61 protein-coding genes, 2 tRNA genes and 1 pseudogene (2 of these 64 only partly in view) are annotated in these 55,963 nt (G+C 38.1%); 32 read left to right on the top strand and 32 right to left on the bottom strand.

Annotation, left to right across the window (positions count from 1 at the left end; all coding sequences use genetic code 11):
- Positions 1–1,204, bottom strand: partial view of an aryl-sulfate sulfotransferase gene (locus CVT05_RS08260; RefSeq protein ID WP_107698446.1) — the 5' portion only. Its footprint begins 632 nt before the window's first position; only the first 1,204 of its 1,836 coding nucleotides appear in the window; it begins with the start codon at positions 1,202–1,204; its stop codon lies beyond the left edge, outside the window.
- Between the two features lie 282 nt (positions 1,205–1,486).
- On the opposite strand from CVT05_RS08260, the gene CVT05_RS08255 reads away from it, so the two are divergent.
- The 7 genes and pseudogenes from CVT05_RS08255 to CVT05_RS08225 all read left to right on the top strand — a co-directional run bounded on the left by CVT05_RS08255 (position 1,487) and on the right by CVT05_RS08225 (position 7,499).
- Positions 1,487–2,233: a carboxymuconolactone decarboxylase family protein gene (locus CVT05_RS08255; RefSeq protein WP_107698445.1), complete on the top strand. Its 747-nt coding sequence runs from the start codon at positions 1,487–1,489 to the stop codon at positions 2,231–2,233.
- A 115-nt stretch (positions 2,234–2,348) separates the two neighbouring features.
- Complete coding sequence (locus tag CVT05_RS08250; RefSeq protein WP_103597744.1) at positions 2,349–3,005, top strand: thiol:disulfide interchange protein DsbA/DsbL; 657 nt, start codon at positions 2,349–2,351, stop codon at positions 3,003–3,005.
- 8 nt (positions 3,006–3,013) lie between these two features.
- Positions 3,014–3,634, top strand: coding sequence for a protein-disulfide oxidoreductase DsbI (dsbI, locus tag CVT05_RS08245; RefSeq protein ID WP_107698444.1), 621 nt, complete (start codon positions 3,014–3,016; stop codon positions 3,632–3,634).
- 45 nt (positions 3,635–3,679) lie between these two features.
- Positions 3,680–5,330 (top strand): annotated as a pseudogene (locus CVT05_RS08240) (ATP-binding protein).
- A gap of 1 nt (position 5,331) precedes the next feature.
- The gene (locus CVT05_RS08235; RefSeq protein ID WP_107698443.1) at positions 5,332–6,012 is read left to right on the top strand and encodes a response regulator transcription factor; all 681 of its coding nucleotides are present in this window, start codon (positions 5,332–5,334) and stop codon (positions 6,010–6,012) included.
- A 90-nt stretch (positions 6,013–6,102) separates the two neighbouring features.
- Positions 6,103–6,672 carry a hypothetical protein gene (locus CVT05_RS08230; RefSeq protein ID WP_107698442.1) on the top strand — a complete coding sequence of 190 codons (570 nt, stop codon included), beginning with the start codon at positions 6,103–6,105 and terminating at the stop codon, positions 6,670–6,672.
- A 92-nt stretch (positions 6,673–6,764) separates the two neighbouring features.
- Positions 6,765–7,499, top strand: a complete 735-nt coding sequence (locus CVT05_RS08225) for a hydroxymethylpyrimidine/phosphomethylpyrimidine kinase (protein WP_107698441.1) — start codon at positions 6,765–6,767, stop codon at positions 7,497–7,499.
- A gap of 3 nt (positions 7,500–7,502) precedes the next feature.
- Here the strand turns inward: CVT05_RS08225 and CVT05_RS08220 are convergent, their stop codons facing one another.
- From CVT05_RS08220 to purM, 3 genes are read right to left on the bottom strand one after another with little or no spacing between them, the layout of a single operon-like run.
- On the bottom strand, positions 7,503–7,925 hold the full coding sequence (locus tag CVT05_RS08220; RefSeq protein ID WP_107698440.1) for an RDD family protein: 423 nt from the start codon (positions 7,923–7,925) through the stop codon (positions 7,503–7,505).
- Between the two features lies 1 nt (position 7,926).
- Positions 7,927–8,184 carry a hypothetical protein gene (locus tag CVT05_RS08215; protein WP_107698439.1) on the bottom strand — a complete coding sequence of 86 codons (258 nt, stop codon included), beginning with the start codon at positions 8,182–8,184 and terminating at the stop codon, positions 7,927–7,929.
- Positions 8,184–9,167 (bottom strand): phosphoribosylformylglycinamidine cyclo-ligase, encoded by a 984-nt coding sequence (gene purM, locus CVT05_RS08210; protein ID WP_107698438.1) that lies wholly within the window; start codon positions 9,165–9,167, stop codon positions 8,184–8,186. The genes CVT05_RS08215 and purM overlap by 1 nt, the downstream gene beginning before the upstream one ends.
- A gap of 80 nt (positions 9,168–9,247) precedes the next feature.
- Here purM and coaE point away from each other — a divergent pair, with 80 nt between their 5' ends.
- Positions 9,248–9,844, top strand: a complete 597-nt coding sequence (gene coaE, locus CVT05_RS08205; RefSeq protein WP_107698437.1) for a dephospho-CoA kinase — start codon at positions 9,248–9,250, stop codon at positions 9,842–9,844.
- Between the two features lie 47 nt (positions 9,845–9,891).
- The gene (gene dapF, locus CVT05_RS08200) at positions 9,892–10,635 is read left to right on the top strand and encodes a diaminopimelate epimerase (protein ID WP_107698436.1); all 744 of its coding nucleotides are present in this window, start codon (positions 9,892–9,894) and stop codon (positions 10,633–10,635) included.
- A gap of 232 nt (positions 10,636–10,867) precedes the next feature.
- Here dapF and rplT read toward each other — a convergent pair whose 3' ends face one another.
- Together rplT and rpmI are read right to left on the bottom strand one after the other, a co-directional pair.
- A complete protein-coding gene (gene rplT, locus CVT05_RS08195; protein ID WP_004317321.1) occupies positions 10,868–11,224 on the bottom strand; it encodes a 50S ribosomal protein L20 in 357 nt (118 codons plus the stop codon).
- A 100-nt stretch (positions 11,225–11,324) separates the two neighbouring features.
- Entirely contained in the window at positions 11,325–11,516 is a 192-nt protein-coding gene (gene rpmI / locus CVT05_RS08190) for a 50S ribosomal protein L35 (protein ID WP_054195943.1), read from the bottom strand.
- A 202-nt stretch (positions 11,517–11,718) separates the two neighbouring features.
- Here rpmI and CVT05_RS08185 point away from each other — a divergent pair, with 202 nt between their 5' ends.
- From CVT05_RS08185 to CVT05_RS08170, 3 genes are all read left to right on the top strand, one after another.
- Positions 11,719–13,215 carry a C69 family dipeptidase gene (locus CVT05_RS08185; protein WP_107698435.1) on the top strand — a complete coding sequence of 499 codons (1,497 nt, stop codon included), beginning with the start codon at positions 11,719–11,721 and terminating at the stop codon, positions 13,213–13,215.
- A 537-nt stretch (positions 13,216–13,752) separates the two neighbouring features.
- On the top strand, positions 13,753–16,026 hold the full coding sequence (gene metE, locus CVT05_RS08175) for a 5-methyltetrahydropteroyltriglutamate--homocysteine S-methyltransferase (protein WP_107698434.1): 2,274 nt from the start codon (positions 13,753–13,755) through the stop codon (positions 16,024–16,026).
- Between the two features lie 65 nt (positions 16,027–16,091).
- Positions 16,092–16,979 (top strand): DNA-binding protein, encoded by an 888-nt coding sequence (locus CVT05_RS08170; protein ID WP_107698433.1) that lies wholly within the window; start codon positions 16,092–16,094, stop codon positions 16,977–16,979.
- A gap of 402 nt (positions 16,980–17,381) precedes the next feature.
- On the opposite strand, the gene CVT05_RS09655 is transcribed toward CVT05_RS08170, so the two are convergent.
- Positions 17,382–17,516, bottom strand: coding sequence for a hypothetical protein (locus CVT05_RS09655; protein ID WP_320205012.1), 135 nt, complete (start codon positions 17,514–17,516; stop codon positions 17,382–17,384).
- Positions 17,510–17,779, bottom strand: coding sequence for a hypothetical protein (locus CVT05_RS09650; protein WP_320205011.1), 270 nt, complete (start codon positions 17,777–17,779; stop codon positions 17,510–17,512). The genes CVT05_RS09655 and CVT05_RS09650 overlap by 7 nt, the downstream gene beginning before the upstream one ends.
- 288 nt (positions 17,780–18,067) lie before the next feature.
- Here CVT05_RS09650 and CVT05_RS08160 point away from each other — a divergent pair.
- Positions 18,068–18,143 (top strand) — tRNA-Val (locus tag CVT05_RS08160).
- Between the two features lie 74 nt (positions 18,144–18,217).
- Here the strand turns inward: CVT05_RS08160 and CVT05_RS08155 are convergent.
- The 3 genes from CVT05_RS08155 to CVT05_RS08145 all read right to left on the bottom strand — a co-directional run bounded on the left by CVT05_RS08155 (position 18,218) and on the right by CVT05_RS08145 (position 21,886).
- Positions 18,218–19,636 carry an alanine/glycine:cation symporter family protein gene (locus CVT05_RS08155; RefSeq protein ID WP_107698432.1) on the bottom strand — a complete coding sequence of 473 codons (1,419 nt, stop codon included), beginning with the start codon at positions 19,634–19,636 and terminating at the stop codon, positions 18,218–18,220.
- 527 nt (positions 19,637–20,163) lie between these two features.
- Complete coding sequence (locus CVT05_RS08150; RefSeq protein WP_234400588.1) at positions 20,164–21,330, bottom strand: replication-associated recombination protein A; 1,167 nt, start codon at positions 21,328–21,330, stop codon at positions 20,164–20,166.
- 28 nt (positions 21,331–21,358) lie between these two features.
- Entirely contained in the window at positions 21,359–21,886 is a 528-nt protein-coding gene (locus CVT05_RS08145) for a pyridoxamine 5'-phosphate oxidase family protein (protein WP_103560213.1), read from the bottom strand.
- Between the two features lie 80 nt (positions 21,887–21,966).
- Between CVT05_RS08145 and CVT05_RS08140 the strand changes: the two genes are divergently transcribed.
- Complete coding sequence (locus CVT05_RS08140; protein ID WP_084109745.1) at positions 21,967–22,260, top strand: hypothetical protein; 294 nt, start codon at positions 21,967–21,969, stop codon at positions 22,258–22,260.
- A 1-nt stretch (position 22,261) separates the two neighbouring features.
- Here CVT05_RS08140 and ung read toward each other — a convergent pair whose 3' ends face one another.
- Complete coding sequence (gene ung / locus CVT05_RS08135; protein ID WP_103560214.1) at positions 22,262–22,954, bottom strand: uracil-DNA glycosylase; 693 nt, start codon at positions 22,952–22,954, stop codon at positions 22,262–22,264.
- A 63-nt stretch (positions 22,955–23,017) separates the two neighbouring features.
- Between ung and CVT05_RS08130 the strand changes: the two genes are divergently transcribed.
- The 3 genes from CVT05_RS08130 to infC all read left to right on the top strand — a co-directional run bounded on the left by CVT05_RS08130 (position 23,018) and on the right by infC (position 26,270).
- Positions 23,018–23,584, top strand: coding sequence for a YbaK/EbsC family protein (locus CVT05_RS08130; RefSeq protein WP_107698431.1), 567 nt, complete (start codon positions 23,018–23,020; stop codon positions 23,582–23,584).
- A 350-nt stretch (positions 23,585–23,934) separates the two neighbouring features.
- Positions 23,935–25,755, top strand: coding sequence for a threonine--tRNA ligase (gene thrS / locus CVT05_RS08125; protein ID WP_107698430.1), 1,821 nt, complete (start codon positions 23,935–23,937; stop codon positions 25,753–25,755).
- A complete protein-coding gene (infC, locus tag CVT05_RS08120) occupies positions 25,752–26,270 on the top strand; it encodes a translation initiation factor IF-3 (RefSeq protein ID WP_087586816.1) in 519 nt (172 codons plus the stop codon). Before thrS ends, infC begins: the two co-directional genes overlap by 4 nt.
- A gap of 1,555 nt (positions 26,271–27,825) precedes the next feature.
- On the opposite strand, the gene gdhA is transcribed toward infC, so the two are convergent.
- The gene (gene gdhA / locus CVT05_RS08115; protein ID WP_107698429.1) at positions 27,826–29,184 is read right to left on the bottom strand and encodes an NADP-specific glutamate dehydrogenase; all 1,359 of its coding nucleotides are present in this window, start codon (positions 29,182–29,184) and stop codon (positions 27,826–27,828) included.
- 168 nt (positions 29,185–29,352) lie between these two features.
- Positions 29,353–29,925, bottom strand: coding sequence for an SMI1/KNR4 family protein (locus CVT05_RS08110; RefSeq protein ID WP_103579160.1), 573 nt, complete (start codon positions 29,923–29,925; stop codon positions 29,353–29,355).
- 99 nt (positions 29,926–30,024) lie between these two features.
- Between CVT05_RS08110 and CVT05_RS09575 the strand changes: the two genes are divergently transcribed.
- Together CVT05_RS09575 and CVT05_RS09570 are read left to right on the top strand one after the other, a co-directional pair.
- The gene (locus CVT05_RS09575; RefSeq protein WP_234400585.1) at positions 30,025–30,417 is read left to right on the top strand and encodes a hypothetical protein; all 393 of its coding nucleotides are present in this window, start codon (positions 30,025–30,027) and stop codon (positions 30,415–30,417) included.
- A complete protein-coding gene (locus tag CVT05_RS09570; protein ID WP_234400584.1) occupies positions 30,389–30,952 on the top strand; it encodes a PQQ-binding-like beta-propeller repeat protein in 564 nt (187 codons plus the stop codon). Before CVT05_RS09575 ends, CVT05_RS09570 begins: the two co-directional genes overlap by 29 nt.
- Before the next feature lie 41 nt (positions 30,953–30,993).
- Here CVT05_RS09570 and CVT05_RS08100 read toward each other — a convergent pair whose 3' ends face one another.
- The 6 genes from CVT05_RS08100 to glmM all read right to left on the bottom strand — a co-directional run bounded on the left by CVT05_RS08100 (position 30,994) and on the right by glmM (position 35,686).
- Positions 30,994–32,433 carry an acetyl-CoA carboxylase subunit A gene (locus tag CVT05_RS08100; protein WP_054195976.1) on the bottom strand — a complete coding sequence of 480 codons (1,440 nt, stop codon included), beginning with the start codon at positions 32,431–32,433 and terminating at the stop codon, positions 30,994–30,996.
- A 116-nt stretch (positions 32,434–32,549) separates the two neighbouring features.
- Positions 32,550–33,095 (bottom strand): hypothetical protein, encoded by a 546-nt coding sequence (locus CVT05_RS08095; RefSeq protein ID WP_107698428.1) that lies wholly within the window; start codon positions 33,093–33,095, stop codon positions 32,550–32,552.
- A 9-nt stretch (positions 33,096–33,104) separates the two neighbouring features.
- Complete coding sequence (locus CVT05_RS08090; RefSeq protein WP_054195978.1) at positions 33,105–33,539, bottom strand: CopD family protein; 435 nt, start codon at positions 33,537–33,539, stop codon at positions 33,105–33,107.
- Between the two features lie 9 nt (positions 33,540–33,548).
- The gene (locus CVT05_RS08085) at positions 33,549–33,911 is read right to left on the bottom strand and encodes an NINE protein (RefSeq protein WP_107698427.1); all 363 of its coding nucleotides are present in this window, start codon (positions 33,909–33,911) and stop codon (positions 33,549–33,551) included.
- On the bottom strand, positions 33,901–34,353 hold the full coding sequence (gene lspA / locus CVT05_RS08080; RefSeq protein ID WP_107698426.1) for a signal peptidase II: 453 nt from the start codon (positions 34,351–34,353) through the stop codon (positions 33,901–33,903). The genes CVT05_RS08085 and lspA overlap by 11 nt, the downstream gene beginning before the upstream one ends.
- The gene (gene glmM, locus CVT05_RS08075) at positions 34,346–35,686 is read right to left on the bottom strand and encodes a phosphoglucosamine mutase (RefSeq protein ID WP_087578184.1); all 1,341 of its coding nucleotides are present in this window, start codon (positions 35,684–35,686) and stop codon (positions 34,346–34,348) included. Before glmM ends, lspA begins: the two co-directional genes overlap by 8 nt.
- A 157-nt stretch (positions 35,687–35,843) precedes the next feature.
- Between glmM and rpsT the strand changes: the two genes are divergently transcribed.
- From rpsT to CVT05_RS08055, 4 genes are all read left to right on the top strand, one after another.
- Complete coding sequence (rpsT, locus tag CVT05_RS08070; RefSeq protein ID WP_004317319.1) at positions 35,844–36,113, top strand: 30S ribosomal protein S20; 270 nt, start codon at positions 35,844–35,846, stop codon at positions 36,111–36,113.
- 13 nt (positions 36,114–36,126) lie between these two features.
- Positions 36,127–37,194: a peptide chain release factor 1 gene (prfA, locus tag CVT05_RS08065; RefSeq protein ID WP_107698425.1), complete on the top strand. Its 1,068-nt coding sequence runs from the start codon at positions 36,127–36,129 to the stop codon at positions 37,192–37,194.
- Between the two features lie 327 nt (positions 37,195–37,521).
- Positions 37,522–37,941 (top strand): TOBE domain-containing protein, encoded by a 420-nt coding sequence (locus tag CVT05_RS08060; protein ID WP_107698424.1) that lies wholly within the window; start codon positions 37,522–37,524, stop codon positions 37,939–37,941.
- Between the two features lie 227 nt (positions 37,942–38,168).
- Positions 38,169–38,288, top strand: a complete 120-nt coding sequence (locus tag CVT05_RS08055; RefSeq protein ID WP_234400583.1) for an FAD-binding protein — start codon at positions 38,169–38,171, stop codon at positions 38,286–38,288.
- An 88-nt stretch (positions 38,289–38,376) separates the two neighbouring features.
- Here the strand turns inward: CVT05_RS08055 and CVT05_RS08050 are convergent, their stop codons facing one another.
- A complete protein-coding gene (locus CVT05_RS08050; protein ID WP_072594035.1) occupies positions 38,377–38,604 on the bottom strand; it encodes a replication/maintenance protein RepL in 228 nt (75 codons plus the stop codon).
- A gap of 1 nt (position 38,605) precedes the next feature.
- Positions 38,606–38,968 carry a diacylglycerol kinase gene (locus CVT05_RS08045; RefSeq protein ID WP_107698423.1) on the bottom strand — a complete coding sequence of 121 codons (363 nt, stop codon included), beginning with the start codon at positions 38,966–38,968 and terminating at the stop codon, positions 38,606–38,608.
- Positions 38,969–39,021: 53 nt separating this feature from the next.
- On the opposite strand from CVT05_RS08045, the gene CVT05_RS08040 reads away from it, so the two are divergent.
- Positions 39,022–39,780 carry an exodeoxyribonuclease III gene (locus CVT05_RS08040; protein WP_107698422.1) on the top strand — a complete coding sequence of 253 codons (759 nt, stop codon included), beginning with the start codon at positions 39,022–39,024 and terminating at the stop codon, positions 39,778–39,780.
- A 3-nt stretch (positions 39,781–39,783) separates the two neighbouring features.
- On the opposite strand, the gene CVT05_RS08035 is transcribed toward CVT05_RS08040, so the two are convergent.
- Positions 39,784–42,204 carry a GGDEF domain-containing phosphodiesterase gene (locus CVT05_RS08035; protein WP_107698421.1) on the bottom strand — a complete coding sequence of 807 codons (2,421 nt, stop codon included), beginning with the start codon at positions 42,202–42,204 and terminating at the stop codon, positions 39,784–39,786.
- Positions 42,194–43,066 (bottom strand): cytochrome-c peroxidase, encoded by an 873-nt coding sequence (locus CVT05_RS08030; protein WP_107698420.1) that lies wholly within the window; start codon positions 43,064–43,066, stop codon positions 42,194–42,196. Before CVT05_RS08030 ends, CVT05_RS08035 begins: the two co-directional genes overlap by 11 nt.
- 141 nt (positions 43,067–43,207) lie before the next feature.
- Between CVT05_RS08030 and CVT05_RS08025 the strand changes: the two genes are divergently transcribed.
- Complete coding sequence (locus CVT05_RS08025) at positions 43,208–43,645, top strand: type II secretion system protein (protein WP_107698419.1); 438 nt, start codon at positions 43,208–43,210, stop codon at positions 43,643–43,645.
- A 249-nt stretch (positions 43,646–43,894) separates the two neighbouring features.
- A complete protein-coding gene (locus tag CVT05_RS08020; RefSeq protein ID WP_107698418.1) occupies positions 43,895–45,226 on the top strand; it encodes an MATE family efflux transporter in 1,332 nt (443 codons plus the stop codon).
- On the opposite strand, the gene CVT05_RS08015 is transcribed toward CVT05_RS08020, so the two are convergent.
- From CVT05_RS08015 to CVT05_RS08000, 4 genes are read right to left on the bottom strand one after another with little or no spacing between them, the layout of a single operon-like run.
- Entirely contained in the window at positions 45,207–46,013 is an 807-nt protein-coding gene (locus CVT05_RS08015; RefSeq protein WP_107698417.1) for a metal ABC transporter permease, read from the bottom strand. The genes CVT05_RS08020 and CVT05_RS08015 overlap by 20 nt on opposite strands.
- A gap of 1 nt (position 46,014) precedes the next feature.
- Complete coding sequence (locus CVT05_RS08010) at positions 46,015–46,800, bottom strand: metal ABC transporter ATP-binding protein (RefSeq protein ID WP_107698416.1); 786 nt, start codon at positions 46,798–46,800, stop codon at positions 46,015–46,017.
- The gene (locus CVT05_RS08005) at positions 46,797–48,302 is read right to left on the bottom strand and encodes a nickel/cobalt transporter (protein ID WP_107698415.1); all 1,506 of its coding nucleotides are present in this window, start codon (positions 48,300–48,302) and stop codon (positions 46,797–46,799) included. Before CVT05_RS08005 ends, CVT05_RS08010 begins: the two co-directional genes overlap by 4 nt.
- Before the next feature lie 3 nt (positions 48,303–48,305).
- Positions 48,306–49,241, bottom strand: coding sequence for a metal ABC transporter solute-binding protein, Zn/Mn family (locus tag CVT05_RS08000; RefSeq protein ID WP_107698414.1), 936 nt, complete (start codon positions 49,239–49,241; stop codon positions 48,306–48,308).
- 147 nt (positions 49,242–49,388) lie between these two features.
- On the opposite strand from CVT05_RS08000, the gene CVT05_RS07995 reads away from it, so the two are divergent.
- A complete protein-coding gene (locus tag CVT05_RS07995) occupies positions 49,389–49,748 on the top strand; it encodes a Fur family transcriptional regulator (protein ID WP_087585142.1) in 360 nt (119 codons plus the stop codon).
- Here CVT05_RS07995 and CVT05_RS07990 read toward each other — a convergent pair.
- Positions 49,739–50,131 carry an acyl-CoA thioesterase gene (locus tag CVT05_RS07990; protein ID WP_107698413.1) on the bottom strand — a complete coding sequence of 131 codons (393 nt, stop codon included), beginning with the start codon at positions 50,129–50,131 and terminating at the stop codon, positions 49,739–49,741. The two genes, CVT05_RS07995 and CVT05_RS07990, sit on opposite strands and share 10 nt — an antisense overlap.
- A 46-nt stretch (positions 50,132–50,177) precedes the next feature.
- Between CVT05_RS07990 and CVT05_RS07985 the strand changes: the two genes are divergently transcribed.
- The gene (locus CVT05_RS07985) at positions 50,178–50,903 is read left to right on the top strand and encodes a class I SAM-dependent methyltransferase (protein WP_107698412.1); all 726 of its coding nucleotides are present in this window, start codon (positions 50,178–50,180) and stop codon (positions 50,901–50,903) included.
- Between the two features lies 1 nt (position 50,904).
- Here the strand turns inward: CVT05_RS07985 and CVT05_RS07980 are convergent, their stop codons facing one another.
- Together CVT05_RS07980 and CVT05_RS07975 are read right to left on the bottom strand one after the other, a co-directional pair.
- Entirely contained in the window at positions 50,905–51,780 is an 876-nt protein-coding gene (locus tag CVT05_RS07980; RefSeq protein ID WP_107698411.1) for a DMT family transporter, read from the bottom strand.
- The gene (locus CVT05_RS07975; protein ID WP_107698410.1) at positions 51,777–52,526 is read right to left on the bottom strand and encodes a DUF4197 domain-containing protein; all 750 of its coding nucleotides are present in this window, start codon (positions 52,524–52,526) and stop codon (positions 51,777–51,779) included. The genes CVT05_RS07980 and CVT05_RS07975 overlap by 4 nt, the downstream gene beginning before the upstream one ends.
- 109 nt (positions 52,527–52,635) lie before the next feature.
- Here CVT05_RS07975 and CVT05_RS07970 point away from each other — a divergent pair, with 109 nt between their 5' ends.
- Positions 52,636–53,196 (top strand): manganese efflux pump MntP family protein, encoded by a 561-nt coding sequence (locus CVT05_RS07970; RefSeq protein ID WP_103592674.1) that lies wholly within the window; start codon positions 52,636–52,638, stop codon positions 53,194–53,196.
- An 83-nt stretch (positions 53,197–53,279) separates the two neighbouring features.
- Here the strand turns inward: CVT05_RS07970 and CVT05_RS07965 are convergent.
- A tRNA-Glu gene (locus CVT05_RS07965) sits at positions 53,280–53,354 on the bottom strand.
- A gap of 68 nt (positions 53,355–53,422) precedes the next feature.
- Here CVT05_RS07965 and CVT05_RS07960 point away from each other — a divergent pair.
- The 3 genes in view from CVT05_RS07960 to CVT05_RS07950 are tightly spaced (each overlapping or abutting the next) and all read left to right on the top strand, a layout consistent with a single transcriptional unit that may run on beyond the window.
- Complete coding sequence (locus CVT05_RS07960) at positions 53,423–53,893, top strand: hypothetical protein (RefSeq protein WP_107698409.1); 471 nt, start codon at positions 53,423–53,425, stop codon at positions 53,891–53,893.
- Complete coding sequence (nfo, locus tag CVT05_RS07955) at positions 53,890–54,741, top strand: deoxyribonuclease IV (RefSeq protein ID WP_103640405.1); 852 nt, start codon at positions 53,890–53,892, stop codon at positions 54,739–54,741. Before CVT05_RS07960 ends, nfo begins: the two co-directional genes overlap by 4 nt.
- Positions 54,738–55,963: the 5' portion of an OmpP1/FadL family transporter gene (locus CVT05_RS07950; RefSeq protein ID WP_107698408.1), read on the top strand. It continues 4 nt past the right edge of the window; only the first 1,226 of its 1,230 coding nucleotides appear in the window; its start codon is at positions 54,738–54,740; the stop codon falls past the right edge of the window. The genes nfo and CVT05_RS07950 overlap by 4 nt, the downstream gene beginning before the upstream one ends.

The following is a 55,963-nucleotide window of genomic DNA, read 5'->3' as shown; positions in this document are numbered from 1 at the left end:
CATCTTGGTGGCGGCTTGAGATGATGATACTATCATCGCTTGGGTCATAATCCACGCTATTTACGTGCGCCCAGTTACGTCCAGGTCCTGCGCCAACTATGTCACCCCATTTATCGTGTGTATCCATAGACTGAAGCTCATCAGAGCTTGCTGTGTGGCCTGCTTTTTTAGCGTCTATGTTTAAGCAAACTGCGCCTTGATCAAGCGTTTTTAGCACGATATCGCGGTAAGGATCAAGAATTTCATAAAGTCTAAAGTCATCAACTACGTTGCCATCTCTGTCAAGCTCAACTATCACGTCACGCACCGTTCTTACGTTTTTGCCATCAGCTCTTTTATAATCAGCATTTGCCACGCGCAAGAAGTAGTGTCCGTTTTGTGCTACGTCCATTGAGTGAGAGAAGTCGTTGTAACTAGCTGGTAGCTCGCGGTTAAAAATTTCTCTACCCATGATGTCGTATTTTGCGTATCTTTGACCATATCCCCAAGTCATAGCGCCGTCGTCATTTTGCTTAAAGCCCATCATTACGCCAGCGTGAAATGGCTGTTTTAGATCGTAAATTTTGCTTGGCTCAAGATACCATCTAACCTCACCTTTTGTATCAAGGATGAAGTTATTTGGGCTGTAGTTCCACTCGATCGCACCGCCAGCTGGGTTGTTCCAAACGACTTTTGTGCCCTTGCCAGTTTTATTTACAAAGTTATTTACATAGTAGAGGCGGTTAGCAAATTTAGCACTCGCAGGCTTAGTAACCTCGATCTTGTCAAATAGTGCGCCCTTTTGATTTGGCGTGCCAGCGCTCTCTAGATAGATAGCTGGAGCGTAAATTTTATAGCTCTCTTTTATATGCTCAGTCTTGCCTTTGTAGCTCTTGTCGTACTCGACCTCAACGGTATTTTGATAGTCAGGATACATGCCAAAAACTGGGATGCCGCCATGTGTGCGAAGATGCTTATCAGCCACTTTGTAGCTTATCACCTGACCGCCTTGTTTTGGTACGATGGTTACTTTTGCATTACTTAATGTGTAGCCGCCATTTTTGATGACCGCTGTAAGAGGCGCTGTGTCGTATGGATTTACCATTACTTCGCCGATAGCTCCTGTTATAGCGTAGTCAAGCTTAGCTCCGCTTGGACCGCCTATCGCAAAAGCGCTCGAGCAAAGTACAGAGGCTAGTGCAACACAACTCAAAGTCTTTTTCATAACATCTCCTTTAGATAAATTAAATTTTATAAACTCTACTCATAAAGCTTATAAAATTTAGAAAAAGCCTTGGAACGCCCAAGGCTTAAAATAGGTAAAAGGAGTAATAAAAAATATTGCGTCCTTCGTAATTGTAATAAAACCTTATAACATAAAAATCACGATAAACTTTATAATAGCTTAAAATCTAAATTTATATTAAAAATTTTTGTCTTTTTGGACCTTAAGCTAGCATTTACGCTTTAGTACTTATAATCAGCCCTAAACAATGGAGCAGAACTTATGACACTAACTTACAATGCAAAGAAAATTTATAAAAATTGGTTTGATTCAAAAAGTGAGCTTGAAGAGAGCAACGCTAGCTTTTTAGAGGATTATTTAAATTTTTTAGGCGATATTAGTGAAGTGATAAATATTGATGAAAAAACAAGACTTTCGGTTATCATCGCCTCTCTTTGCGTGAGTAAAGGTGCAAAAAGCTCATTTAAAAGCTTCGTTAGGGCTGCTTTAAATGTAGGCATATCAGCAAAAGAGATAAGAGAAATTTTATATCAAGCAGTGCCTTATGCTGGGCTTGGCAAAGTAGAAGATTGTATATTTTTAGCTGATGAAATTTTTAATGAGCGCTATATAGAGCCTGAAAATATGCCTAAAAAATCAAGAGAAGGCAGAGGTGAACGAGGCCTTGAGATACAAAGAAAACTCTTCCCAGCGGTTGATAAATTTATCGCATCAATGCCAAATGATCAAAAACATATAATGGAGTTTTTATCGCAAAACTGCTTTGGCGATTTTTATGCAAGAGATGGGCTTAGCTTAGAGCTTAGAGAGCTTTTGACATTTGTCTATATCACGACTCTTGGCTTTGCAAAACCACAGCTTTTAGGGCACATTGCTGCAAATTTTGGCATCGGCAACGATAGAGCTAAACTAATAAGCGTTGTTACGACACTTATACCATTTATAGGCTATCCAAGTGCTTTAAACGCATTATCAGCAATAAATGAGATAAGCTCTAGCAAAAATTAAATTTTTAATCAATGCAATATCTTATAAATTTCAGCCAAAATTTATTCTAGCGTTAAATTTGCGGTTGAGCTTGGTTGTAGAATAACTCAAAATAAATCATCCAAAGGAGATCATCATGAGTTTTCTATCTAAATTTAGTAAGGCAATCTTTGCCGTTGCGGTGGCTGGAGCGATTAGTGCTAGTGCATTTAGCGAGGGCGAGGACTACGTCAAGCTTGAAAAGCCACTAAGTGTGGGACAAAATACGCTAGTTAAAATTTTTAGCTATGCTTGCCCATTTTGCTACAAATACGACAAGAGCGTCACTCCAAAGGTAGTTGAGAAAATCCCTGGCCTAAAATATGAGCCATTTCACCTAAAGACAAAGGGCGATTACGGCGAGGTTGCGAGCAAGGTCTTTGCCGTGCTTATCGTTATGGACGAGGCAAAGGGAGTGAGCTTGTTTGATGAAAATTCGCTATTTAAAAAGGCTAAATTTGCCTACTACAAAGCTTATCATGACAAAAAAGAGCGCTGGAGCGATGGCAAAGACGCTGAGGGCTTTTTAAAGACTGGGCTTGATGCTGCTGGTGTTAGCAAAGCAGACTACGAAAAAGAACTGGCTAATCCAAAAGTGACTGAGCTACTTAAAAAGTGGGACGAGAGCTATGACGTGGCTAAAATTCAAGGCGTGCCAGCATTTGTCGTAAATGGCAAATATCTCATCATGACAAAATCAATCAGCTCGCTTGACGGCATGGCAGCACTCATCGAAGAGCTTCTTAAAAAATAAGGCGCCACATGAGCTTTTTTAAAAAAATGGCTAAATTTCAAGACTCACGCATCTCTTGGGCGATCTTAGTTTTTGTAAGCGTTGGGCTTGTCGTTATCGCGCACTCGCTCTTTCAAAACTACGCCTATATGCCACCTTGCGAGCAGTGCGTCTATATACGTTTTGCATTTTTATGTATGGCGCTTGGCGGCGTGATCGCTATGATAAATCCTAAAAATTTGTTCTTTGCTCTAATTGGCTACGGCTTTGCCTTTTGGGGAGCGGTGCAGGGCATAATGTATAGCGTAAAGCTAGCTAAAATCCACGATGCGGTGCATGGCGATGATCCTTTTGGTGTGCAGGGCTGCTCTACTGAGCCACACTATCCATTTGGTTTGCCGCTTGAGAAGTGGGCGCCTGACTGGTTTATGCCAACGGGAGACTGCGGATATGACAGCCCTATGGTACCTGATGGCGTGGTGCTAAGTGATTTGCAAAAGAGCATAGTTGATCTTTATGCGGACGGCTGGTATCTTGTGCCATCATCTAAATTTATGTCGATGGCTGATTGCACGCTGCTTGGATTTAGTGTTTGTTTTGTAGTGCTTGCACTTATGCTCGTTTCAAAGCTTTTATCCTTTTTAAAATGAATTTAGTTAGCCCAAATTTGGGCTAACTTAGGATATACTGCACGTATGGGTATTAATTTAAAATCACAAAATATTAAAATCTACGCCATCATCTTGCTTGCTAGCCTTTTTGTAATACTTCTTGGGCTAAATATTTATAGCAATGCAAAAGAGAAAATCATAGAGCTATCTGATAAAAATAACATAGCAGTCAGCAAAAATATCGTAAATAACTTTCAAATTTGGCTTGATGAGCGGATAAATTCACTCATTCGTGCGTCAAAATTTATACAAAATGCAGGCATCGTAGATGACGATGAAAAGATAGCTGGCTTTATAAAGCTCTTTAAACAAAACGCAAAAGAATTTGATCTAATGCAGCTTTTAAGGGATGATGGAGAAATTTTTGTAGATGGAGAGAAAATTTTAGAAGAAGTTATGCCAAAAAGTGAAAGAGCAGGGCTTATCTGGTATGTCGAGACAAAAAATACAAATGCCCCAAGCGTAAATTTCATGCAAAAACATAAAATTTTAAAAGGCTCAACTCTAAATTTATGCGTTCCAGTCACAAAACAAGCGAAATTTAAAGCAGCGCTTTGTGGCGTCGTGCGTATAGAAAATATCTTTAACAGCATTAAAAATTTTAGCCTTGCACCAAATTCTTACTCATTTTTGGTGACTCATAGCGGTGAAATTTTAACATCGATACCTGATCTTGCTTTAAAAAAAGAGATCGAGGAGAAATTTAAAGAGTTGTTTTTAAAAGACGAAGACATTACAAGCTTAAAAATAGGACAAAATTTAATCCAAGTAGCTGAGATACCAACGATAAATTGGTTCATAGGAGCTGGCACAAATAACGAAGAGGAAATTTCAGCTTTAACAAAAGAAGCTTTAAAAAATGCTCTAAGCTTGCTCTTTGCCTTCGTTGCGCTCACATTTTTGGCAAACATCCTTCATAATTTTATGTATAACAAGATAAAAAAGATACAAGATGAGTATGAGACATTGCTAACTCATAGAGCTAAAATGAGTGAGGCTGGCGAGCTAATAAGTGGTATCAATCATCAATTCATTCAGCCGGTAAATTCGCTAAAACTAATGTTAAGCTCGTGCATAATGTTAAAAAAAGAAGGTAAATTAAGCGACGAGGAGCTAATAAATTTACTTGAAAAAGGACAAAGCTCGGTCAAACTTCTTTCAAGTACTATTGAAATTTTTAGAAATTTTTACAAAAGCGCTGAAAACGTGAGCGAATTTGAGGTACAAACAAGCATTAAAAATCTAATAACCCTCATGCACACAGAGCTAAGCCGTGCAAATGTTAGTGTAAAATTTAGTGGTTTTAATGAACAAAAAGTTCGTCAGATAGAAAATATAATCCAACAAATTTTTGTTAATCCTAATACATAACGCAAAAGACTCACTTGTTGAAAGCTACAAAGATGAGCCACTAAAACGTATCATCGAGATAAAATTTAGGAGCTTTGAAGATAAATGCTACATCGGAGTTCATGACAATGGAAATGGCGTAAGCGAGCAAATGAGCGAGAAAATTTTTACTTGGCTAAATACCACCAAAAAGCAAGGAAATGGCATAGGGCTTTATTTTGCTAAAAAGCTAGCGCAAGAAAAGCTAAATGGCGACGTAAGGCTCGTAAATAACGCAAAGCCAACGGTGTTTGAACTAAGTTTTGATATAAATTTAAAGGACTAAAATGCAAGAAGTCTTAGAAATTTTAAAAAAGACGTCCGTCTTGGTAGTCGAAGATGACGATATGGCAAGAGAGCTTATTATTAGCGGGCTTAAACCTTATTGCGAGCAGGTAATTGGTGCTTGCAATGGACAAGATGGTGTGGAGAAATTTAAAAAGCAATGTTTTGATATCGTGATGAGCGATATTCACATGCCAGTGCTTAATGGCTTTGAGATGATGAATGAGATGAAACGTACAAAGCCGCACCAAAAATTTATTGTCTTTACCTCTTATGATAGCGATGAAAATTTGATAAAAAGCATGGAGGAAGGGGCGATGCTCTTTTTAAAAAAGCCTATTGATATGAAGGATCTTAGAGCAATGCTTATTAGTTTAAGTTTTGAACGAGATGAAAAGCTAGTTTATTTAAGCGATGAGGTGAGTATAAATTTAAAAAGAGAGAAAATTTATAAAAACGGCATTGAAATTTATCTTAGCTTTTTACAAAATAAGATATTTTGGCTCTTTGCTTATAATCTAAATAAGCTAGTTACTTATGAGATGATAGAAGAATTTGTCTATGAAAGCGATGTTAGCAAGGCAGCTATCCAAAATGTGATACTTCGTCTAAAACGTGAGCTTGGCGTGAAATTTAAAAATATCAGCGAGAGTGGATATATTTTAATCACAAAATCTGAATGATTTAGGATTATCGCTACCTTGTACCATAGTACAATATACAAAAGTAATTAAATATACTAAAATACCGACAAATAAAAATAAGGAATAAAGATGGCAGCAGTAGCTGGTATAGTTAAAAGCGTTTCATCTGATGTTATAGCGATAGACCAAAATGATCATGTAAGAGTTTTAGACGTAAATGATAAAGTATATATCGGAGAGGCTATAAAGGGCGAGAGCGAAAGTGCAAGCATTACAATCACTGCAAATGATGGACAAGATATATCAATAAATGGATACGATACTCTTTGGCTAGATAGTAGCGTAGTAAGCGATGATATTGGTGAGTCTAGTATAGATACTGACGCATTGTTTAAAGCACTTCTTGGCAATGATTATGTATCGATTTTAGATCATATAAATGAAAAAGTAGATGATATTCTTAGCGCAACCAATTTAGAGCAAGAAGAGCCAAATGATGAGGCTAGCGTAAATATTAGTTTTAATGAAATAGATCCAAATTTAATAAATGAGCATGGATTAAGAGAAGATGATCTTTTAGCTAAAATAAACGAACATAAAGAGAGCGATAAGCAGATAGATCCTAGCTTTGAGCATACAAATCTTAACGCAACTACGATATATATAGATATCGATAACGACTTAAATAAACTTTCATAAATTTGAGCTTTTTGCTCAAATTTCTTCTGTTTTAAAAAACTCAAATTTATCTAATATCCTCTATAATAAGCCAAAAACTTCAAAGGAAAACGATGAAAAAAATTCTAATCATCGCAGGCTCTTGTAATAGTGGCACAGCTGGGCTTCAAGCAGATATAAAAACATGTGCTAGGCTTAATTGTTATAGTGCAACAGCGGTAACTTCTTTGGTCGCTGAGACTACGGACGCTGTAAAGAGTGTAGTTTGCTTAGAGCCTAGTTTTGTCAAAGATCAGCTAAATACGCTTGCGGAAGAATTTAGCTTTGATGCGATAAAAATTGGCATGCTATTTAGTGAAGAGATCATGGAGGTGGTGCGTGAGTTTTTACTAACTCAAAACACCAAAGTAGTGCTTGATCCAGTTTGTGTCTCAAAAAGCGGACACAAGCTTATAAAAGATAGTGCGGTGGCAAAACTAAAAGAGCTAATGGGCTTAGCAACGGTAACTACTCCAAATTTAGATGAGGCAAATGTACTTTTTGGTGATGATTATAAAGATTTGCCTTGTGATGTTATCGTAAAGAAACATATCAGCGAAGATAGCAGTATAGACACACTTTATAAAAAAGATGGTTCGCTAAGAAATTTTAAAACCCCACTTGTTAATCCGCTTGTAATGAGTGGAACTGGTTGTAGCTTCTCAACTGCACTTGCTTGCTTTTTAGCAAAGGGCAAGAGCTTAGAGGAGTCTATACAACTTTCAAAAGAGTATATTTGCTCTATCATAAAAGAGAGCATAGATACAAAACTTGGTAAAAATCGCCTACTTTGGCATGGAGCGAAGTAAAATTTATCCCTCTGATCTTTGCACGGCAGCTGATTGAGTGATGATGTCGTGCAGATTTAGTTTGTCTTTTCTAAAAAAACAAAGGCAAAGTCCAAGTATGCTAAAGCCAGCAAAGGCAAAGCAAATTTGGCGCAAGATGGTGTGAAAAAAGCTTAGTTTTCTACCGGTTTTTAGGTTTATTAGATAAATTTCTTGTGCTTTGTAGCCTGGAGTTTGTGCTTTTATGCTAAAAAAAAGGCACATTATAAGTGAGATCAGGCTATTTGCACCAAAAATGGCAATTTGGTTATGCAAAAATGCCTCTTTGCCATCAAGCACAAGATATGTTGTCGCATAAAATATAGGCATACCGATGATAAAAAGATCGATGATAAATGCCTTTACTCTAGCCCAAACAGGTGCGATTTTTGCCTTTTGTTTTGCCAACTCAATTTCCTGTATTTATGTAGATACGGCTAAATTTCTCCCAGTCATATAGATAGACTAGGTTGTCACTCTCGCCGCTATCATGCGTGACGCAGAGCATAGTAGAGGCACGTGAGACCTTGCACCAGTGACTATAGAGATCAAGTTTTTTGATATCGCTTTCTAGCACGCCAAAACAGCCTATATACTTATAAATGCTAAGATCAAAAAAGCTTTTATTTTCAGTCCTTAGCAGGCGTTTTTCGCTATTTCTTTGCATTAAACTAGCTCTACGCCTTTGCCATTTACTACTTCACCGATCACGTAGCCATCGCTGCTAGCTAGGACAGTATCAACATTTTCTTTTGGCACAACTAATATCATGCCAACGCCCATGTTAAAGGTTCTCATCATCTCGCTATCTTCTACTTTTTGAGCGATGATTTTAAAAATTTCAGGTGTTTTTATAGCGCTTTTTTGTACTTTTGCACCAAGCTCAGCAGGAAAGACGCGAGGTAAGTTTTCAACTATGCCACCACCGGTGATGTGAGCCATTGCCATAATCTTATCTTTTAAACTTAAAAAGTCGCTCACGTAAATTCTAGTTGGCTCAAGAAGCACGTCGATGAGCTTTTTATCGCCTACTTTTTCATCAAATTTTAGTCCAAGCTCGCTAACTACTTTTCTTGCAAGAGAGAAGCCATTTGAGTGCAGACCGCTACTTGGAAGTGCGACTAAAACATCACCAGCTTTTACAAATTTGCTTCTATCGATCTCATCAGCCTCAGCGATACCAACGGCAAATCCAGCAAGGTCAAAATCACCCTTTTCATACATCGATGGCATCTCGGCTGTCTCACCGCCTATCAGCGCGCACTGGGCTTTTTTGCAGCCATTTGCGATGCTTTTTACTACCTCTTTGGCACTCTCTATCTCAAGCTTTGCTGTTGCGTAATAGTCGAGGAAAAAGAGTGGTGTAGCGAAGTTACAGATGAGATCATTTACGCACATTGCGACTAGATCCTCGCCCACGCCGTCAAATTTCTTAGCGTCGATAGCTAGACGAAGCTTCGTGCCAACGCCATCAGTTGCACCTAAAATAGCTGGATTTTTATATCCACTTGGTAGCCTGACTGCTCCTGAAAATGACCCAATGCTACCTATAACATTTGGTGTTTGTGTAGATTTTACGAAAGGCTTTATCGCCTCAACAAAGCTATTTCCAGCATCTATATCCACTCCAGCATCTTTATAGCTTATCATCTTTGCCCTTTTTTGTAATTTTTTAAAACTTTAGCCAAAAGTTGCTAAAATTGTCATCAATTTTCAAAAATGGAGCGAGTTTGCAGAAATTTCCAAACGCTTATGTCATTACAGGCTCTATTGCTAGCGGTAAAAGCACGGCTATAAATTTGCTAAAAGAGCGAGGCTTTAGCGTGATTGATGCGGACGTGATCGCTCATGAACAGCTTGAAATTTGTAAATGTGAGATAGCGAGAGTTTTTAAAGAGCAAATTTTAGACGAAGTTGGCAAGATCGATCGTCAAAAACTAGGTGCCATTGTCTTTAATGATCCAAAAAAATTAAAAATTTTAGAGCAAATTTTGCATCCAAAGATAAAGGAAGAAATTCTATCTCGCGCTACGAAGCTTGAGTGCTTGGGGCAGGTTTATTTTGTTGATATCCCTTTATTTTTTGAAAAAGAGGATCGCTATGCTGAGTTTAAAAATGTTGCCGTGATTTACGCACCAAAAGAGCTTTTGCTAAGCCGCCTAATGAGCCGAAACGGTCTAAAATTAGAAGAAGCAAAAGTAAGAGTGGAGCTTCAGATGGATATCGAGCAAAAGCGAAAAAAGGCAAATTTTATAATAGATAATAGTGGCGATAAAGAAAATTTAGAGCACGAACTAGAGAAATTTCTAAGGCAAATTTATGGCTGAGTTTATATAAATTCGGCAAAAAGTAGAGCAATTTTAAAGGAAAAATAATGCAAGTTTCAAAGTACAACGCTAGTGGCAATGATTTTGTCATATTTCATACATTTTTGAGCAAAGACAGAAGCGAGCTAGCAAGGCAAATTTGTAGCCGAACAAACGGCGTGGGAGCTGATGGGCTTATTGTGCTTTTGCCTTACGAAAAGGGCGTGAAATGGGAGTTTTACAATAGTGATGGAAGTTACGCTGCGATGTGTGGCAACGGCTCGCGCGCGGCTGCTAGATATGCCTATCTAAACGGCCTTGTAAGATCGAGCGAATTTGCTCTGCTAACCGGCAGTGGCGAGGTGATGGCAAGCGTTAAAAACGAGTGTGTCGAGGTTGTGCTAACAAGTCCAAAAATTTTAAGCGAGCCACTAAATGAAAATGGTAAAACTTGGTATTTTTACGATACTGGCGTGCCTCACCTTGTAAATTTCACGCAAAATTTAGATGAATTTGACGTCAAAGAGTGCAGGGCGCTTCGTCAAAAGTACAACGCAAATGTAAATTTAGCCAAATTTGATGGCGAAGTTTTAAAGGTGAGAACCTACGAAAGGGGTGTGGAGGACGAGACGCTAGCTTGCGGCACTGGCATGGCGGCTTGCTTTTACGGCGCTACTTTAAATTTAAACGCAGCGCAATGCCTAAAAGTCTATCCAAAAAGCGGCGAGGAGCTTGGTCTTAGACTAGAAAACGGCAAAATTTTATTTAGTGGAGCGGTGAAACATTGCTTTGATACGAGCATTGAAATTTAGCTTTTAGGGTGAGTTTTATACTTGCTCTTGGCTAATTTGGCTAGCAATGGTAAGCAAATTTTTCAAATTTATATTACTAAATTTGCGCTTAGCTGATGAAGTAAAATTTTATAGTGACATTAATTTAAAATTTGAATACAAAATAACTAAGTTAAAATCTCAAAAAAATTTTAATAAAAAATTGAATAGAAATTTAAAAAAAGAAGATCTCCGCCGAAGCGGAGAAAAGGTGTTATTTCAAAGCATCTTTTGCTTGTTTTGCAAGTGCCGCAAATGCCTTCGCGTCATTCATAGCTAGATCAGCTAAAATTTTTCTATCAAGTTCGATCTTAGCTTTGTTTAAGCCGTTGATAAATCTTGAATAGCTAATGTCGTTTAGTCTGCAAGCTGCGTTGATACGAACGATCCATAAACGTCTGAAATCACGTTTTTTCTGGCGTCTGTCGCGATATGCATAAACTAAACTTCTCTCTAGTTGCTCTTTAGCTTTTCTAAAGTGTTTATGTCTAGCACTGAAAAAGCCACGTGCTAGCTTTAAAACTTTCTTATGGCGTCTTCTTCTAACTACGCCTGTTTTTACTCTTGCCATATTTATCCTTTTACAAATTGGCGCTCACAAAGTGAGTCTTGCCCCTAAATTTGGGGGAGTTTGAATGACTTTTTTGTCAAAAACTTAAATCTACGCTGCTTTATACGCCGAGCATTTTGCGAACGGCTGAGACGTTTGTGCTATCCACGTAGTGTGGTCCACGAAGGTCTCTCATACGCTTACTAGGTTTTTTTGTTAAGATATGGCTTCTAAAAGCAGAGCCTCTTTTTATCTTATTTTTACCTACTTTAAAGCGCTTAGCAGCACCGCGAACGGTTTTCATCTTTGGCATGCTAATCCTTTTTGAATTTTTATACGCAATTGCGTAAGTTTTGGATTATAGCGAAAATACCTTTAGAAAATTTAAATTTCACTTAGACAAAATTTGCAATAAATTTACATTAAACTTAAAAGAATTTTAAAATTTATAATTAAATTATTAAAAATTGCATATAATCACATGAAGAAATTTTATTTCACTAAAGGAGTAAAGAATGAAAGGCAAAATTCTTGCATCAATTGTTGCTATGAGTGCGATTTTAGGCACAAGTAGCTTGGCATGCACTACCATTTTAGTAGGAGATAAAGCTTCAAACGACGGCTCCATGCTGGTTGCCAGGAGTGCAGATAGTAAGGCTGTAAAGGCACAAGTCTTTTTGATCCATCCAGCAAAGAAAAACCAAACTGGTATGCATAGCTCAAAGGCACATGACGGCGCAAATGACTTTACATATCCGCTTCCAAAAGACGGTATGAGATACACAACCATCGCAAACTCGCACACAAAGCTTCATGGAGCGGTCGGTTACAATGAGGCAGGGGTTGGGCTAAGTGGCACTGAGACTATTTACGCAAAAGACGAGCTTTTAAAGATCGACCCATATAACGAAGAGAGTGGCATCACCGAAGATGACATCCCGGACGTACTTTTGCCACGTATGAAGAGTGCAAAAGAGGGCGTTAAGCTTCTTGGTGAGATAGTCGAGACTAAGGGCGCTGGCGAGGGCTTTGGCGTGGTATTTATCGACGCAAACGAGCTTTGGTATTTTGAGACTGGTACAGGCCACAAATGGATCGCTACAAAGATCGCTCCAGATGAGTATTTCGTCACTGCAAATCAAGGCAGACTACATGCTTATAAAGAGAATGATCCAAATTTCATGGGAGCAAAAGATGTCATCAAATTTGCGATCGACAATAAGACTTATGACCCTGCAAAAGATGGCGAATTTAACTTCACAAAGGCCTATACAAGAGACGATGAGAGGGATGTGACCTACAACTATCCACGCGTTTGCTGGGTGCAAAGCATGTTTAACCCAAGCTTAAAACAAGACTTCGCCGATGGTCAGAAATTCCCAGTATTTTTAAAACCAGAGAAAAAACTAAGTGTTGAAGACCTAAAAGCTGCGATGAGAGCCCACTACAACGGCACTGCGTTTGATAACTACGCTAGCAAAGATGAAGATAAGAAAAACGTCTACCGCGCCATAAGTGTCTTTAGAACGTACGAGTCTCACGTCATGCAGGTGCGCCCTTGGCTACCAAAAGAAATCGGTCGTGTGACCTACGTAGCTCTTGGCATGGCTGATCTTAGCGTTTATTTGCCGTATTACGAGGGGCTTGATGGCTTTATAAAAGGCTACTCAGATGGCTCTTATGACGCTGATGACACCTCAATATACTGGGTTTATAGAAAGCTTCAAACCCTTGTGATGACTGACTATGAGAAGTATTCGCCAGTGGTAAAAGAGGCCTACGCTAAATTTGAAAAAGAGTTGGCGGTAAAACAGGCTAAATTTGAAGATGAGTACATGAAGCTTTACAAAAAAGATAAGAAAAAAGCGGACAAACTCTTAAATGAATTTAGCCAAAAGACTATGCAAGAGGCTAAAGATCTAACTCAGCAGCTTACAAATAAGGTCTTTACTATGCTTACAGCTGATATGGATGCTAAGCTAAAATCCCTAAATAAAGGCAAAAAAGACTAAAAATTTTTGGGCGTGAAATTTAGTAGCGCCCAAAATTTAAACAAAAATTTGGCAAAGAGCGTTTATAATGCGACAAAAATTCACTACAAAGGAAAAACGCTGATGCCTTGTCCCATGCGTAAAGCTCATTAATCTCGGCAAAAAACATATCAGCGATTTTCAAAAAACACGCAAATTTTTAAACGATTTTACATTTTTTCACATTGAAACAAATCCATTTTTGCTAGCAGGTCCGTTGCATTGTAACTGCATCTTTAATAGCAAAGCTAAGCAGTGTTTAAAATTTGGCAAGGATCTTTTTAGCAGGGTTTTTTATAAATTTTACTTTAGTTTAAGAAGAAGCGGGTGTCATCCGCCTCGTTTTGGGTGACCCAGACTTGTGCGCAGCGCAACAACATTGAACGTGCTGGGGGTTTGGGTCGCAGGGATAAGGGGGCGGTTTCGTAATTCTAGCCCCCTTGTACCTGCATAAAAATATTCAAGGTTGCTGTGTTTTGCACAGATTTAATTTAAAATAGAAATTTAAAAAGGATAGAAATGATAAAAAGTTATGTTTTAGGTTTTCCAAGAATTGGAGAGAAAAGAGAGTTAAAGCGCGCGTTAGAGGGCTTTTGGGCTGGCAAAGAGGGCTTTAGTGAAGAGAATTTACAAGAGACTGCAAAGACGCTTCGCCAAAGACACTGGAAATATCAACAAGACGCTGACATTTCGGCTATTAGCGTTAATGATTTTTCATTTTACGACCTAATGCTTGATAACATCATCGCTTTTGGCGCTACGCCTCCAAGATTTGCAAATTTAAGCGGCTTGGAGCAATATTTTGCTTGCTCAAGAGGCAACAAAAATGGCGTTGCGATGGAGATGACAAAGTGGTTTAACACAAACTACCACTACATCGTGCCAGAGCTTAGCAGCGAGAGCAAATTTAGCCTAAAAGCAGACAAAATTTTAAATGAGTACAAAGAGGCAAAGGCTAACGGAGTAAAAGGCAAGGTAAATTTGATCGGCCCTATCACATTCTTGGCCCTTTCAAAGACGACTGACGGCAGCTGCCCATTTAAGCACCTTGACGCGCTTGTAGGTGAGTACAAAAAGCTACTTGAGCAAATTTCTAAGCTTGATGATGAAATTTTAGTGCAGTTTGACGAGCCAATCTTTGTAACTGACAAAAATGAAAGCGACCTTTTGCCACTTATAACTAAGGTTTATAACGAGCTAACAGGCGTTGCAAACAACATCAAGATCGTGTTTGCGACATATTTTGAGCATGCGATCAAGGCAGTTAGCGAAGTGGCTAAAACTAAAATTTACGGCATCGCACTTGACTTCATCCACGGCAAGAGAAATTTCGAGGCACTTGAGACTATCAAAAATAGCCATTTGGCGCTATTTGCTGGCGTGATCGATGGTAGAAACATCTGGAAAAGTAACATCGATGAGAAGGTAAAACTTGTAGGTGAAATTTCAGAAAAAATAGGCGGCAAAGACTTTTACATCGGCACTTCATGCTCGCTTCTTCACGTGCCATACACTCTAAAATATGAAGAGAATTTAAACCCAGAGATCAAAAGCTGGCTAAGCTTTGCGGTTGAGAAGCTTGATGAGATCAAGATCATCACAAAACTAGCAAACGGCGAGAAGCTTGATGAGAGCGAAACAAAAATTTATGAAGAGAACAAAAATGCTGTTAAAACTCGCGCTACTTCAAAGCTCATCCACTCTGAAAGCGTCCAAAAACGCATCAAAAATTTAAGCAAATTTGAGCGTGACGAGAAATTTGAAGACCGCATCAAAATTCAACGCGAAACACTAAAATACGGTATCTTGCCGACAACAACGATAGGTAGCTTCCCTCAAACGGTTGATCTTCGCGTACTTCGCCAAAATTTCAAAAAAGGCGAGATCGATGCGGCCGCTTATGAAGCAGGCATCAAAAAATACATCGATCACTGCGTGAAATTCCAAGAGGACATCGGCCTAGACGTGCTAGTACACGGCGAGCCAGAGAGAAACGACATGGTTGAGTACTTTGGTGAGCAGATCAGCGGATATGCATTTAGTCAAAATGGCTGGGTACAAAGCTACGGCAGCCGCTGCGTCAAACCACCACTTCTCTTTGGTGACGTAAGCCGCCCAGAGCCGATGACTGTTAAGTGGATGAAATATGCTCAAAGCATCACAAAACACGTAATGAAGGGCATGCTAACAGGTCCTGTGACTATGCTAAACTGGAGCTTTGTGCGTGACGATCTTCCAAGAAGCGAAGTAGCAAAACAGCTCGCACTTTGTATCTACGACGAGATCGCAGACCTTCAAAATGCAGGCATCAGAGTGATCCAAGTCGATGAGGCAGCGTTTAAAGAGGGCTATCCGCTAAGAGCTGAAAATATCCCAGCTTATGAGAAATTTGCGGTTGATTGCTTCAAGCTTTCAGTAAGCTCGGCTGAGGCAAAAACTCAGATCCACACGCATATGTGCTACTCTGAATTTAACGATATTATTAAGACCATCGAGGCTATGGATGCTGATGTCATCAGTATCGAGACAGCAAGAAGTGGCAACGAGCTACTTAAAATTTTCAAAGCCGTTGGCTACAAACAAGAGGTCGGACCTGGCGTTTACGACATCCACAGCCCACGTGTGCCAAGTGTCGAGGAGATCGTCGCTCAGATCAAAGCTCTGCTTGAAGTCTTGCCAAAAGAGCAACTCTGGATCAACCCAGATTGTGGCCTAAAAACTAGAAAATGGGAAGAGGTTGAGCCAAGCCTTAAAAACATGGTAGAAGCTGTCAAGATCGTAAGAGCTCTATAATCCAAATTTAGCGTCTAGCAAGCCTAGGCGCTAAACTCCGTTTAAATTTCAAAAAAAGTTAGAAAATGTTAAAAGATAAGATCATAAACAATGAAAGTGGCATAGTGCTTTATGGCCTAACGCCGCCAAAGGCTGAATTTGACGAGACGAAGCTTAAAGAGATCGCTGCAAAATGGGACAAGAGGATCACAGATGTGCAGGCTGATGGCTTGGTGCTTTACGAGATCCAAGATGAAAGTAGCCGTATAAAAAGCGAGCGAACCTTTGAATTTAGTGATACATTAAGCCCTGAAATTTATTACTCAAAGTATCTAAATTTAAAGACACCAAGCATCTTTTATAGAGTCGCGAACAAATATAATGAGAGTGAATTTAGAGCAAATTTAGCCAAAAGTAGTAGCGATATAAATGTTTTTGTTGGCGTTGCTTCTGGCAAGGTAGAGCCTAAAATGAGCTTAGAGCGTGCTTATGAGATCGCTAGAGATGAGTTTAAAGAGCTTGTAGTGGGCGGTGTTTGCATAGCTGAGAGGCATGCTAAAAAAGGCGATGAAGAGCAAAGGATGAGCCAAAAGGCCAAAATGGGGGCGAAATTTTTTATCTCGCAGGCAGTTTTTGATATAAATTTGGCTAAAAATTTACTAGAAAGCGTGGCAAAAAGCGGGTTAAATTTGCCTATTATTTTGACATTTACGACTTGTGGCACGCCAAAAACGTTAGAGTTTATCAAGTGGCTTGGCATAAACGTTGATGAAAAGAGCGAAAAAAGGATGCTTCAGAGTAATAATTTTTTAGCCACGGCATCGCAAATTTGCCTTGAAAATTTTGCAGAGCTTTATGAATTTGCTAAAAAGCTTGGTATAAATGTCGGTGTCAATGTTGAAAGTGTAATGGCAAAAAGAGCTGAGATAGAAGCGAGCCTAGAGCTAACACATAAGATTAGAGAGGTGTTTTGATCTATTAAGAGCTGTTAAAGTTTAACTGGCTTAAAGTCCTGCTATATCTTATATCCAGTGTCTTGCATGTTTTAGATAGATAGTAGAAATTTTTGCTCTTATCTCTCACGAGTGATCTTATGTGTTCTTGTTTTTGTGTTGATCTAGAACCTCTAGTGTATTAATTCTCTTAAAAATACTAGGGCGTTTTTGCTGCGCAAAAACATAATGAGGGAGATATTTTGACTATTTCTTATAAATTTAACTAGTTAGAGGTTTAATTTTCCATATCTATTATTGCTCTCAAAGACGCCGATAATCTCGTTGACGCTTTTTGGCTAGACCATCTAAATCCTAGTAGTAAAGCGATCTATTTTAGGATGACATTTTGCTCAAGGTTGCTTGAAAACAGCAAGATATTCTTTACCAGTCAGCTAGTCCACCAACCGGTTTTTGTATTATTCTTATCAGCCTTTTGTTTTTAAAATTCCTCTTCTTTTGTAGATTTATATTCATCTTTGAATATTTTTTCTTAGCATCAATCTTTTGCTCTAGCATACTCTTCTCATAAATTTTATATGTTGGCTTTTAGCATTCAAGGTAATTTCTAAAGTTAGCGCTATGTCCTGCATTATATAGAGACAGCTTACACATTTTAGCTCTTTATCACTGCCAAGAAGTTTTTTGTAGTGAGCATGCATTTTTTGAGATTGTGCTGAAGTGTTGTTGCTATCTATTACATTTATATGGCAGCTAGTGTAGCCATTATCAAATACTAAATACTCGTGGTTTTTTGAGATTCTTGTACCAATCAATCGCATCAGGATCACCAAAGAAATGTACCCAGCCCTCTAAAATACCATTTTTTGCCTTATTTAGAGTGTATTTTGCAATATTGTCATGTGGTATGTTGTAGGTTTGCCAAATTCATCTTTGCTGGCTTTACGTCACCATTATATTTTTTGATAGTTTTCATCTTTACCGATAACTGCGAAGCAAGCGTTAGCTAATTCTAAATTTATCCATTACATTTACTGCTTATAAATAAATTTAATTACTAAAGAATTAAGCTAAATAAAATAGAAAATAAAATATAATCCCAAATCTTTGGTCCCGTAGCTCAGTTGGTAGAGCACTACCTTGACATGGTAGTGGTCGATGGTTCGAGTCCATTCGGGGCCACCACTTCTAACAAAACATCCCAAAAAAGAGATTTAAAAATTAATTATTAGTAAATTTTATAAAGATGCGGTAAAGACTTATTTTAAATAATCTTTCACATCATACTCTTTGCCAGCATCATGATCTTTCAAAAGTCTTGCCACGACCGGACTTAGAAGAATTATCGCGATTAAATTCGGTACAACCATTAAGCCATTGAACATATCTGCCAAACTCCAGACAAAATCCACCTTTTGCAAGCTCCCTAGGAAGACAAAAACGACTACTAAAATTTGAAAAGCTCTGACCGCTTTTGCCCCTAAAAGGTAGCGTACGTTGATCTCAGCAAAGTAGTACCATCCAAGTATCGTCGTAAACGCAAAGAAAAATAGGCAAATCGCCACAAAGCCATATCCGCCTGCTTTACCAAAGATGTGTGAAGAGAAGGCTTCTTGTACCAAGGTGATGCCAGTAAAGACCGCCTTGCCGTTTTCAAAGCTGACGACATTTGCAGTAAGCACTACAAAAACGGTGATATTTAGGACGATAAATGTATCTACAAAAACGCTCATTATACCAAGTACGGCTTGATCGACCGGGTGTTTGACGTTTGCAGCAGCGTGTGCGTGCGGAGTTGAGCCCATGCCAGCCTCGTTACTAAAAAGACCCCTTGCGATGCCGTATCTCATGGCAGCTGCTATGCTGGCTCCAGTCGCTCCACCCCAAGCTGCTGAAGGATCAAATGCGGCTCTAAAAATAAGCGAGACCGCTTCTGGGATTTGCTGGAAATTTAAAAATATAATAGCTAACCCCACTCCTACGTAAAGTAGAGCCATGATAGGCACGATCTTTTCAGCTACTCTTGCGATCGCTTTTACGCCACCTATGAAGATGATTGCACAAACTATCGCCAAAAAGGCTCCAGTTAGCCACTGCGGTATACCAAAAGCGCCGTTAAAGCCGTCAGATATGGAGTTTGCTTGAACCATGTTGCCGATAAAGCCAAGTGCGATGATGATAGCGATAGCGAAAAATCCAGCTAAAAATTTCGCCCATTTTCCCTTTAAACCGCGGCTTATATAAAATGCAGGACCGCCTATTGTGTGGCCGCTGTCATCTTTAGTGCGATAAATTTGAGCGAGGCAAATTTCAGCAAAATTTGTAGCCATGCCCAAAAAGGCCGCGCACCACATCCAAAATATGGCTCCAGGACCGCCCATGATAAGAGCTGTCGTCGCACCTACTAGATTGCCAGTGCCAACTTGTGCGGCGATTGCGGTTGCAACTGCTTGAAACTGGCTCATACCAGCCTTGCCAGCAGCTTCGCCATGAAGTGAGAAATTCCCAAAAAGCTCTCTTAGTCCCATTTTAAACTTAAAAATTTGAACAAACCCAAGCCTAATAGTAAAAAATAGTCCAGTGCCGCAAAGTAGGGTAATAAGGAAGTATGGACCCCAAAGAAATGAATTTATACTCTCAACACAATTATTTAAAATTTCAGCAAAATTTGTAGGCATTTTCTTGACTTTCATTGGTGTAGTTTAGAGAGCGAGTATATTTAAAAAAATATAAAATTAGAATAAATAAGAAAAATTTTTTAGCTTAGCTTAAAATTTCGTGCTAGTTTTGGCTTATTCATGGTAAGCGTGTTTTAGATGGCTTTTGTGAGAAATTCGCAATCTTTATTGCGCGGATATAACTTGGTAAAACGTATTTGGCTATTGGTTTTGCTAAAAATTTTATCAAAGGCGTTTAAAAGGCTTTGACGCTAAATTTTACTTCATTGTTATTTGCTGATTTGCCATATTTTGTCCGCTGTTTGACTTGCTGGTAGCCAAACTTTGCGTCAAATTTTTCTTGCCGATTGCTGCCTAAAGTTGTTTAAAAATTTCTGGAAACTCGCTTACTCTGCCGTAAGCCGTCGTTAATCTACCCCAAGGCAGGTATTCTATCTTTAAATTTGCGATGTACGCTAAATTTTGCTAGTTCATCTACGTTTCTTTTAAAATTTACTCCATAAATCTGACAGAGTAAAGCCTAATATTTAACCCTTGAATTTTATTTTCTCTAGCCACTCATTTAGCGTTTTTTCAAAGCCTATGCCCTTGCTTTTGTAAAAAACGAGCGGTTTTTCTAGGTATTTTTGCTCGACCCAGCCGCCAAAATCATGCGGATAAAGGTAGTCTTTGCTCTCTTTTGTGTGATTTTTTAGATATGGCGGGATCTTTAAAATTTCTTCGCTTTGCACGTATCTTAGGGCGGCATTTATCGCGTTGTAGCTGGAGTTTGACTTTGGCGAGCTGGCTAGATAGACGGCGCACTGAGCCAGTATGATCCTAGCCTCTGGAAAGCCTATCTCTTTTACGACGCTAAGCGTGCTTGCGGCTAAATTTAGCGCATTTGGGTTTGCGTTGCCGATGTCTTCGCTGGCAAATATCGCCATCCTTCTAGCGATGAAGTCCGCACTCTCGCCAGAGTCTATGAGCCTTGCGAGATAGTAGATTACGGCGTTTTCGTCGCTTCCGCGCAGACTTTTTATAAAAGCACTTGCTAGCTCGTAGTGCGTGTCGTCCTCTTTTGCCCCCTCTTTTAGGGCGTTTTGGCGAAGTGTTTTTAAATTTTCTATGCTCACATTTTCATCAAGCGTGATGGCAAATTCTAGTAAATTTAGCATAGCTCTTGCGTCACCGCCGCTACTTTTAAAAAGATACTCCTTCGCCTCCTCGTCAATGCTAAATGAAATTTGCTCTCTGATCTTGCTAAGCAGCTCCTCAAAATCGCCACTGCTAAGCGGTCTAAACTCAAAGAGCATTGAGCGACTTCTGATGCCTGAGCTTAGCGTGAAAAAGGGATTTTCCGTACTAGCGCCGATAACTAGGGCTTTGTAGTTTTCCATGGGGATGAGCAGTGCTTCTTGTTGGGTTTTGCTTAGGCGGTGGATCTCATCTATAAAAAAGAGCGGTTTATTTAGAGCGTTTTCATAGTTTTTTAAAATTTTGCGAAAGTCATCTATCTTTAAATTTCCGCCATCAAACTCATAAAAGTCGTAGTTTGCCCCACTCGCCACAGCCCTTGCAAAGCTCGTCTTGCCACAGCCTGCTGGACCATAAAAGATGGAGTGTGGGATTTTGCTAGAGGCTATAAATTTTAAAAATGCCGCTTTAACCGCCTTTTGTCCGCAAATTTCATCCAAGCTTTTTGGTCTAAACATCAGTGCAAGTGAGCTCAAATTTACTCCTTTACTTTGCTGGTTTTGGCAAAATTTTAGCCTTAGCGCTAAGGCTCTCTATCTTTAGCTCGTAAATTTTCATGATCTTTAGCCCATACTCGGCCGCCACGTCAAAGGTGCTCATCGCATAGGATGTGTACTTTAGGCTGAGAATTTTTAAAATTTCATATTTTTTAGCTTCGTCTGTGATCTCACAAACTTTAGTTTTTGCGATGGCACTTTTGTACTCAGTCGTAAAAACCTTGCCTCCAAGTACCTTGCCATCGCCTTTTATCGCATCTAGCTCGCTTTCGCTTAGATGCGGGACTTTGTTAAAACTAACGCAGACAAACTCCACTTTTCGTCCATCTTGAAGTAGTTTTGCCTTACAGCCAGCGGTAGCTCCGTGTATAAAAATGCTTTCACCAACTCTAACAGGCGAGATCGGTACGCTAAAAATTTCTCCCTCATCATCCACGCATGAAATTACTGCATATTCGCATTCATCTATGATTTTTAGGCCATCTTCGCGGCTTAGCTCTCTATCTTTTCGTCTCATTTTTTATCCTTTTTTTGAAAGAGCATTTTAAAATTTAAGTGCTTAAAGGCTAGTATAACGCAAAAATTTCAAGGAAAAACATGAAAAAAATAGCTATTTTTGCCATTTTACTTGGCGTAAATTTAGTCCATGCAAACGATGTTTGCAATGAATATATCAAGCAAAGTAGGCTCTATCTTGACGAGCTTTATGCCAAAGAGAGCAAGCGACTTGCAAATGATGAAAAGGCGTTAAGGCTTTTTGAGCTTAAATTTGATGAGTTTAAACAAAGACAAAGCGGCCAAGAAGCCATAATTTTGCAAAACAAAGATGAGAAATTTTGCAAAAGAAAGCTTGAAGAGACAAACAAACTTTTAAATGATCTAAAAAAATAGATCAAATTTTTACGTTTAGATCCCAGTCTATTGGCGTTTTGCCATGGTTTGCTAGATAGATATTTGCCTTTGAAAAGTGTCGGCAGCCAAAAAATGCGCCACGAGCCAGTGGGCTTGGATGTGCTGCCTCTAAGATGAGGTGCTTGCTGGCGTCTATTAGCGGTGCTTTGGCTCTAGCTGGGTTGCCCCAAAGCATGAAAACTACGTTTTGTAAATTTTCACTTATCTTTCTTATGACGGCGTCTGTAAAGCCCTGCCAGCCAAAGCTAGCGTGAGAATTTGCGGCTCCAGCACTTACGCTAAGGGTTGAGTTTAGAAGTAGCACGCCTTGCTTTGCCCACTTTGTAAGATCGCCGCTATTTGGCTCTTTTATGCCAAGATCAGCGTAAATTTCTTTATAAATATTCACAAGGCTTGGCGGCACGCGCACACCACTTGGCACTGAAAAGCTTAGCCCCATGGCTTGATTTGCGCCGTGATATGGGTCTTGGCCAAGGATGACGACCTTTACGGCGTGAAATGGCGTTAGATTAAATGCGTTAAATATAAGCCCGCTTGGTGGATAGACGACGCCAGCGCTCTTTGCTTTTAAGAAATTCTCTTTGATGCGAGCGAAATTTTCACTCAAAAACTCATCTTTTAGCGCCTCTTTCCAGCTTGGCTCAATCTTTACGTCATCTAAATTTATCTGCATTTTCCTGCCCTTTTTTTGTTTTAGCGCTATAATTTTAACTAAATTTATCCAAAGGAAAGAGCTGTGTCAGAGCAAATTTTTAATAAAATCCACGATCTTCTTAGCAAAAATGAGGCTAAATTTAGAGTGATAGAGCATGAGAGTGCTAGGACTTCAGAAGAGGTCGCTAAGATAAGGGGCACTAAAATGAGTCAGGGAGCAAAGGCGCTGGTGTGCTCTATAAAGGGCGTAGATGAAGAGAAATTTAGGCAAATTTTTAAAGATGAAAATGTGCTAGATGGCTATTTGTTAGATGACGAAAAGCCAGCGATGAAGGCTGGTAAAATTTATATTTTGGCTATTTTGCCAGCCGATATGCAAGCAAATCTTGATAGCTTGGCACAAAAATTTGATGGCAAAAGAGCAAGCCTAGCTAGTCCAGATGAAGTTTTGGCATTGACAGATTGTGTTTTTGGTTCAGTGCCACCGTTTAGCTTTCATAAAAATTTACACATTGTAGTTGATGAAAGGTTGCTACAAAGAAACGATGAGATCGCATTTAATGCAGGACTACTTGACAGATCGATCATTTTAAATACAAAAGATTATACGAAGATAGTGCAACCAACGCTAATAAATTTTGCAGAATAAAAAAGTGCTAGGCTAACCACTTCCTAGCACTAAATATTGTCGGGAGAAAAATGAATTTAAATAATGCAAAGACGAGAAATTGCTAAATTCATTTCAAGAACAAATATTATCAGGCATAATCTTAAAATATAATAAATTATATAAATAAAAAGCTTTAAATTTAGGGATTTACACATTTAAATATAAATATATATATTTTATAAATAAATTTATAGATCAAAGCTTGTGGATTTAAAAAGAATTTATAAAAATCTGCTTAGTAAATATTAAGTTTAGCTTAAAGCCCATTTAGATAAAATCCTTAATCGTTCTTTTATCGTAAAAAAGACAATTTGATATAAGGAAAAACAATGAGCGATATCATCGCATACAAACTAAATGGCGAAATAGTCGATACTCAAAGTATCGCAGGGCGTGAGAGTAGTGCTGAGCCTGTCTATTTTGACAACTCAAAAGAAGCACTACACGTTATCAGACACTCCTGTGCGCATCTCATGGCACAAGCTATCAAATCACTCTATCCAAAGGCAAAATTCTTTGTCGGACCAAATGTAGAAGATGGGTTTTATTATGATTTTAGAGTTGATGATGAGGGCACGAAGCTAGGCGAGAGCGATCTAGCTGTGATCGAAGAAAAAATGAAAGAGCTTGCTGAGAAGAAATTTGACATCGTCAAAACTTGCTCAACCAAAGCTAATATGAGTGAGAAATTTAAAAACGATGATCTTAAACAAGAGGTCTTAAAAAGAATTCCAGATGGCGAAGTGAGTAGCTATTCGCAAGGCGATTTTGAAGATCTTTGCCGTGGACCACACGTACCAAATACTAAATTTTTAAAATTTTTCAAACTAACACGCGTGGCCGGGGCTTATCTTGGAGGCGATGAGAGCCGTGAGATGCTAACTAGAATTTACGGCACAGCCTATGCAGATAAAGAGAGCTTAAAAGAGCACATCCGAATCATCGAAGAGGCCAAAAAGCGTGACCACAGAAAGCTTGGCACCGAGATGAAACTATTTACTTTTGATGAAGAAGTGGGTGGCGGCTTGCCGATATGGTTACCAAATGGTGGACGCTTGCGCTCTAAGTTAGAGCAAATTTTATACAAAGCTCACCGCGACCGTGGCTACGAGCCAGTGCGAGGACCTGAGCTTTTAAAGGCTGACGTGTGGAGAAGAAGCGGCCACTACGCAAACTATAAAGAAAATATGTACTTTACGACGATTGATGAGGCAGAATATGGCATAAAGCCGATGAACTGCGTTGGTCACATCAAAGTTTATCAAAGCGACATCCGCTCATACCGCGATTTGCCACTTAAATTTTTCGAATACGGCGTAGTGCATCGCCATGAAAAAAGCGGCGTTTTACATGGACTTTTTAGAGTTCGCGAATTTGCCCAGGACGACTCGCACATCTTTTGTATGCCAAGCCAGATAAAAGAAAATATCTTAGAAATTTTAAAATTTGCTGGCAAGATAATGGAAAATTTTGGCTTTCACTATGAGATGGAAATTTCAACCAAGCCGGCAAAAGCGATCGGTGGGGATGAAATTTGGGAAACTGCGACCAAAGCGCTAAAAGAAGCTCTTGATGAAAATGGCTTTAAATACGGTATCGATGAGGGCGGCGGCGCATTCTACGGTCCAAAAATCGACATTAAGATCACTGATGCGCTTAAGAGAAAGTGGCAGTGCGGCACGATACAAGTTGATTTTAACTTGCCAGAGCGCTTTGATCTAGGATACATCGATGCAAACAACGAAAGACAACGCCCCGTAATGCTTCACAGAGCACTGCTTGGCAGTTTTGAGAGATTCATAGGAATTTTACTTGAGCATACTGCTGGTGAGCTACCATTTTTTATCGCTCCTACGCAAGTCGTCATTGTACCTATTAGCGACGCACATTTAGACTACGCAAAAGAAATTTCACGCGAGCTAAGAAAGATCAATATCGATAGCGAGATCGCAAGTAAAAATGAGAGTTTAAATAAAAGAATAAGAACGGCTGAAAAACAAAGGGTGCCTATGATAGTCGTGCTAGGTGACAACGAAGTAACGAACAAGAGCGTTGCGCTACGCGACAGACAGGCTAGGACGCAGAGCGATATGAGCTTGGCGGAATTTATAAATTTAACGAAGGAGAAACTTAGTGAGGTACATTTTTGAGTAAGGAAAATGAAGTATTGCTCAATGAGGACATAAGGGCGAGAGAGGTAAGATGTGTAGGGGATGATGGCACGGCATACGGTGTCATCTCAAGAGAAGAGGCTTTAGAGATCTCAAATAAGCTTGGGCTTGATCTAGTGCTTATAGCGCCAGACGCGAAGCCGCCAGTTTGCAAGATAATGGACTATGGTAAATTCCGCTATCAGCAAGAGAAAAAGCAAAAAGAGGCCAAGAAAAAGCAAAAAACCATCGAGATAAAAGAGATAAAACTCTCTGTCAAGATCGCCCAAAACGATATAAACTACAAGGTTAAACACGCAAGCGAGTTTTTGCAAGATGGCAAACACGTTAAATTTCGTGTATTTTTAAAGGGTCGCGAGATGAGCACCCCAGAAGCTGGCGTAGCCATGCTTGAGAAGGTCTGGGAGATGATCAAAGATGAGGCTGACCGCGACAAAGAGCCTATAATAGAAGGTCGTTATGTAAATATGCTTGTAACTCCAAAAAAGGGTTAAATTCTCACAAAGAGCAGGCTAGGGCTTGCTCTTTTTCATTAAATTTTTAATACAAAAACTCATAAATAACTATTTCTCAAAAAATCTATCATTTTTATATCTGCTAAATTTACGCGATGCCATTTGCTTTGTTGATGTGGTTTGTGGTTAAATTTTGTAGGATGAATTTAGACGCGGCTTAAATTTAGTAAATTTTGATTTTTACTTACTGGAATTTATTCGCTTTGTTATCGCTCGCATAGGCGCTGTGCTGAGAACATCTTGCGAGTTTGTAAATTTAATTGCTTGTGTGAGTGTTTTAAATTAAATTTCGCCTGATTACTGACTAAATTTGGCAATGAGATATCCGCTTTAATAATGCTTTTGCAAAGGTTTATGATGCTTTTTATGTGGCACTAAATTTGACAAGAAATTTGCTTGTTCGTGGGCTAAATGTAGCAAATTTTAATTTTTGCTTACTAGAGTTTAATCGCCTTGCCATCGCTCGCGCAGGTTGTTTTACTGAAATTTGACTAGGCAACAGTTTGCCTGATAGAGTAAATTTGATAACTTCTTTCGAGTTGTAAATTTATGGTGCTTGTTCGAGTGTCGTGATCTAAATTTCATCTAATAGGTTGCTAAACTTGACTAGAGAAATATAACTTTAATAAGTGCCCTTTGCAAATTCTTGACTGCTTTTATTTTATTTGGAGCTAAATTTAGCAAGAAATTTCTTTGTTTATAGCTTAAATTTATAAAATTTTAATTTTTGCTTACTGGAATTTGTTCGATTTTATCGTTCGCATGGATGCTTTACAGAAATTTGACTGGGTGAGAGCCGCATACTAGAGTAAAAATGAAAGCTTCTTTTGAGTAAATTCGATATTTGTAGTGTTTATGTGAGCGTTTTGAGCCAACTTTTGCCTAATAGCTGGCTAAATTTATAAGTTAAATTTGGTTTTTTTTGTAAAAATGCGAGCAGTTTTTATCGCTTTAAAATGCTTTTTGCAAAGGATTTGACTGCTTTTGTTTTATGTGGTAGTAAAATTTGATAAGAGAAATTTAGGTGTGGCTTAAATTTATAAAATTTAACCATCTCTTGCCAAAAATGAAACTCTTTGTCGTCTGGTTGGTTAAAATTAGGATTTGCTCGGCTGATGGTAGGACTTCATTATTTAGCCTTACTATGTCGAATTTGCAAGTGCATGAAATTTTTCGCTCGCAACGCATTTGCTGCAAATTTCTTCATCGCCAAGTAGTCACGCATAGACCGCTCCACCATTTGCCACTATATTAGCTCTTTTGACAAAATTTATATAAAAAGCTCTAAAAATGTGATCTGCTAGCCACCCTAGCGAAATTTAGCCAAGCTTAAAATTCACATCTGCCACGCCAGCAAAAATTTGTTAAAGCGAACGCCGCATAAAATACTTCAAAGCAGCGTAAATTTGATAGCTTGCTAGTAAAATTTGCCATATAAAAGGCAAAACTCTTTTTTGGCTAAAAATCATAGCCTGCCTCGTATCGATTTACGCCCAAATTTAACTTGGACGTAAATTTACAGAGCGAAATTGGCCTACACATATCCTTGATCTATCATCGCATCAGCCACTTTTCTAAAGCCAGCGATATTTGAGCCAAGTACTAGGTTGCCCTCATCGCCAAACTCTTTACTAGTTTCATAACTTAGTTCAAAGATGTGATTCATAATGCCATGAAGTCTGCGATCGACCTCCTCGAAACTCCATGAAGTCATGCCAGCATTTTGCATCATCTCAAGGCCACTTGTGCCCACGCCGCCAGCGTTTGCTGCTTTTGCTGGAGCAAAGTGAAAGTCTTTTTGCACAAGCATGAAATTTATCGCATCAAGCGTGCTTGGCATGTTTGCGCCCTCAGCCACGAAGCGGCAGCCATTTGCGTAAAGCACTTTTATGTCGGCTAGGTGAAGCTCGTTTTGTGTCGCACACGGGAAGGCTCCGTCGCATGGCACGTCCCAGACGCCGTTTCTGCCCTCTTTGTATTCGCTCACGCTTACATATTTTGCATTTGGTCTAAATTTAGTATATTCGCTAAGGCGAGCGCGTCTCACTTCTTTTAGCTCTTTAAGCACCGCTAGATCGATGCCCTCAGCGTCATAGACATATCCGTTTGAGTCAGAGACGGTGATAGGTAGTGCGCCTGCTTGATAGAGCTTTTCGACTGTGTAGATGGCGACATTTCCGCTACCGCTGACGCTGCATTTTTTGCCCTCTAGATCAAGTCCAGCTTTTTTTAGCATGTTTTGAGTGAAATATACTAGTCCGTATCCAGTAGCCTCTGTGCGCGCTAGGCTACCGCCCCAGTTTAGCCCTTTGCCAGTTAGGATGCCATCAAACCTGCCAGTTAGCTTTTTATACTGACCAAACATATAGCCGATCTCTCTAGCGCCCACGCCGATATCGCCTGCTGGCACATCCACGGTGTTGCCGATGTGGCGGTAAAGCTCGCTCATAAATGCTTGGCAAAATCGCATTATCTCGCCCTCGCTCTTGCCCTTTGGATCAAAGGTGCTACCGCCTTTCGCACCGCCGATATTTACGCCAGTGAGCGAGTTTTTGAAAATTTGCTCAAATCCAAGAAATTTTAGCACGCCAAGATCGACGCTTGGGTGGAGCCTTAGACCGCCCTTGTATGGGCCAACGGCTGAGTTAAACTGCACGCGGTAGCCGTTATTTACCTTTGGTCTGCCATCATCGCCTGTGTATGTGACGCGAAAGATCACAGTGCGTTCAGGGATGACGATGCGCTCTAGGATCGCGTGTTTTTGGTACTTGCTCTCTCTTTTGATAAGCGGCTCTAGGCTGTTTAAAATCTCAGTCGCAGCTTGGACAAAGACGCCTTGACCTGGGTTGGTCTTCTTTATCCACTCCATCGTTTGTTCGATGTACTCGCTCATTTTTGCTCCTTTTTCCTTTTTTGCAGTTAAATATTAACTCGGCTAGAAAAAATTTTTATTTAAAGATATTTTAATATTTTTATTTTAGGCAATGAGTGTTACATATCGAAACTAAATTTATAAAAAGTGGTTTTTGCTTTGATTGCTAGGATAAATTTATAAAATTTACTAAATTTGCGCCATCTCTTGCCAAAAATCAAGTGCTGTGTCGTCTGCTTGGACAAAATTTAGTATTTGCTGGGCTGATGGCATGGCTTCGCCGTTTAGTCTTGCTATATAGGTGCTGGCAAGCGCTACGAAAAATTTTTCAAAGTCGCTTGCAACGCGCCTGCTGCAAAGCTCCTCATCTTCAAGTAGCCACGCATATACCGCACCACTCGTGCAATCAAGCAAAAATATCCACGGATCGCCCACGGCAAAAACTATCAAATTTGCTGGGCGAGCCTCGCCACTCCACCATTTGCCGCCAAACTCATCTACGCTGTTTAGGCGCACTAGCTCGCTTGCGTAGTCGTCTCTGGAGCCAAAACTGACATTGCAAATTTCAAAATTGCCAAGCTCAAATTTGCTTAAAAGCTTTGCAAATTTGGCTGGGAAATTTACACCAAGGCTCTTTTGTGCTTGCATAAGCGCCGAAGCGTCCTTTTGCGGCAAAAGTCTCATACCAGTTATGCCCTCTTGCTCTAGTGGCAAGAAAATTTGATCTAGTTTTCTAGCGATCTCGTCTAATTTTAAAAACATATCGCTCCTTAAATTTGCTAAATTTGTCAAATTTTATCAAATTTAACCAAGCGCGCTTTTAAATTTGGGTTATAATCGCCATAAATTTAAGGAGCTAGCGTGGTTAGATCATATCCTCTTGATATGCCTGGCGTGGAGTTTCGCGGGCACGGCGTAACCGGCATTTACGAGATGGGTGAGCGCATTGCATTTGTGCATTTTGCTTTTGGGGTGCCTAACGAGCTAGAGATAGCTCAAAAACTAACGCCAAACTACGTGCTACTAGATACATTTTCACGCGACTTTAGCGAGCATAAAAGATCAACGCTTACCTATAAACAAAGCGAAATTTTTATAGCTAGCAATGCGCGTTACTACCCAGAAAATGGCTACTTCGTGCTAAATACTAGATACTACAAGGGCTACATAAACTCCCCAGCAAAGCTTATAAAGATAAGCGATGGGCTGATGAGCGAGCTCGGCGTTGCTAAAGCCTGTAAAAGAGATATATAACGACGCTAAAACGTATGAATTTGATGGTTTTTGCGTGCGGATGAGCTCGCCATTTATGATGGAGTGCAAAGAAATTTTGGACAGCGCAGAGTTCAAAAGTGCGGCAAAAGATGAAAATTTAAACACTAATTTGCCGCCCAAAGAGCAGGGCGCAAGGATAGGCAAGAGCATCTGGCGACTAAAGCTTGGCGCATATCTTTATACGCTAGTTTGCCTGCGTGATGGAGTGCTTTACTTTGGCACCGCTGGCAAGGGCGGAGATCTATACGCCGTGGATGCAAAAAGTGGCGAGGTGATATTTAAGTTTAAAACCAGCGGCACGGAGCATTTTGTTTGGGTTGATGGTCAAATTTTGCTCGCAAACCGCAAAAACAAGCCAGTTTTGATAAGCGCTAAAGATGGCTTGCTATTAAAAGAGATAGAGTTTGAGAAATTTAGCCTTAGCGCAGATCAGATCATGCTAGTAAGCGGTGGCAGGCTCTACGCTGTGGCAAATGACGGAGCTAAAATTTACGCAGTTTGCGCGGAAATTTAGCCTTGGCGAAATTTATCGCCAAAGCCGCAATAGAGATAAAATTATCTCTTCTTTTTATATCTTTTTATCGCCTCTACGATGACCTCTTCTAGGTCGTCATTTGGCTCTTTGTTCATATCGTCGTAGGTGTTTTCAAGGATAGTTTTTAAGTTTTTCTCAACGTAGCTAGTATCGAAAAATCCCCTTCTAAATTCCTTACTTTTGCTGATCGTTAGCAAAAATGGGATGATCGTTCGCACGCCCTCGATGGTAAATTCTTCAAGTGCTCTTTCAAGCTTATTTACAGCAAGATCGTAGTCGGTTGCTTTGACGATCAGTTTTGCGATGAGTGAGTCGTAAAATGGCGGTATGGTGTAGTCCTTATAGACGTGGCTATCGACGCGCACAGATGGGCCAAGAGCTGGGTAGTAGCCCTCGATCGTGCCTGGTGCTGGGATGAAATTCTCCCAGACATTCTCAGCCGTGATCCTTGCTTCTATCGCGTAGCCGCGCGGCTTGATGTCGCTTTGCTCGATCTCTAAAATTTCGCCCGCTGCGATCCTTATCTGCCTAACGACAAGGTCATGGCCTGTGATCTCTTCGGTGATGCCGTGCTCCACTTGGATACGAGTATTCATCTCCATGAAGTAAAAGTTGTTGTAATCATCTAGCAAAAACTCGATCGTTCCTACGTTTGAGTAGCCCACAGCCTTTGCAGCAGCCACCGCGGTCACGCCCATGATCTTTCTTAAATTTTCACTGATTGAAGGGCAAGGTGCGATCTCGATGATCTTTTGGTGGCGCCTTTGGATAGAGCAATCACGCTCGCAAAGGTGGATGATGTTACCGTAGTTGTCGCCTAAAATTTGAAACTCGATGTGACGAGGATTTACGACAAGCTTCTCCATAAAAACTTCATCGTTGTTAAAGTAGGTCTTTGCCTCTCTGGTGCACGACTCAAAGGCATCTTGCATATCTTCTTCTTGCCAAACCTCTCTGATACCACGGCCACCACCACCACCACTTGCTTTTAAAATGACTGGGTAGCCGATACGTCTAGCGTGCTCTTTTATGGCATCCATGCTCTCGTCATTTAGCTTTTCTGTGCCTGGAACGATTGGTATGCCGTTTCTCTTCATTAGGTATCTTGCGATATTTTTATCACCCATTTTTCTGATCACTTCAGCCTTTGGACCGATAAATATAAGCCCAGCATCCTCAACCGCCTTTGCAAATTCGTAGTTTTCGCTTAAAAAGCCATATCCTGGGTGTATCGCGTCAGCCCCGCACTCTTTAGCAAGCTTTACGATAGCTTTGGCATCAAGATAGCCTTTGATCGGATCTTCGCCCACTTGATAGGCCTCATCAGCGATCCTTACATGTAAGCATTCGCTGTCTGGCGCTGTGTAAATTCCTACGCTTTGAATGTGTAAATCCCTACAAGCTCTGACTATCCTAACTGCGATCTCACCACGATTTGCGATAAGAATTTTATGTATCATAGGCTATCCTTTTTGAGTTTTTCTTATCATATAACTATTCGTTTTATTTTTAGATAAATTTGTTAAGTCTGGTTTTAAAATTTGAGTGCAAAGGCTAAATTTACACTCAAATTTGTCTATCTATTGATGATTTGTGGAAAAGGTGTGGCTAGGGCTTTTTTGCTAAAATCTTGCGACTCGATCGTGAAATTTGCAGCAAATCTTTGAATGCCCTCTTTTTTATAAGCGCGCCTTTGGATGGTAAAAAGGACTAAATTTCCGCCTTGTTTGGTGTAGCGATATATCGAGTGCTCGGCTGTTGGCACGCCATTTAGGTTTGAAAATATCGTGATATCAAGATAAATTTCATTTGCCAGCGAGCCCTTTTTATAAGCCACTTTTAACCCTTTTGCCTTTAGCTCTTTTAGATCATTTATCTTTTGCTCGACTGCTTGCTCTGGCGTAGCGTCAAATTTAAGGGTATTTAGCGAGAGCATGTAGCTAAAACTATCTACCTTCTCGCCAGGGAGCAAGTACTCCTGCGTGAATAAATTTGGCACAGGCTTGGCTGAGCCTGCTAGCGAGTAGAGTCTGTTGTCAAATTTTATCTGCATCGGCTCAAAGTACTGAGTCGCTGCAAGTAAGAGTGCCGGCAAAGCGATAAATGCTAAAAATTTCTTCATCAAATTCCCTTAAAATGGATTTACTATCATGACCCAAATGATGATAAGCATCGCGATAGTTGGCACTTCGTTGTAAGCTCTAAAGAATATGCCGCTTTTGTTACAGCGTTTTTCTTTGAGCTGCTTCATGTAGCGTCCAAGGTCTAGGTGATAGATAGCCATTAAGATGACAACTAAAATTTTGACGTGGATGTGACCAGTTTTTATAAGATCAGGCATCGCGATAAGTATCAAAATGCCAGTGAAAAATGAGCCAATGAGTGCTACCCAGCCGATGTAGTGATACATCTTGTACTCCATCACCTCAACCACTTTTACAAAGTCTGGCTTGTCCATGTTTTCTACGTGATAAACGTAGAGCCTTGGCTGATAAAACAGCACTGCCATCCACGAGATGAAAAACAAATAGTGGAGGTATTTTAAGTAAAGATAATATTCTGCCATAACGTCTCCTTATCTAAAAAGTATCTCTTTTCTAGCTTCAAATTCAGCCTTGCTGATCGCACCACTCTCAAAAAGCTCGTAAAGCCTTTTTAAGTCATCCTCTTTATCTTTTAGTTTTACTCTCTCTTTTAGCTCGGTCTTTTGTAAATTTTTCTCGACATAAGCGCCAACCAAAAATGCGTCGATGATCCACCAAATGCCCCAGATCATTAAAAATGGTATGCCTATAATGAAATAAAGCGTAGCATACCCAACGAAAAATAACCCCATCATCAAAAAGCCAGTGATAAATTTACCAAGGTAAATTCTATGCGCCCCAAGCCAGCCAGTAAGTAGCCAAAGCGCGTATGCGACGTAGATATTATTTCCCACTCTCTCTCCTTTTTCTAAAACTTTGCCAAAGTATCATCACCACGCAAAGATCGATCATCACATCAGCGAAGTTAAAGACCGCAAAGTTAAACCACTTGTGCCAAAAGACGTAATCCACGACGCCGCCATGGATAAATCTATCTGTAATATTTGAGCTGCCAGCTCCTAGCAAAGCCCCAAGCCAAATGGCATGCGAGCAAAGCAGCTTTTTTTCAATGACCAGATAGATAAAAACGCCTAAAATGAGGGCGATTTGGATAAATTTCAGCCACTCATCTAAAAAGGCAAACATCGAAAATGCAACGCCTTTATTATATGTAAGAACTAGCGAAAAAAACTCTCCGTCCAACGAAAAACCATCTATAAATATCATTTTTATCGCTTGATCAACGATAAAAATGACAAAAAACGCAATGAAAAATTTAACTAAGCTTTTACGCATTTAGGGCTTTTACAAAAAATTTCTCAACTTCATCCATGCGTTTTTCAACTAGAGTTTGATTTTTACCTTCAAGCAAAAGTCTGATCAAATTTTCAGTGCCAGAGTATCTAAAGAGCGATCTTATACCCTCTTTTGCAAGGCTAGCCTCAAGCTCTTTTAGCCCCTCTATCTTATCAAGTGGCTTTTTCTCTGTGATCTTTAAATTTAGTAAAATTTGTGGATATGGCTTTAGCTCACCAAAAATTTCGCTAGCTTTTTTACCTTTTTTAAGCATCATCGCGACAACTTGCATCGAGGTAACAAGGCCGTCACCAGTTTTAGCGTAGTCGTTAAATATCACGTGTCCGCTTTGCTCGCCGCCAAAATTTATGCCATTTTCTTTCATCATCTCAAGCACGTATTTATCGCCTACGTTTGAGCGAAGTAGCTTGATCTTGTGAGCTTTTAGATAGTCATCAAGCGCGGCGTTACTCATCACCGTAGCCACGATAGCTCCGCCTTTTAGCGCCTTTTGCTCGTGTAAAAATGCTGCAAGTGAGCCAAGTATCGCGTCGCCATGCACAACTTCACCGTTTTCATCGACAACTACAAGCCTATCAGCATCGCCATCAAATGCAAAGCCGATGTCAGCACGAAGCCTTTTTACCTCGCTTGCTAGATCTTCTGGGTGAAGTGCGCCGCAGTTTTGGTTGATATTGCTACCATTTGGTTCGTCGTTTATGACGATGACATCGGCTCCAAGCTCGCTAAACACGGTTGGTGCGACCTTGTAAGCAGCTCCGTTTGCCACGTCTAAAACTACTCGTAAATTCTTTAAATTTAACTCTTTTGGGAATGAATTTTTGATCTGCACGATATATCTGCCGATAACGTCGTCAATTCTCTTGTTTGCTCCGATCTCCGTCATTGTCTTTTGGGCATTTGCGATGAGCTCGTCGTCGTAGAAAATTTTTTCTATCTCAGCTTCTATTTTTTCATCTAGTTTGTTGCCAAAGCTATCAAAAAATTTGATGCCGTTATCGTAGTATGGGTTGTGCGATGCGCTTATCATGATACCAGCGTCACAGCGCATATTTTCTGTTAAAAATGCGATCGCAGGTGTTGGCATAGGGCCTATTTGAAGGACGTTGTAGCCAACCGCAGTTAGCCCTGCAACGATGGCAGTTTCTATCATATAACCGCTTTTTCTAGTATCTTTTCCAACCAAAATCACATTTGTCGCTGAAGTTTTTCTAAAATAAATTCCAGCTGCCATTGCAAGACGCATAGATGTTTGAGCTGAAAGCTTCTCGCCAGCTTTTCCACGAACTCCATCCGTTCCAAATAGTTTCATAAATTTATCCTTTTTATTATAAAATTGTGCTATTTTATCAGAATTTACCTAATTTAAAATCTAAAATTTTACTTTCATTAAGGATGACTTAAATTAAGGTTAAATTTATTATAACTTTAATATAATCACCGACTAAAATTATTCAAAAAGGTATATTATGGCAAACCATAAATCTGCTGAAAAAAGAGCTAGACAAACTATAAAAAGAACAGAAAGAAATAGATTTTACCGCACAAGACTTAAAAATATAACAAAAGCAGTGCGTGTAGCTGTAGAAGCTAAAGATCTAAATGCTGCAAATGAAGCTTTAAAAGTTGCTAATAAAAGTATCCACAGCTTCGTAAGTAGGGGCTTTTTGAAGAAACAAACTGCTGCTCGCCGCGTTAGTCGTCTTGCACAATTAGTAAATACTCTAAAAGCTGCTTAATTTATAAAATTTAATGTTTGCTGATAAACTTCATCCATTTTTGGATCGCTATAATGAAATTTCTGCGCTTCTTAGCGATCCAAATATAGCAAACGATATCGAAAAGATGACAAAGCTCTCAAAAGAGCAATCATCTATCGAGCCAGTTGCATCTGCTGCAACAAAATATCTACAAATTTTAAATAACATTGATGAGAACAAAGCTTTACTAGATGACTCTGAGCTTGGAGAGTTAGCAAAAGAGGAACTTAAAAATTTGGAGATTTCAAGAGAAAAGCTTGAAGAAGAGATTAAAATTTTACTTCTTCCAAAAGATCCAAACGATGATAAAAATATATTTTTAGAAATTCGTGCAGGTACTGGTGGAGATGAGGCCGCGCTATTTGTTGGAGATCTTTTTAATGCTTACATCAGATATGCAGAGCTTCGTGGATATAAATTTGAGATCGTTAGCCAAAGCGAAGGCAATACTGGCGGCTTTAAAGAGATCATCGTGCTTATAAAAGGCAAAGGTGCTTACTCAAGACTAAAATTTGAAGGCGGCACGCATAGGGTTCAGCGTGTGCCAGAGACTGAGAGTCAGGGTAGGGTGCATACTTCAGCTGTGACTGTGGCTATTATGCCAGAGGTTGAAGATAGCGAGATCGAGATCAATCCAAATGATATAAGGGTTGATGTGATGAGAAGCTCAGGCCATGGCGGTCAGTCAGTAAATACAACCGATAGTGCCGTTAGGATCACACATATACCAACAGGCCTTGTTGTCACAAACCAAGATGGCAAGAGTCAGCACAAAAATAAAGAAGCTGCGATGAAGGTGCTAAAGGCTAGACTTTATGAGCTTCAAGAGCAAGAGAGACTTGCAAAAGAGACTAGTGAGCGAAAGAGCCAAGTTGGTACCGGAGATCGTTCTGGTAGGATAAGGACATACAACTATCCGCAAAACCGCATAAGTGATCACCGTATAAATTTAACACTTTACCGCCTTGATGCGATTATGGCTGCGGGATTATTTGATGAGATCATTGAGCCACTTATTACGCATTATCAAGCAGAAGCTATGCTAGAAGCTGGCATTTAAACTTTCAAATTTCTATTTCAAATTTTATAATTTATTTCTTTACCTAAAAATACTTTTAAATTTACCAATCTTTAAAGTCAAATTTACAAGAATTTTACAAAAATAGATATTTAGAAGTAGTAGTTAGTAATATTTTTTCTCGTTTTTTTTAAAAATAATATAAATTAAATTTTTAGATTTTATTTCTCAAATAGCGATTTCTAGGGCATTTAAAAGTATAAAATTTTTATTTTTGATATTATAATTTTGTATAAATAGTTTTTAAGTTTTGCTTAATAATTCTACCTTACAATTTCACCATAATTTAATTCAAAACAAGGAGACAAAATGTCAATAAGTGCAAGAAATCAACTAAATGTTGAGATATCAGAAGTAAGAACAGGTGCGGTAAATTCGCTAATATCTGCTAAGCTTGCAGGCGGTGAGGTGCTAAAAGCAACTGTTACGGTTGATAGTGAAAAAGGTCTTGATCTTAAAGTTGGCAAAAAAGCTATCTTTTTATTTAAAGCTTCAAGCGTTATCGTTTCAAAAGATGACAGCATCAAACTTAGCGCTACAAACCAAATCAAAGGCGTTGTAAGCGAGATAAAAGATGGTGCAGTAAATGCTGAGGTTATTATCGATGCAAATGGTAGCAAAATTTCAGCTATCATCACAAAAGAGTCTGTTGGTAATCTAGCTCTAAAAGTAGGCGATAATGTAACCGCAATCATTAAAGCAACTCAAATTATAGTCGGTGTTAAATAATTTATGGAGCAGTTTTGCTCCGTTCTTCTAAATTAAATTTTATTCTTAAACTAAAATCTAAAATACTCTAAAATTTATCAACTAAGTTATAAATTTAAATAAGTCGTAGTGAATATTTTTAAAGCTATTTACTTAAAAATTTTATAGGAAGATTTATATTATTTTTTTACTTTTATAGCCTATCCGCCATTTTAAGCAGAGCATGGCACGCCAAAGGTTCACCTACAATGGGCGGGTTAAATATTAACACAAAAGCCCAGGTTGTGAGTTCTCAAACGGCTATGCCTATACCAAATTTATATGCATCTGGCGAGAATGTAGGTAGCGTTCATGAGCCATCCGTCTAGGATCGTCGCGATAATTGACCGCTTGACATTTTGCATAATCGCTACTAAGACTATCGGCTAAAAAGATGTTGTAAACGTTTGCTTGCCACTATAAATTTTTAAATCTATAAACTCCATTTTTCACTCGCTCGAAAATTTTCTTCTCTTCAAGCAGCTTAAAGGTATTTATTACGGTTGGTTTGCTCACATCTAGCTTTTCACAAATTTCTGAAATTTTTACTACAATGAAGCCATTTTCATCACAGCTTTTAACTAGCAAATTTATAATTTCTACCTTTTTCTCGCCAATTATTGCCTTGTAAATTTCTTCATTCATGCTAGATCCATTTATATCCTATTGCCACGCACCAAAGCGCGCCACATAAGAAATTTGAGATCATCACGGCCGCACTTCCAGCGTCCTTTGCAGCCTTTGCTAGGGCGTGATAGTCTGGGCTTGCAAGATCGGTCACTCGCTCTAGGCCCGAGTTTAGGCACTCGCAAACTAGCACAAATGCCATGCTAAAGATCAAAAATAGATTAAAAATAAGGTCAAATTTCCAAAAAAATAGCGAGATCGTAGCCATCAAAAATATGCAAATTTCTATGCGAAAGCTCTTTTCGTTTTTAAAAATTTCAGCCAAACCCTCTCTTGCGTAGCCAAAATTTTTAAAAAATTTATACGTTGGCTGGTTTCTCATAACTTTCCTTTTTGTGATTTTTGGCATAATTATAATTAAAAAAAGGATGAAATTTGAAACTTATTAGCTGGAATGTAAATGGTCTTAGAGCACTTGTAACAAAAGATGGCTTTGGTTGGCTTGATGAGATAAGTCCTGATTTCCTGGCACTTCAAGAGATTAAAGTCAAAGAAAATGACGTGCCAAAGGAAATTTATAATCTTGGCTTTAAAGATATAAGCGTAAACTCAGGCGAGAGAGCTGGATACTCTGGTGTGATGAGCCTAGCAAATTTTGACATTTCTACACAAAAGGCAGCTTTTTTCGACGACACGGAGGGGCGTGTTTTGGAACATAGATTTGGCGATATCGTGCTTTTTAATATCTATTTTCCAAACGGACAAAAGGATGACGAGCGCCTAGCCTATAAAATGGACTTTTACGAGAAATTTCTAGCTTACTGTAAAGAGCTTGTAAAAAGCGGCAAAGAGGTGATATTTTGTGGCGATGTAAATACTGCTCACCGTGAGATCGACCTTAAAAATCCAAAGGCAAATGCCAAAACTTCTGGCTTTTTGCCTATCGAGCGAGCATGGATCGATGAGGTGCTAAAAAGTGGCTTTATAGATACTTTTAGAGCTATAAATGGCGATGTAGTGGACGCTTACTCGTGGTGGAGCTACCGCTTTAATGCAAGGGTAAAAAATGTCGGTTGGAGGATTGATTATTTCTTTATTTCACAAGGATTAAAAGATAGGCTAAAAGACGCATTTATCTTGCCAGAGATCACAGGCAGCGATCACTGCCCAGTTGGGATAGATATAGAAATTTAGCTACTATTCCATTCTACGAGGCTTGCCCAGTAAGAAACCTTGTGCGTAAGGTATTCCAAAATTTTTGATTTGGTTTAAAATTTCTTCTGAGCTTGCGAACTCGGCTACTATTTTGTAGCCTTGTTTTTTTGCAAAGCTTACGATGGTTTCTACTAGAACTCTAGCATTTTCGTCAAATGGAAGCTTTTTGATTATTGAGCCATCTATCTTTATGGTATCTATATCAAGCTCCAAAATTCGGTAATAGTTTGAGTATCCTGAGCCAAAGTCATCAATCGAAATTTTACATCCATAGCCTTTGACGCGTTTTATGAAAGAATTTACCGCAACATAGTCGCTAAGCTCTTCACTCTCTAGCATTTCAAAGCAAATTTTATTAGGATCTTTGCACTCTATTAGTTTATTTTCTATAAGCTCTCTCATACTAGCGTCGGCTATGTCTGTATTAGATAAATTTATTGAGAATGTATAGTCTGGATATTTTTTGGCTAAATCAAATGCAAGGGCTATAACTTTTTTGGTTATTTGCGGATATAACTGAGTTTTCATGGCAATATCTAAAAATTCGCCCGGATAGTGTATCTTGCCATTTTGATCGATTATACGAACCAAAACTTCATAATATTTTGCTTCGGTTTCATTTTCTTCTAAGTTAAAGATGCCTTGTGCTTCTACTATGACTCTATCGTTTTCTAACGCATCTTCGATTAGTTGAACTGCCAGCTGGTTTTTGTGATATTTCATCTCAATGGCGTCATTTTCTAGATAGTAGTAAATATTGCTACCATTTTCTATTGCGAGTTGATTTGCAAGGACTGATTGCATTAGGCGGTTAGTTTGTGGGGTATCGTTTGGCAATGAAACACCAAATACCATCTTTATGCCTGGTAAATTTTCAAATTTTTCATCAATAGCGACATTTATTCTATTTGAGCCAAAATATTCTCTTATATATTCAATATCTCTTACTATATTATCGCCTTCATACCATATATAAAATGCGTCATCTTGAAATCTAAATAGCTTTGCTTTTATCTCAGAAGTATCTATACAAAGCTTTAGTGTATCAGCTACTGCTTTTAGCATTGCATCGATAATCTTAGTTTGATAAAAGAATCTTAAAATTTTAAAATTCTTAATGCTTAAGCAAATGAGCACCCCATCTTTTTGCGCATCTAAAATTTCAGTTAAAGCAAAGTAGTTACCAAAGCCTGTTAGCTTATCGATTGAAGATTGTATTTTTATTTGTTCATTTTTTTGAGTTAGCTCGTTTAGTATCAGCGTCTCTTTAGTCCTATCAAGCTTTACAGCTATGTAGCCCTCAAATTTATTTTTAAAGAAAAATGGCGAAAATTTTACCTTTTCATATAAAAAATCACCGCTTTTTGTTCTGCTTATAAGCTCATCGCTCTCCCAAGGCAGAGATTTTTGCAGAGCATCTTTTATGGACTCATAAAAGCTTTGTGGATGCATATATGATTTTAGCATTCTAGGGTTTTTGCCTATTACTTCTTTTAGCTTGTAGCCAGTTTTTTCTTCAAAGGTTTTATTTACGTATGAAATTCTATTGTATTTATCGCAATAGACAACAGAGCTATGATCGTTTTCAACCGTGGATCTTAAGAGTTTTATCTGTCTTAAACGCTCTGAGGCTATTTTAATTTGATAGAGACCAAATGAACAAAATACTATAAATGTAAGTAAGCAGATTGTCTGAGCTATTTTTGCGTTATTCACCTCATCAGAGTGAAATTCTAGGATTTTGTTTCTAAAATTTTCTATCAGATTATCAAGATGTAGCTCTTTTGCACTATTTGAGATTGTATGTAAAGTTTTTGTAGCTTGAGCTGCATAAAGTATCTTGTCTAATACGCTTTGAACTTTTTGGTTATCTTTATACTCGTTTTTATACATTTTTATTTGCTTTGAAATTTCATCTATTGCTTCAGGACTAAGCATCAAAGCACCTTTTATCGCATAAAATATAGGCTCAAGCTTATTTGGAAGTGCGAGATTTTGTATTTCATATTGACTTATTTGGATATAAGAATCTATAGATGAGTTTACATAAGCTGATCTTTGTAAAAAAAATACTTTTTTACTAAATACATCTCTTATGTTTTGTAGGTCTTTTTTTATTTCATTTTGATGAAATAACAACATCTCATCACTAATCATTGAAAGGTTGCTCAAATTTGTATCAAAAGAATTTATGTCAGCATTAAGTTTGTCGTAGTTTGAGACATCATAAATATTATTTAAAGAAAAAGTTATTTCATTGTCTATAAATTTTAGATTTAAAATTCCATCGTCAAATTTATGAGCCGTATCAATGGCTATATTTGCTTTATATATAAAAAATGCACTAATGAAAAATATAGCTACTAAGACGCTAAGTATGGTTTTTATTCGTTTAGTACTCATTTAGTATCCTAGGCTTTTTACCATTTAATGTCAGAAAAAATGAGTATAAAGCATCAATTTCATCTTTGCTAAGAACGTATCCTAGCTGGTAGTTACCAATAAAGCTTATAGCCTCTTTTAGATCATTTATCTCTCCATGGGATAAATATGGAGCAGTCTTTGTAATATTTCTTAGTGATGGCACTCTTCTTAATCTTTTGCTTGTATCTAAGGCAGAAATTTTTTCTCGGCCAATATCTTGTGTCAAATTTCCTCCTAAATTTCTACCATTATGACAAGCGGCACAGCCTATATTATTAAATATCTCAAATCCTTTCTTTGCACTATCATCTATGGCATTGTTATCACCTGATATAAAACGATCAAATGGCGAATCAATACTTAAGACAGCCTTCTCAAACTCAGCTATTGCATCTGCAATATTATCAAAATTAATACCGTCATTATAAATTTTTTTAAATAAAATTTTGTACTCAGAGATATTATTTACAGAATCCACTATCTTGTCGTTATCCGAGTTTAGTTCTATTCTAGAAGTTATGGACTCTTTTACTTGATCTTTTAAATTGCTAATCTTTGCATCGCTATAAAATAGATAGTTTGCTGCAGCATTTAATATGGTTGGAGGATTTAAAGTGCCTTTTTCCATGCTATCTTGGTTGCTTCCGCTTAAATTCCAATACAAGTTGTGACAAGTTTGACAAGAGTAGTTTTCGTTTGGGCTTAGTCTTTTATCAAAAAAGAGTTTTTTACCGAGCAAAGCCTTTTCTTCATTATATTTTACTACTGTGAGAGGTTTGTAGGATTCATATTTGCAAAATGAAATCGTGATGATAAATAGACAAAGTATAACGCCCTTCATAACGCCCCTAATTTTTAATTTTCTTTTTTATATCGGCAAATTTTTGATTTTTTATATAGTACATTATTTTATTGTTTTTTTGAAATTTATGATACAATTCGCTCGATTTAGAAAATATTTATATTTCAGGGAGGAGAAGTCATGAAAAAAGGCTTTACGATGATTGAGTTGATCTTCGTGATCGTTATATTGGGTATATTAGCTGCGGTTGCTATACCAAAACTAGCTGCAACAAGGGATGATGCAGAGATATCAAAAACTGCTTCAAATATACAAACGCTTATTTCGGACTTGGGTTCTTACTATACTTCACAAGGCGAATTTGCTTCTGGTACAGATGCTGTTAAGAAGATGTCGAATGTAAAAACACCAGTAAAAGCAAAAAATGATGAGTGTTTAGAAGTAGGTACTGGAAATAATACTAATGGAGAGATAGGCATCACCATAAAAACAGGTGGTCTTTGTGGGCAAGTTTGGGGATTGCCAGGACTAGTAGATGTTAAAGCTCTAATCGAAAGTAGCGACAATAAGACAGCTAATACGCTTAAATTTGGCGGCATGGGCATAAAATATAAATAAAATTTTTAGCAAGGTATTTTCCTTGCTTTTTATGATTTTTGGCTTACTAAATTTTTAATATAATAAAGTCTGATAGAAATACGAATTTTTACACAAATAATTTATATACATAAAAATAAGCTTTCTAAGTTTTAATGCGTTGCCAAAAGATATCAAATCTTAACTATGCTAATGAGTAATGGCTTTTTATTAAATTTAGTTGATTTTCTTCTTTGCAAATTTTAAAGATAAAAAACGTAAAATCAAAGCATGGATTTACTAAAAGACCCGTTAAATAAGCTCATCATCTCGCTTTCGCTTCCGGCTGGCACCGCAATGATGTTTAATACTCTTTATAACGTTACTGGTACATTTTTTGCAGCAAAAATTTCTACCCTTGCCGTAGCTGGCATGGCTATGAGCTTTTTGCTTTATCTAAGTATCGTAGGCATTGGGCTTGGTTTTGGCTCAGCACTAACTGCGCTAATAGGCAATAGCCTTGGAGCAGGAAAGATAAAAATGGCTAAATTTTATGCAGCAAATGGAATTATCTTTGTGCTGGTATTTGCTATTTTTATGGGGTTTTGTGGCTATTTTTTAGCACCAAATTTACTCACTTTTTTAGGAGCCGATCATCACTATTTAAAAGAGGCGCTTGATTACGCGGGTGTTATCTTTCTTGCTGCACCATTTTTCTTGATTATCAAATCTCTAAACGGCGTACTCGTGGCACTTGGAGATACAAAAAGTTACCGAGATTGGCTATTTTATGGCCTTTTCATTAACGCATTTTTTTGCTACTTTTTTGTATTCATTTTGGATCTTGGTGTAAAAGGACTTGCTCTAGCAACAGCTATTGTTCAGCTTTTGGGCATGATCTACCTTTTTGCAAAAGTTAAAAAAGCTAAGATGATCGAGCCAAGAAATTTAAGCTATTTTGTGCCAAATTTTAGCATTTGGACAAAGATTACAAAGCAAGCTCTACCAGCTTGTTTAAACTATCTATCGATGTCGCTTGGCTCACTTGTACTTTTAAAATTTATAAGCTACTATGGTGTAAATGCCGTAGCAGGATATGGTATAGCTTTAAGGATAGAGCAAATTTTGGTATTGCCGACCATTGGTATGGCCGCAGCAGTTTTAAGTATCGTTTCAAGAAACTATGGTGCTAAAAATTTTAAAAGAGCTAAGCAATGTTATAAAATTTCGCTTCTTTTTTTGCTTGTTTATTGTGCATTTGCCTGTATTTTTATTAAATTTTTTGGTGAAGATATGATAAGAATCTTTGATGATACACCGGCAGTTTTAGAGATAGCAGGGCTTTATCTTGGTATAAATTCTCTTGCTTACGTAGCTTATGGCACGATAAACGTCTCAGGCAGTACTCTTCAGGCTATAAAACGTCCAGCAGCTATCTTTTTGCTAAATGGATTTAGGCAATTTGTGCTTCAAGGATCACTTTTTTACGCGGTAGTTTTTTATTTTGGTCTTGAGATAAAATTTATATGGCTGGCCCTATTTTTTAGTGTTTATCTCACAGCCATTTGTTTTGTCTTTTGGACGCTTTATCAGCTAAGAAGGGCTACTGGCGTAAGCTTTTAAATTTAAAACAAAATGCAAAAAAGCAAAGTGAAGCAACTAAGATTATGCTAGCTCCGCCTGTTAGGTTAAAATAAAAGCTAATGAATAGACCGCTAAAACAAAAAATGATTGAAAAGATAGTGGAGATTAGCATCATCAGTCCAAGTCTTTTGGCAAAAATTTGTGCTAAATATGGTGGTATAGTAAGAAGAGCGATGACTAAAATAAGCCCAACAACACGAATCGTAGCCACCACACAAAGTGCCATCATGCACACTAATAAATAGTGAAAAAATGTTGTATTTACACCGCGCAACTTTGCAAACTCTGCATCAAAGCTAATAGCTACAAATTGACGATAAAAAAGGGCAATGAGCGCCAAAAATAAGATATCTAAAATACTCATAAATGTTATATCTTGCCCACTCACTGCTAAGATAGAGCCAAAGAGATAACTCATAAGATCGGCATTGTATCCTGGAGTTAAATCGATAAAAATGATACCAATAGCCATACCAAATGCCCAAATAGCACCGATAACTGAGTCGATGTTGTTTTTATCTTTTAACGTGATAGTGGCGATTACGAGAGCTAAAAAGAGTGAGAATATGCTAGCTCCAAGAAGTGGTTCGAGCGAGAAGAAAAAGGCAAGTCCGATGCCGCCATACGCTCCGTGTGCGATACCGCCAGCAATAAAAGTCATTTTATTTATAACAACGAGTGAGCCTATGAGCCCACAAATTATACTAACTAAAATGCCAGCAATAAAGGCATTTTGCATAAAATTTAACTCTAAAATTTCACTCATTTTATCTCTTTATCTTAAAAACATTACTTTTGATTTTGCACTCACATTCGCCAAGTGCGATCTCGACATCGCAAAAATGGCTATGAGATTTTGCTAAATGCTCTATAAATTCTCTTTTTGCAGTATCTTCATGAGTTTTATGGATATGTAAATTTTTACTCACATAGGCGATTTTTGTAGCATAATTTAGCACGATATTTAAATCGTGACTTACCAAAACTACACCAACACCACTTGCATTTATATTTTTTAAAATTTCATAAATTTCAGCCTGACCCTTTGTATCGATACTGGCTGTTGGCTCGTCTAAAACGAGGACCTTTGCATTTGCACAAAGTGCTCTTGCGATATATACACGCTGTCTTTGACCGCCACTTAGCTCGCCGATCCTAGCGCTTGCAAATTCTTTCATACCAACCTTCTCAAGGGCAGCAAGAGCCATTTGTTTCTCATCTCGCGAGTAAAAACCAAAAATTTTTTTATCGATTAGCCCCATTAAAACTACTTCTAAAACCATCATCGGAAAGCTTTGATTTGAGAGAAAATTTTGAGGCACATAACCTATAAATTTACTGACTTCGCTTGGCTCTTTTCCAAAGAGCTTTATCTCGCCACTTTGAGGTTTAAGTAACCCTAAGATAAGCTTTAAAAGTGTGCTTTTGCCACCACCATTTGGACCGATGATAGCTAAAAACTCATCGCTACTATAATCTAAATTGATACCTTCTAAAACCACTTGCTTATCGTAGCTAAAGTTTAAATTTCTAATTTTTATAATTTCTTTCAAAACAGACTCTTTTGCGTAAATGTAGTAGTAAAAATAAAAAGTCCAAGCCAAAGCATAACGCTAAGAGCCATAAATTCGGCATAGAGTTTAAACTTTTTTAGCTTAATGTTTGTGCTCTCATTTATCTTGGCTCCAAAAACAGCCGCTAAAAATATCACTGCACTCATGCCAAGTGCCATAAATACGCCGCTTATAACGCCTGCAAAGTAGCTACCTAGCTCATTTGCTAGCACAAAGACAAGTATCGTGCCAGGACAAGGAATAAGTGCTGCAGCGGCTGCAATCAGCCATTCTTCTTTGCTTTTTGGTTTTTTTGTAGTACAGATATTACAGCCACAGTCGCTAGTAAATTTTGTATTTTTACTCAAATTTTGGCTTAAACTTGAGCTAAAAATATAAAATTTACTTAACTCTTTTTTGCTTGAAAGATAAATTTTGACCTTTTTATAAAGCATAAAAATCGCTACAAAAAAGATAATAACGCCAGAAAATGCTGTCGTAACGCTTGCTGTATCTTTTGTCAGATCGCTACTGATCTCACGTAGTATCATAAAACTAGCAAGCACAAAAATAAACGCACCCACAACATGTAAAAATCCGATCTTTAAAGAGAAGAAAAAGGCTTTGGCGTAGCTTCCACCAGTTGCAGCAAAATAAGAGCTTGTAAGCACCTTGCCATGTCCCGCAGATGCAGCATGCAAAAAGCCATAACCAAATGATATGAGCGCTAAAAATAGCAGAGTTAGCGGACTTTTTTGATCAAAATTTCTTAGAATTTGCTTTAATCTATCAAGCATGCTTAGACTTGTTTTTGAAATAAGATCAAACTTAGCTTCATCGATTCTATCGATCTGGCTTAAATTTTCATCTTCAAAATTTACTGAGTTTGGCTCTTTTAGAAGCTCTTTTAATGCAGGTTTTTCGTTATGAGCTTTGGCTGCAGCTTTACTTGAAAATGTAAAAAATATTAAATTTGCATTTGGATTTGGTATCGTCCAAAACTGATCTGATACCAAAAATGAGTTATTTTGTGTAAATTTAAAATTAAAATATCCCTCTTTATCGTCCATTTCGACAGACACCACAAAGCCATCTTTGATAAGCAAATTTGTCTTAAAACTAACATCAAATTTTAATCTACCCTCATCAAAATAGAGTTTATACTTTTTTAAATTTAACTCAAGTTTTGTAGCATTTTCATCTTTGTAAAAGTACTCAATATTCGTTAAATAGTGCCTTGGCACAAGATAATCAAGTAAATTTAAGCGGATCTTTTTGATCTCGCTTTCATCTATCTTTTCATCCTGATTTAGGTCAAAATTTTGCCTCATAAGTTCTGAGAAATTTTGTGAAAATGTCCATGAAAAAGCAATTGTAGTGATATTGTTTTCGTTTGAGTCAAATTTTACGCTCACGTGAGCGGTTGGACTATAAAGCGAGCAAAGAGCACACCCGAAGGCATTTATAGCGAAGAAGCAAATGACAATCAGGCGTGCTAACATTTTTTATAGACTCTTAGCAAAAATTTCTGCTGTTTTTTTCATCTCATCTAGCCAATTTTCTGGGAGCTGATCAATACTTATGACCTTTGAGCCGGTCTCTTTTGCTACTAAATTCGCAGCCTTTGTTGGAAACTGCGGAGCCACGAAAATGACCTTTACGCCGTGCTCTTTAGCCTCTTCGATGAGCTCTTTTAGCTCAGCTGGTTTTGGCTCTTTGCCCTCTATCTCGATAGCGATTTGCTCTAAGTTATAGCGTTTTGCAAAATATCCCCAAGATGGGTGATATACGATAAATTCGCGAGTTTTAACATCTTTTAGAGTATTTTTGATAAAGCTATCAAGCTCGTCAAGATTAGCTTTAAATTTAGCTAAATTTTCCTCATAGAGCTTTGCATTTTGCGGGAATTTCTCTATTAATGCCTTAGCTATATTATCAGCTTGAGTTTTTACTAAAACCGGATCAAGCCAAATGTGCGGATCAAGGCCATCATGATGATGGTGATGATGTTCGCCAGCTTCGTGGTCATGGTCATGATGCTCGTGATGCTCGTGTTTATGTTCGCCCTCGTGCTTGTGTTCGTGATGTTCATGGTGTTCATGATGTTCGTGTTCATCGTTCATAGCTATCTTTTCGATACCTTCTTGTGTTTTTACAATGTGTAAATTTTTAAAAGATTTTGAAAAACGCTCTAGCCAAGTATCTTCAAACTCAATGCCAATAGCAAAGTAAAGCTCGCTCTTTTCAAGCTCCTTCATCTGTTTTGGCTTTGGCTCATAAGTGTGCGGATCAGCACCTTTGCCAACCATTGTATTTACGCTTAGTGTATCACCAGCGATTTGCTCAACAAAAAATTTTGTAGGCAATATACTAGTCGTAACAACTGGCTTTGCAAAAAGCGACAAAGCGCAAACTGTTAAAAAAACAAAAATCTTTCTCACCATCTCTCCTTTATTTGAAAAAATATTGCGGAAGTTTAGCAGATTGCAACTTGGTTGCAACTTAAAGAACAAAAGCCTAAATATAGTGCTTTTTAAATGAAATTTAAAACTTTTAGCGTTAATATATAAAAAATAAAAAGGGCAAGGATGAATGCAAGAAATTTCTTAGAAGAGCATAGTATCAAAGCAACTACGTTTCGCATAAAGCTCGTTGAAATTTTGCAAAATACCAAAACTCCATTAAGTTATGATGAAATTTTAGAAAGCCTTAATGCAAATAAAACTACTTTTTATAGAAGCATAGAAATTTTTGAAAAAAAGGGCCTTGTCATAAAAACTGAAAATAATCATAAAAGCTACTACGAACTAGCAAATGAGGCAAAAGCATACTTTATCTGCGATGTCTGTCATAAAGTTACAAACATCGATATGCCTCATCTAAACGTCGCTAAAAATATAAAAAGCGCCGTGATAAAAGGCGTTTGTGATGAGTGTGATCACGAGTAAAGAGCGATGATCTCAGCTGGAATGGCTTTTGGACGGTTTGTCTTTAGATCGATATAGACAAACTCCGTCTTGCCAGTTGCTATTAGCTCGCCATCTTTTTTAAACTCAAAATATCTACACGAAGTCGCCTTGCCTTCAGCTTGTGTGTAAGTGTGAATTTCTACCTCATCCATTAATTTTACGCTTTTTATATATTTGGCTTCATTTTTTCTAATGAGCCAGATCTCGCCTCTTTTATACTGCGCCTCGACCGTGTCACCAACCGCTGCAGAGTGTGCAAATGCAGCCTCTTGCATAAGAGTAAAATAATAGACATTATTCATGTGTCCATGCATATCAATGGCTTGTAGCGGGATTATTACTTTGTAGATAAAATCTTTCATTTCTGGCCTTTTTTGCTAGAATTATAACCAAAAATAAGGAGCTAAAATGCAAAATTTATGGGATAAAAAGGCGTCAAATTATCAAAGGTTTGATGGCAAAGTAAGTGCTATTCAGCAACAAATTTTTGCTAAAGCTTTGTGTTGGGGGGTTGATTTTAGCGGTAAAGAAATTCTTGATATAGGCTGTGGTACCGGTGTTTGGACGATATTTTTGTCAAAAACTGCAAAAAATATAACTGGCATTGATAGCTCAAAAAATATGATAGAAATTTTAAATGAAGATGCTAAAAGATTTGGGGTGACAAATTTAACTAGCGAGGTTTGCTCGTGGAGAGAATTTAAGCCCGCAAAGCGCTTTGATATCGCCATTTGCACGATGAGTCCAGCGATTGCTAGCGATGAAGATTTTGCTAAATTTCATAGTATCGCAAAACAAAAACTCTATCTTGGCTGGGATAAGCCTAGAAGCTCTGATCTGCTAGAGCCATTTTTTAAAAAATTTGGCCGAACGCTCTCGCAAAAAAATGTTGTAAATAGGCTTGAAGCGTGGCTAAATAAGCAAGGGATCGCTTATAAGAGTGAAATTTTAAACGAAACAAGGATCGCAAGACGAAGTGTGCAAGAAGCTGCTGAGAATATCTGCTGGCACCTTGAGATAAATGGAGCCAAAAACTACGATGAAAAGGTGGTTTTAGCGATCTTAAAAGAGAGATTTGACGGCGAGTTTATAGATGAAAAGATAGAGTCGCAGATGAAGCTTTTTGTCTTTTAAACTAGTTTTTACCTAGGGAAACATTTTTACCAAATTCGCTAAAAATAACTCCAAAGATTATTAAGATCGCGCCAAAAATTTGTATGAGAGTTAGCTTTTCACCAGCGAAAAAATAGCCGATAAAGCCAGCAGAAACTGGTTCAAGACAGAAAAATAAAGCTGCCTTGCTAGCCGTTGTATATCTTTGAGCAATGGTTTGAACAAAGTAGCAAAATATGGTGCCAATAAATGCAGTGATAAAAATTGCTATAAAAAATTCCCTATCGTAATTTGGCGCCACACTACCTTCAATAAACGCAAAGACAAATGAGAGTAAAGAGACGGTGAGAAATACCACAAATACAAGCAAATAAAGCTCGCATTTTCTTACAAAGTGGCCATTTAAGCTCGTGTAAAGTGCATAAAATATGGCACAAAGTAGGGCAAGTGCCTCGCCAGCTCCTAAGGCAAGAGTGGCTCCACTTAAAAGCCATAGTCCAAAAATGGCAATAAATGCACCAAAAATAGCAAAAATGGTTATTTTATTTTTAAAAATAAGTGCTGTCATAAAAGGCACAATCACACATTCAAGCCCAGTAATAAAGGCAACACTTGAGCTAAAAGTAAGCTTTAGAGCGTAAGTTTGAGCAACAAACGAACCAAAAAGAACTACGCCAAGGATAGTGCCATAAACTACACTTTTTTTATTAAAAATTTTAGAAAATTTAAATGCTATAAGTCCCATAAAGATAGCGGAAATAAAAAATCTACAAAAGAGCATGACAAAGACACTATTTGTCTTTAGTGCGTTTGCCATAGGTAAAAACGTAGCGCCCCAAACGATGGCAACTACGATGAGTGCGATGTCGGCTCTATTTTGCGCGCTTAAATTTTTCATTTAAAGATCGAGTCTAGCACCTTTTTGCCGCTATCTAGGCTAAAGCCGCTTCTTAGCCCTTTTTCCTTCTCGCTCATCACGTTAAATAGCCCATCTAGCGTCTTTCTTGTGATATATGCATTTAGGTCCTCGACGTCATCTGGTACATACTCGCTTGCACCTAAATTTTTAGCTAGGCTCTTTACTGATTTTATCGTTTCATTATTTTTTGCTGAGCCGACGATGAAAGAATTTAGCCCATTATAGGCAGTCGCGAAGCTATTATCACTCATCATTTTCTCAATTATCGGCGTAAATGCCGCCTTTAGCTTTTGGCTGGAGCTTTGCTGCAAATACTTCGTAACGCTGTCGCTGCCGCCATTAAAGAGCTTTTTGACATCGGCTTCGCTCATGTTTTTTATGCTCTCGCTAAAAATTTCAGCAGCCTTTGGCACAGCCGTGGTCGCAGCGTTATTTATCGACTTGCTAAGATCCTGCGCCCACTTCTCTCCGCCTACTTTTTTGGCTAAATTTGACGCCATTTCAAGGCTTTTTGGAAGTGGAATTTTAGCCGTAGCATTGTTTATAAAGCCCTCTTTTGAAAGCTCGCTAACAGCGGCATTTAGCGCTTCACTAACTAAGCTTTTATAGTCGCCGCTTGATGCGTGAGTGGCGATTTTGACGCCTTTGTTTATCATATCGTCCATATTTGTGGCTTGTAAATTTAAAGCAAGCGCGCCACAAAGAATAACAAGAGATCTTTTCATCTTCTTTCCTTTTTTAAATTTAAAGCAAAATCATACAAAAAATATCTAAACACTTAAAATAAATTTAATCTTTTTGCACTAGAATTTAACCTTTTTTTAAAGGAAGACTATGCAACTTTTACTTCTTAGCTTCGCTCTTAGTATGGATAGCGCGGCACTAAATATGGCAAATGGCGCAAGGTATAAAAATTTAGCTCTTAATAAAATTTTATTTATTGCTTTTACGCTTGGCTTTTTTCAGTTTCTTATGCCACTTCTTGGCTATCTTTTAGGTGTTAGTTTTGCAAAATTTATAAGCTCTATCGATCACTTCATCGCATTTTTTATACTTTGCTTTCTTGGTTTTAGAATGTTTAAAGAGGCCTGTAGCAAAGAGGAGTGCGAGTATCTTAAGATAGGATTTAAGACCATTTTGTATGGGGCATTTGCTACTAGTGTGGATGCTCTTGCCGTTGGTGTCACACTTAGCTTTGAAGAGATAAACATCTTTCAAAGCTCACTTATCATCGGTGTAGTCTGCTTTGCATTAAGTCTGGTTGCTTTTTATATAGGTAAATTTATGGGTGAAATTTTAGAGAAAAAGGCGCTCTTTCTGGGAGGAGCGATATTAATTTTTCTAGGTTTTAAAATTTTAATAACGCATTTAATTGAAAGCGGCACAGTTCAATAAAAATTTAAAATAACAATTAAAAATAATATTTAAGATTAACTATATTTTAAAGCTTATATGGATAAGATTTTGATTTTTAGAAGTGGTGACCCATACGAGACTCGAACTCGTGTTACCGCCGTGAAAGGGCGATGTCCTAACCGCTAGACGAATGGGCCACATGTCGGTTATGAAGTTGGGATTATATTTCTTTTATACTTAATTTTAGATTAATAAGGAAAAATTTTTGAAAAATTTTTTATTTACTTTGTTATCTGTTTTTATTTTTACAGGTTGCGTGGCTACCAAAACGCCGCAAAATTCACAAGCTTTTCAAGTTACTTTATTTTCTCCGATGATCAAGATAAATGACGTTGGATTTTTCCATAAATATAAAAATGAGCTAAATTTGCAAATTTATAGCTCTGGCGTAAACACCGCAAACATAAACATAAGAGATAAAATTTGCATAAATAATGCTTGTTTTAACAAGACTGAGTTTAATGAGAAATTTTTTCTAGCTTCGCACTATGAGAGCCTTTTTGAAGAAATTTTGCAAAGAGAAAAGATTTATGATGGCAAAGGCTTGATAAATACGGAGTGTGGTTTTAGCCAAGATCTAAGTTCATATTTTATAAAATACGAGGTTTGCGACAACTACGTCAAATTTATAGATAGCAAAAATAAAATAAGAGTGATAATAAAAGAGTTAAAATGAGATACATCGGAGCTCACGTAAGTGCGGCTGGAGGCGTGTTTAACGCTCCGTTAAATGCTGCAAAAATAGGAGCAAATGCCTTTGCTCTTTTTACAAAAAATCAACGCCAGTGGAATGCAAAAGAGCTAAGTGCTAGTGAAATAGAGCAGTTTAAAGAAAATCTAAAAATTTCTGGCATAAGCACAAAGCATGTTTTGCCACACAGTAGTTACTTGATAAATTTAGGCCATCCAGATGAGGAGGCAAGAGCAAAGTCGCTTGAAGCCTTTGTGGATGAGATAGATCGCGCCAGTAAGCTTGGGCTAGAGCTTTTAAATTTTCATCCAGGCTCACATCTAAAACAAATAAGTGAAAAAGAGTGCTTAGATAATATCGCAAACTGCATGAATGTGGCACTTAAACGCACAAGCGGTGTAAAGCTAGTCATCGAAAATACAGCTGCACAAGGCTCAAATTTAGGCTTTAGTTTTAAGCAGATTGCTTATTTGATAGAGCGAGTAGACGATGAGAGTAGGGTTGGTGTTTGCTTTGATACCTGTCACGCATTTGCTGCTGGATATGATCTAAGAAGTAAAGAGGCCTACGCCAAAACTATGGGGGAATTTGATGCGATCATTGGCTATAAATTTTTATCTGGCATGCATTTAAATGATGCAAAATTTGGACTTGGCTCGAAAAAAGATAGGCACGAGAGCCTTGGCAAGGGTGAGCTTGGATTTAGTGCTTTTAAAAATATAATAAATGATGATAAAATAGGCGAAATTCCTTTAATATTAGAGACGATTGACGAGAGTATTTGGGAAGACGAGATAAAAATTTTAAGAAATTTCGAAAAGGAAAAACTATGAAAAAAGTGCTATTAAGCATTATTGCAATATCTACTTTGCTAAATGCTGGAGGTTATAAAGTTCCTGAGCAAAGTGCTGATTCTTTAGGTCTTGCTGCTAGTAACATAGCCTTTAGTTTTGGGGCTGATGCGGCGTATTTTAACCCAGCAAATATGATGTTTTTAGACGGGCTTCACCATTTTGAAAGCACGCTTGGCTGGTTTCATATAAATAAGCTCGAGTTTAAAAGTGATAGTGGCAAAAGCTATAGGTCAGAAAAATTTGACTCGCTAGCTGGTACATTTAGTTTTGTAACGCCAGAAATTTATGAAAACTGGAAATTTGGTTTAGCTCTTGCCGTTCCTGCTGCTGTTGGTGTATCATGGGAAGATCCAGCTACTGCATTTACCGCTAAAAGGTTTAAGCTGCAAGTTGTTGAGTTAAATCCAACCGTAGCTTACCGCATAAACGATAAGCTTGCTATTGCTCTTGGTGCTAGAGGTGTTTATAGTAAAGGTAAGATAGCAAGTGATTTTGGACAGATAGGCTACAGAGAGATAAAAGGTGATGGCATGGACTACGGTTACAATGTCGCACTTACTTATAGACCTATTGAAGATTTAAGCCTTGCCGTTACTTACCGCTCAAAGGTAAATTTAGAACTTAAAGGCCATACAGATGCTGATTTTAAAGGGCTATTCGCACCTATAAGCTATCATGGAAAGACTAGAGTTGAGATCCCACTTCCTGCACAGCTTGTACTTGCAACTGGATATAAATTTAGCGATTTTACTCTTTTGCTAGCTTTTGAGAGGACGTATTGGTCTAAATTTAAAGGCTATGACTTTGAATACATGGATAAAGACACAGCCCACTCACGTCCAGCTTTTGCAAGGCTAATGGATGATCCAGTCATAAAAAATGCAAAAGATACAAATACATATAGACTAGGTCTTGCCTATGATGTAAATGAAAAATTTAGACTAATGGCTGGCTTTGCCTATGATGAAGATATTACAAGCAGCAAGCATACTGGATTAGAGCTTCCAAATACTACATCTAAGGTATATTCTTTTGGAGTAAATTATAAATTTACGCCAAATCTTGAAATGGCACTTGGATATGTTTATCAACACCGTGATAAGAAGCGTGCGACAGGTATTTCATCAGATACTGGAAAAATGTCAGGGGAATTTGATACTGGTACGATCCAAATCCTTGGTACGACTTTTAAATATACATT

This window comes from Campylobacter concisus (assembly GCF_003049705.1).
GTDB lineage: Bacteria > Campylobacterota > Campylobacteria > Campylobacterales > Campylobacteraceae > Campylobacter_A > Campylobacter_A concisus_AR.
Note: the sequence above shows the minus strand (reverse complement) of the source record. Positions and strands in the feature narration are given on the sequence as shown.

Excerpts from the sequence above, each read along its gene's own strand:
- CVT05_RS08235 (WP_107698443.1), top strand. The coding sequence starts at position 5,332 with ATGCAAGAAGTCTTAGAAATTTTAAAAAAGACGTCCGTCTTGGTAGTC.
- CVT05_RS09650 (WP_320205011.1), bottom strand. The coding sequence starts at position 17,779 with ATGCGATTGATTGGTACAAGAATCTCAAAAAACCACGAGTATTTAGTA.
- CVT05_RS08100 (WP_054195976.1), bottom strand. The coding sequence starts at position 32,433 with ATGATACATAAAATTCTTATCGCAAATCGTGGTGAGATCGCAGTTAGG.
- CVT05_RS08230 (WP_107698442.1), top strand. The coding sequence starts at position 6,103 with ATGGCAGCAGTAGCTGGTATAGTTAAAAGCGTTTCATCTGATGTTATA.
- CVT05_RS07970 (WP_103592674.1), top strand. The coding sequence starts at position 52,636 with ATGCAACTTTTACTTCTTAGCTTCGCTCTTAGTATGGATAGCGCGGCA.
- CVT05_RS08140 (WP_084109745.1), top strand. The coding sequence starts at position 21,967 with ATGAAAAAAATAGCTATTTTTGCCATTTTACTTGGCGTAAATTTAGTC.
- CVT05_RS08095 (WP_107698428.1), bottom strand. The coding sequence starts at position 33,095 with ATGAAGAAATTTTTAGCATTTATCGCTTTGCCGGCACTCTTACTTGCA.
- CVT05_RS08015 (WP_107698417.1), bottom strand. The coding sequence starts at position 46,013 with ATGAGTGAAATTTTAGAGTTAAATTTTATGCAAAATGCCTTTATTGCT.
- rpmI (WP_054195943.1), bottom strand. The coding sequence starts at position 11,516 with ATGCCAAAGATGAAAACCGTTCGCGGTGCTGCTAAGCGCTTTAAAGTA.
- glmM (WP_087578184.1), bottom strand. The coding sequence starts at position 35,686 with ATGAAACTATTTGGAACGGATGGAGTTCGTGGAAAAGCTGGCGAGAAG.
- dsbI (WP_107698444.1), top strand. The coding sequence starts at position 3,014 with ATGAGCTTTTTTAAAAAAATGGCTAAATTTCAAGACTCACGCATCTCT.
- CVT05_RS08030 (WP_107698420.1), bottom strand. The coding sequence starts at position 43,066 with ATGAAGGGCGTTATACTTTGTCTATTTATCATCACGATTTCATTTTGC.
- CVT05_RS09655 (WP_320205012.1), bottom strand. The coding sequence starts at position 17,516 with ATGCTAGAGCAAAAGATTGATGCTAAGAAAAAATATTCAAAGATGAAT.
- CVT05_RS08045 (WP_107698423.1), bottom strand. The coding sequence starts at position 38,968 with ATGAGAAACCAGCCAACGTATAAATTTTTTAAAAATTTTGGCTACGCA.
- CVT05_RS07980 (WP_107698411.1), bottom strand. The coding sequence starts at position 51,780 with ATGAAAAATTTAAGCGCGCAAAATAGAGCCGACATCGCACTCATCGTA.
- CVT05_RS08145 (WP_103560213.1), bottom strand. The coding sequence starts at position 21,886 with ATGAGACGAAAAGATAGAGAGCTAAGCCGCGAAGATGGCCTAAAAATC.
- CVT05_RS08255 (WP_107698445.1), top strand. The coding sequence starts at position 1,487 with ATGACACTAACTTACAATGCAAAGAAAATTTATAAAAATTGGTTTGAT.
- lspA (WP_107698426.1), bottom strand. The coding sequence starts at position 34,353 with ATGCGTAAAAGCTTAGTTAAATTTTTCATTGCGTTTTTTGTCATTTTT.
- CVT05_RS08050 (WP_072594035.1), bottom strand. The coding sequence starts at position 38,604 with ATGAATGAAGAAATTTACAAGGCAATAATTGGCGAGAAAAAGGTAGAA.
- CVT05_RS08110 (WP_103579160.1), bottom strand. The coding sequence starts at position 29,925 with ATGTTTTTAAAATTAGACGAGATCGCTAGAAAACTAGATCAAATTTTC.
- rpsT (WP_004317319.1), top strand. The coding sequence starts at position 35,844 with ATGGCAAACCATAAATCTGCTGAAAAAAGAGCTAGACAAACTATAAAA.
- prfA (WP_107698425.1), top strand. The coding sequence starts at position 36,127 with ATGTTTGCTGATAAACTTCATCCATTTTTGGATCGCTATAATGAAATT.
- purM (WP_107698438.1), bottom strand. The coding sequence starts at position 9,167 with ATGATAAGCTATAAAGATGCTGGAGTGGATATAGATGCTGGAAATAGC.
- CVT05_RS08035 (WP_107698421.1), bottom strand. The coding sequence starts at position 42,204 with ATGAGTACTAAACGAATAAAAACCATACTTAGCGTCTTAGTAGCTATA.
- CVT05_RS08090 (WP_054195978.1), bottom strand. The coding sequence starts at position 33,539 with ATGGCAGAATATTATCTTTACTTAAAATACCTCCACTATTTGTTTTTC.
- CVT05_RS08150 (WP_234400588.1), bottom strand. The coding sequence starts at position 21,330 with ATGTTTAGACCAAAAAGCTTGGATGAAATTTGCGGACAAAAGGCGGTT.
- ung (WP_103560214.1), bottom strand. The coding sequence starts at position 22,954 with ATGCAGATAAATTTAGATGACGTAAAGATTGAGCCAAGCTGGAAAGAG.
- CVT05_RS08020 (WP_107698418.1), top strand. The coding sequence starts at position 43,895 with ATGGATTTACTAAAAGACCCGTTAAATAAGCTCATCATCTCGCTTTCG.
- CVT05_RS07975 (WP_107698410.1), bottom strand. The coding sequence starts at position 52,526 with ATGAAAAGATCTCTTGTTATTCTTTGTGGCGCGCTTGCTTTAAATTTA.
- CVT05_RS07990 (WP_107698413.1), bottom strand. The coding sequence starts at position 50,131 with ATGAAAGATTTTATCTACAAAGTAATAATCCCGCTACAAGCCATTGAT.
- CVT05_RS07995 (WP_087585142.1), top strand. The coding sequence starts at position 49,389 with ATGAATGCAAGAAATTTCTTAGAAGAGCATAGTATCAAAGCAACTACG.
- CVT05_RS08055 (WP_234400583.1), top strand. The coding sequence starts at position 38,169 with ATGGGCGGGTTAAATATTAACACAAAAGCCCAGGTTGTGAGTTCTCAA.
- CVT05_RS08170 (WP_107698433.1), top strand. The coding sequence starts at position 16,092 with ATGTTAAAAGATAAGATCATAAACAATGAAAGTGGCATAGTGCTTTAT.
- CVT05_RS08155 (WP_107698432.1), bottom strand. The coding sequence starts at position 19,636 with ATGCCTACAAATTTTGCTGAAATTTTAAATAATTGTGTTGAGAGTATA.
- CVT05_RS08060 (WP_107698424.1), top strand. The coding sequence starts at position 37,522 with ATGTCAATAAGTGCAAGAAATCAACTAAATGTTGAGATATCAGAAGTA.
- CVT05_RS08185 (WP_107698435.1), top strand. The coding sequence starts at position 11,719 with ATGAAAGGCAAAATTCTTGCATCAATTGTTGCTATGAGTGCGATTTTA.
- rplT (WP_004317321.1), bottom strand. The coding sequence starts at position 11,224 with ATGGCAAGAGTAAAAACAGGCGTAGTTAGAAGAAGACGCCATAAGAAA.
- nfo (WP_103640405.1), top strand. The coding sequence starts at position 53,890 with ATGAGATACATCGGAGCTCACGTAAGTGCGGCTGGAGGCGTGTTTAAC.
- metE (WP_107698434.1), top strand. The coding sequence starts at position 13,753 with ATGATAAAAAGTTATGTTTTAGGTTTTCCAAGAATTGGAGAGAAAAGA.
- CVT05_RS08250 (WP_103597744.1), top strand. The coding sequence starts at position 2,349 with ATGAGTTTTCTATCTAAATTTAGTAAGGCAATCTTTGCCGTTGCGGTG.
- dapF (WP_107698436.1), top strand. The coding sequence starts at position 9,892 with ATGCAAGTTTCAAAGTACAACGCTAGTGGCAATGATTTTGTCATATTT.
- CVT05_RS08215 (WP_107698439.1), bottom strand. The coding sequence starts at position 8,184 with ATGCAAAGAAATAGCGAAAAACGCCTGCTAAGGACTGAAAATAAAAGC.
- gdhA (WP_107698429.1), bottom strand. The coding sequence starts at position 29,184 with ATGAGCGAGTACATCGAACAAACGATGGAGTGGATAAAGAAGACCAAC.
- CVT05_RS08005 (WP_107698415.1), bottom strand. The coding sequence starts at position 48,302 with ATGTTAGCACGCCTGATTGTCATTTGCTTCTTCGCTATAAATGCCTTC.
- CVT05_RS08225 (WP_107698441.1), top strand. The coding sequence starts at position 6,765 with ATGAAAAAAATTCTAATCATCGCAGGCTCTTGTAATAGTGGCACAGCT.
- CVT05_RS07985 (WP_107698412.1), top strand. The coding sequence starts at position 50,178 with ATGCAAAATTTATGGGATAAAAAGGCGTCAAATTATCAAAGGTTTGAT.
- CVT05_RS08025 (WP_107698419.1), top strand. The coding sequence starts at position 43,208 with ATGAAAAAAGGCTTTACGATGATTGAGTTGATCTTCGTGATCGTTATA.
- thrS (WP_107698430.1), top strand. The coding sequence starts at position 23,935 with ATGAGCGATATCATCGCATACAAACTAAATGGCGAAATAGTCGATACT.